The sequence below is a fragment of the Mycoplasmopsis bovirhinis genome (assembly GCF_900660515.1).
Classification (GTDB): Bacteria; Bacillota_I; Bacilli_A; order Mycoplasmatales; family Metamycoplasmataceae; genus Mycoplasmopsis; species Mycoplasmopsis bovirhinis.
This window is the reverse complement of record NZ_LR214972.1, coordinates 230,687-288,357: the sequence shown is the minus strand read 5'-3', so window position 1 is coordinate 288,357 and position 57,671 is coordinate 230,687. Positions and strand designations below refer to the sequence as shown.

General features: G+C 28.0%; 56 protein-coding genes and 1 other RNA gene (2 of these 57 running past the window's edge). 39 read left to right on the top strand and 18 right to left on the bottom strand.

The window, feature by feature from the left end; genetic code table 4:
- The 23 genes from EXC44_RS01175 to rplO form a co-directional block, all read left to right on the top strand.
- Nucleotides 1-361, top strand: the end of a protein-coding gene (locus tag EXC44_RS01175) for a ribonuclease J (protein ID WP_129621175.1). The gene continues 1,298 nt to the left of window position 1, outside the view; only the last 361 of its 1,659 coding nucleotides appear in the window; its start codon lies beyond the left edge, outside the window; its stop codon occupies nt 359-361.
- A 2-nt stretch (nt 362-363) separates the two neighbouring features.
- Entirely contained in the window at nt 364-1,554 is a 1,191-nt protein-coding gene (locus EXC44_RS01170; RefSeq protein WP_129621172.1) for a hypothetical protein, read from the top strand.
- A gap of 1 nt (nt 1,555) precedes the next feature.
- Entirely contained in the window at nt 1,556-1,894 is a 339-nt protein-coding gene (locus EXC44_RS01165; protein ID WP_129621169.1) for a thioredoxin family protein, read from the top strand.
- Nucleotides 1,895-2,089: 195 nt separating this feature from the next.
- Nucleotides 2,090-2,398, top strand: coding sequence for a 30S ribosomal protein S10 (gene rpsJ / locus EXC44_RS01160; protein WP_129621166.1), 309 nt, complete (start codon nt 2,090-2,092; stop codon nt 2,396-2,398).
- Nucleotides 2,399-2,437: 39 nt separating this feature from the next.
- Nucleotides 2,438-3,226: a 50S ribosomal protein L3 gene (gene rplC / locus EXC44_RS01155; protein WP_120160949.1), complete on the top strand. Its 789-nt coding sequence runs from the start codon at nt 2,438-2,440 to the stop codon at nt 3,224-3,226.
- Nucleotides 3,226-4,023, top strand: coding sequence for a 50S ribosomal protein L4 (gene rplD / locus EXC44_RS01150; protein WP_129621163.1), 798 nt, complete (start codon nt 3,226-3,228; stop codon nt 4,021-4,023). The genes rplC and rplD overlap by 1 nt, the downstream gene beginning before the upstream one ends.
- 2 nt (nt 4,024-4,025) lie before the next feature.
- Nucleotides 4,026-4,493, top strand: a complete 468-nt coding sequence (rplW, locus tag EXC44_RS01145) for a 50S ribosomal protein L23 (RefSeq protein WP_129621159.1) — start codon at nt 4,026-4,028, stop codon at nt 4,491-4,493.
- A gap of 109 nt (nt 4,494-4,602) precedes the next feature.
- Nucleotides 4,603-5,448, top strand: coding sequence for a 50S ribosomal protein L2 (gene rplB / locus EXC44_RS01140; protein WP_099309243.1), 846 nt, complete (start codon nt 4,603-4,605; stop codon nt 5,446-5,448).
- Complete coding sequence (rpsS, locus tag EXC44_RS01135; RefSeq protein WP_099309244.1) at nt 5,448-5,726, top strand: 30S ribosomal protein S19; 279 nt, start codon at nt 5,448-5,450, stop codon at nt 5,724-5,726. The genes rplB and rpsS overlap by 1 nt, the downstream gene beginning before the upstream one ends.
- Nucleotides 5,726-6,070: a 50S ribosomal protein L22 gene (rplV, locus tag EXC44_RS01130; protein WP_099309245.1), complete on the top strand. Its 345-nt coding sequence runs from the start codon at nt 5,726-5,728 to the stop codon at nt 6,068-6,070. Before rpsS ends, rplV begins: the two co-directional genes overlap by 1 nt.
- Nucleotides 6,070-6,720 carry a 30S ribosomal protein S3 gene (rpsC, locus tag EXC44_RS01125; protein WP_129621156.1) on the top strand — a complete coding sequence of 217 codons (651 nt, stop codon included), beginning with the start codon at nt 6,070-6,072 and terminating at the stop codon, nt 6,718-6,720. The genes rplV and rpsC overlap by 1 nt, the downstream gene beginning before the upstream one ends.
- Nucleotides 6,720-7,136, top strand: a complete 417-nt coding sequence (gene rplP / locus EXC44_RS01120) for a 50S ribosomal protein L16 (protein ID WP_099309247.1) — start codon at nt 6,720-6,722, stop codon at nt 7,134-7,136. The genes rpsC and rplP overlap by 1 nt, the downstream gene beginning before the upstream one ends.
- Nucleotides 7,137-7,138: 2 nt before the next feature.
- Entirely contained in the window at nt 7,139-7,333 is a 195-nt protein-coding gene (rpmC, locus tag EXC44_RS01115) for a 50S ribosomal protein L29 (protein WP_129621153.1), read from the top strand.
- The gene (gene rpsQ, locus EXC44_RS01110) at nt 7,333-7,593 is read left to right on the top strand and encodes a 30S ribosomal protein S17 (protein WP_120160962.1); all 261 of its coding nucleotides are present in this window, start codon (nt 7,333-7,335) and stop codon (nt 7,591-7,593) included. The genes rpmC and rpsQ overlap by 1 nt, the downstream gene beginning before the upstream one ends.
- A complete protein-coding gene (gene rplN, locus EXC44_RS01105; RefSeq protein WP_099309250.1) occupies nt 7,593-7,958 on the top strand; it encodes a 50S ribosomal protein L14 in 366 nt (121 codons plus the stop codon). Before rpsQ ends, rplN begins: the two co-directional genes overlap by 1 nt.
- A 9-nt stretch (nt 7,959-7,967) precedes the next feature.
- On the top strand, nt 7,968-8,300 hold the full coding sequence (gene rplX, locus EXC44_RS03950; protein WP_197723764.1) for a 50S ribosomal protein L24: 333 nt from the start codon (nt 7,968-7,970) through the stop codon (nt 8,298-8,300).
- Between the two features lie 6 nt (nt 8,301-8,306).
- Complete coding sequence (gene rplE / locus EXC44_RS03945) at nt 8,307-8,852, top strand: 50S ribosomal protein L5 (protein WP_197723763.1); 546 nt, start codon at nt 8,307-8,309, stop codon at nt 8,850-8,852.
- Nucleotides 8,852-9,037 carry a type Z 30S ribosomal protein S14 gene (locus tag EXC44_RS01095; protein WP_099309253.1) on the top strand — a complete coding sequence of 62 codons (186 nt, stop codon included), beginning with the start codon at nt 8,852-8,854 and terminating at the stop codon, nt 9,035-9,037. Before rplE ends, EXC44_RS01095 begins: the two co-directional genes overlap by 1 nt.
- 2 nt (nt 9,038-9,039) lie before the next feature.
- The gene (gene rpsH, locus EXC44_RS01090) at nt 9,040-9,435 is read left to right on the top strand and encodes a 30S ribosomal protein S8 (RefSeq protein ID WP_099309254.1); all 396 of its coding nucleotides are present in this window, start codon (nt 9,040-9,042) and stop codon (nt 9,433-9,435) included.
- Nucleotides 9,436-9,443: 8 nt separating this feature from the next.
- Complete coding sequence (gene rplF / locus EXC44_RS01085; RefSeq protein ID WP_129621150.1) at nt 9,444-9,986, top strand: 50S ribosomal protein L6; 543 nt, start codon at nt 9,444-9,446, stop codon at nt 9,984-9,986.
- Between the two features lie 21 nt (nt 9,987-10,007).
- Entirely contained in the window at nt 10,008-10,358 is a 351-nt protein-coding gene (gene rplR, locus EXC44_RS01080) for a 50S ribosomal protein L18 (RefSeq protein ID WP_120160968.1), read from the top strand.
- 2 nt (nt 10,359-10,360) lie between these two features.
- On the top strand, nt 10,361-11,041 hold the full coding sequence (gene rpsE, locus EXC44_RS01075; protein ID WP_129621146.1) for a 30S ribosomal protein S5: 681 nt from the start codon (nt 10,361-10,363) through the stop codon (nt 11,039-11,041).
- Nucleotides 11,042-11,043: 2 nt separating this feature from the next.
- On the top strand, nt 11,044-11,484 hold the full coding sequence (rplO, locus tag EXC44_RS01070; protein WP_099309258.1) for a 50S ribosomal protein L15: 441 nt from the start codon (nt 11,044-11,046) through the stop codon (nt 11,482-11,484).
- Nucleotides 11,485-12,096: 612 nt separating this feature from the next.
- Here rplO and EXC44_RS01065 read toward each other — a convergent pair.
- Together EXC44_RS01065 and obgE are read right to left on the bottom strand one after the other, a co-directional pair.
- The gene (locus EXC44_RS01065; protein ID WP_223213746.1) at nt 12,097-13,893 is read right to left on the bottom strand and encodes a GIY-YIG nuclease family protein; all 1,797 of its coding nucleotides are present in this window, start codon (nt 13,891-13,893) and stop codon (nt 12,097-12,099) included.
- Nucleotides 13,883-15,151: a GTPase ObgE gene (obgE, locus tag EXC44_RS01060; protein ID WP_120160974.1), complete on the bottom strand. Its 1,269-nt coding sequence runs from the start codon at nt 15,149-15,151 to the stop codon at nt 13,883-13,885. Before obgE ends, EXC44_RS01065 begins: the two co-directional genes overlap by 11 nt.
- Nucleotides 15,152-15,253: 102 nt before the next feature.
- Between obgE and leuS the strand changes: the two genes are divergently transcribed.
- The 5 genes from leuS (at nt 15,254) to EXC44_RS01035 (ending at nt 21,686) form a co-directional block, all read left to right on the top strand.
- Nucleotides 15,254-17,638: a leucine--tRNA ligase gene (leuS, locus tag EXC44_RS01055; RefSeq protein ID WP_129621143.1), complete on the top strand. Its 2,385-nt coding sequence runs from the start codon at nt 15,254-15,256 to the stop codon at nt 17,636-17,638.
- 6 nt (nt 17,639-17,644) lie between these two features.
- Nucleotides 17,645-18,394 (top strand): type III pantothenate kinase, encoded by a 750-nt coding sequence (locus EXC44_RS01050; RefSeq protein ID WP_120160978.1) that lies wholly within the window; start codon nt 17,645-17,647, stop codon nt 18,392-18,394.
- Nucleotides 18,395-18,455: 61 nt separating this feature from the next.
- A complete protein-coding gene (gene trpS, locus EXC44_RS01045) occupies nt 18,456-19,466 on the top strand; it encodes a tryptophan--tRNA ligase (protein WP_129621140.1) in 1,011 nt (336 codons plus the stop codon).
- Nucleotides 19,453-21,198: a threonine--tRNA ligase gene (gene thrS / locus EXC44_RS01040; RefSeq protein WP_129621137.1), complete on the top strand. Its 1,746-nt coding sequence runs from the start codon at nt 19,453-19,455 to the stop codon at nt 21,196-21,198. Before trpS ends, thrS begins: the two co-directional genes overlap by 14 nt.
- Complete coding sequence (locus EXC44_RS01035; RefSeq protein ID WP_129621135.1) at nt 21,198-21,686, top strand: hypothetical protein; 489 nt, start codon at nt 21,198-21,200, stop codon at nt 21,684-21,686. Before thrS ends, EXC44_RS01035 begins: the two co-directional genes overlap by 1 nt.
- Before the next feature lie 286 nt (nt 21,687-21,972).
- Here the strand turns inward: EXC44_RS01035 and era are convergent, their stop codons facing one another.
- The 3 genes from era to ybeY are packed head-to-tail and all read right to left on the bottom strand — an operon-like array spanning nt 21,973 to nt 23,721.
- Nucleotides 21,973-22,851 (bottom strand): GTPase Era, encoded by an 879-nt coding sequence (gene era / locus EXC44_RS01030; protein ID WP_129621132.1) that lies wholly within the window; start codon nt 22,849-22,851, stop codon nt 21,973-21,975.
- Complete coding sequence (gene cdd, locus EXC44_RS01025) at nt 22,851-23,243, bottom strand: cytidine deaminase (RefSeq protein ID WP_120160990.1); 393 nt, start codon at nt 23,241-23,243, stop codon at nt 22,851-22,853. Before cdd ends, era begins: the two co-directional genes overlap by 1 nt.
- A complete protein-coding gene (gene ybeY / locus EXC44_RS01020) occupies nt 23,224-23,721 on the bottom strand; it encodes an rRNA maturation RNase YbeY (protein WP_120160992.1) in 498 nt (165 codons plus the stop codon). The genes cdd and ybeY overlap by 20 nt, the downstream gene beginning before the upstream one ends.
- Nucleotides 23,722-23,806: 85 nt before the next feature.
- Between ybeY and EXC44_RS01015 the strand changes: the two genes are divergently transcribed.
- The 6 genes from EXC44_RS01015 to gyrA all read left to right on the top strand — a co-directional run bounded on the left by EXC44_RS01015 (nt 23,807) and on the right by gyrA (nt 35,246).
- Complete coding sequence (locus EXC44_RS01015; RefSeq protein ID WP_129621129.1) at nt 23,807-25,165, top strand: hypothetical protein; 1,359 nt, start codon at nt 23,807-23,809, stop codon at nt 25,163-25,165.
- A 141-nt stretch (nt 25,166-25,306) separates the two neighbouring features.
- Nucleotides 25,307-29,491, top strand: a complete 4,185-nt coding sequence (locus tag EXC44_RS01010; RefSeq protein ID WP_129621126.1) for an MGA_1079 family surface serine endopeptidase — start codon at nt 25,307-25,309, stop codon at nt 29,489-29,491.
- A gap of 201 nt (nt 29,492-29,692) precedes the next feature.
- Nucleotides 29,693-30,286 (top strand): 50S ribosomal protein L11, encoded by a 594-nt coding sequence (rplK, locus tag EXC44_RS01005; RefSeq protein WP_120160997.1) that lies wholly within the window; start codon nt 29,693-29,695, stop codon nt 30,284-30,286.
- On the top strand, nt 30,286-30,981 hold the full coding sequence (gene rplA / locus EXC44_RS01000; RefSeq protein ID WP_120161000.1) for a 50S ribosomal protein L1: 696 nt from the start codon (nt 30,286-30,288) through the stop codon (nt 30,979-30,981). The genes rplK and rplA overlap by 1 nt, the downstream gene beginning before the upstream one ends.
- 175 nt (nt 30,982-31,156) lie before the next feature.
- Entirely contained in the window at nt 31,157-32,341 is a 1,185-nt protein-coding gene (locus tag EXC44_RS00995) for an IS30 family transposase (RefSeq protein WP_129621123.1), read from the top strand.
- Between the two features lie 292 nt (nt 32,342-32,633).
- A complete protein-coding gene (gene gyrA, locus EXC44_RS00990) occupies nt 32,634-35,246 on the top strand; it encodes a DNA gyrase subunit A (protein ID WP_129621120.1) in 2,613 nt (870 codons plus the stop codon).
- Nucleotides 35,247-35,955: 709 nt separating this feature from the next.
- Here the strand turns inward: gyrA and EXC44_RS00985 are convergent.
- The 6 genes from EXC44_RS00985 to smpB form a co-directional block, all read right to left on the bottom strand.
- A complete protein-coding gene (locus tag EXC44_RS00985) occupies nt 35,956-37,803 on the bottom strand; it encodes a hypothetical protein (protein WP_129621117.1) in 1,848 nt (615 codons plus the stop codon).
- Between the two features lie 312 nt (nt 37,804-38,115).
- Nucleotides 38,116-39,300: an IS30 family transposase gene (locus tag EXC44_RS00980; protein WP_129621115.1), complete on the bottom strand. Its 1,185-nt coding sequence runs from the start codon at nt 39,298-39,300 to the stop codon at nt 38,116-38,118.
- A gap of 180 nt (nt 39,301-39,480) precedes the next feature.
- On the bottom strand, nt 39,481-42,717 hold the full coding sequence (locus tag EXC44_RS00975) for a type I restriction endonuclease subunit R (protein ID WP_129621112.1): 3,237 nt from the start codon (nt 42,715-42,717) through the stop codon (nt 39,481-39,483).
- Nucleotides 42,718-43,146: 429 nt separating this feature from the next.
- Nucleotides 43,147-43,452: an HNH endonuclease gene (locus tag EXC44_RS00970; RefSeq protein WP_129621108.1), complete on the bottom strand. Its 306-nt coding sequence runs from the start codon at nt 43,450-43,452 to the stop codon at nt 43,147-43,149.
- A 78-nt stretch (nt 43,453-43,530) separates the two neighbouring features.
- Nucleotides 43,531-43,901, bottom strand: a transfer-messenger RNA (tmRNA) gene (ssrA, locus tag EXC44_RS00965).
- 4 nt (nt 43,902-43,905) lie between these two features.
- Entirely contained in the window at nt 43,906-44,343 is a 438-nt protein-coding gene (gene smpB, locus EXC44_RS00960) for an SsrA-binding protein (RefSeq protein ID WP_129621105.1), read from the bottom strand.
- 224 nt (nt 44,344-44,567) lie between these two features.
- On the opposite strand from smpB, the gene EXC44_RS00955 reads away from it, so the two are divergent.
- Nucleotides 44,568-46,394, top strand: coding sequence for an MAG3090 family protein (locus EXC44_RS00955; RefSeq protein ID WP_129621102.1), 1,827 nt, complete (start codon nt 44,568-44,570; stop codon nt 46,392-46,394).
- 82 nt (nt 46,395-46,476) lie between these two features.
- On the opposite strand, the gene EXC44_RS00950 is transcribed toward EXC44_RS00955, so the two are convergent.
- From EXC44_RS00950 to argS, 5 genes are all read right to left on the bottom strand, one after another.
- On the bottom strand, nt 46,477-48,423 hold the full coding sequence (locus EXC44_RS00950; RefSeq protein WP_129621099.1) for a DNA topoisomerase subunit B: 1,947 nt from the start codon (nt 48,421-48,423) through the stop codon (nt 46,477-46,479).
- 69 nt (nt 48,424-48,492) lie between these two features.
- Entirely contained in the window at nt 48,493-49,083 is a 591-nt protein-coding gene (locus EXC44_RS00945) for a thermonuclease family protein (protein WP_129621092.1), read from the bottom strand.
- 625 nt (nt 49,084-49,708) lie between these two features.
- Nucleotides 49,709-50,575 carry a class II fructose-1,6-bisphosphate aldolase gene (gene fba / locus EXC44_RS00940; RefSeq protein WP_120161021.1) on the bottom strand — a complete coding sequence of 289 codons (867 nt, stop codon included), beginning with the start codon at nt 50,573-50,575 and terminating at the stop codon, nt 49,709-49,711.
- Nucleotides 50,576-50,584: 9 nt separating this feature from the next.
- Nucleotides 50,585-50,851, bottom strand: coding sequence for a DNA-directed RNA polymerase subunit delta (gene rpoE / locus EXC44_RS00935; protein WP_120161023.1), 267 nt, complete (start codon nt 50,849-50,851; stop codon nt 50,585-50,587).
- 90 nt (nt 50,852-50,941) lie between these two features.
- Complete coding sequence (argS, locus tag EXC44_RS00930) at nt 50,942-52,594, bottom strand: arginine--tRNA ligase (protein WP_129621089.1); 1,653 nt, start codon at nt 52,592-52,594, stop codon at nt 50,942-50,944.
- Between the two features lie 66 nt (nt 52,595-52,660).
- Here argS and EXC44_RS00925 point away from each other — a divergent pair, with 66 nt between their 5' ends.
- The 4 genes from EXC44_RS00925 to EXC44_RS00910 all read left to right on the top strand — a co-directional run bounded on the left by EXC44_RS00925 (nt 52,661) and on the right by EXC44_RS00910 (nt 56,525).
- On the top strand, nt 52,661-53,881 hold the full coding sequence (locus EXC44_RS00925) for a class I tRNA ligase family protein (RefSeq protein WP_129621086.1): 1,221 nt from the start codon (nt 52,661-52,663) through the stop codon (nt 53,879-53,881).
- 37 nt (nt 53,882-53,918) lie between these two features.
- Complete coding sequence (gene rlmB / locus EXC44_RS00920; RefSeq protein WP_129621891.1) at nt 53,919-54,632, top strand: 23S rRNA (guanosine(2251)-2'-O)-methyltransferase RlmB; 714 nt, start codon at nt 53,919-53,921, stop codon at nt 54,630-54,632.
- Nucleotides 54,610-55,191 carry a hypothetical protein gene (locus EXC44_RS00915; RefSeq protein ID WP_129621083.1) on the top strand — a complete coding sequence of 194 codons (582 nt, stop codon included), beginning with the start codon at nt 54,610-54,612 and terminating at the stop codon, nt 55,189-55,191. The genes rlmB and EXC44_RS00915 overlap by 23 nt, the downstream gene beginning before the upstream one ends.
- A gap of 146 nt (nt 55,192-55,337) precedes the next feature.
- Nucleotides 55,338-56,525, top strand: coding sequence for a phosphopentomutase (locus EXC44_RS00910; RefSeq protein WP_129621080.1), 1,188 nt, complete (start codon nt 55,338-55,340; stop codon nt 56,523-56,525).
- Between the two features lie 46 nt (nt 56,526-56,571).
- Here the strand turns inward: EXC44_RS00910 and EXC44_RS00905 are convergent, their stop codons facing one another.
- Together EXC44_RS00905 and EXC44_RS00900 are read right to left on the bottom strand one after the other, a co-directional pair.
- Complete coding sequence (locus EXC44_RS00905) at nt 56,572-57,279, bottom strand: restriction endonuclease subunit S (RefSeq protein ID WP_129621077.1); 708 nt, start codon at nt 57,277-57,279, stop codon at nt 56,572-56,574.
- A protein-coding gene (locus EXC44_RS00900) for a restriction endonuclease subunit S (protein ID WP_129621074.1) crosses the window boundary here: on the bottom strand, nt 57,242-57,671 show its 3' end. The gene runs 773 nt beyond the window's last position; 430 of the gene's 1,203 nt are visible here — the last part of the coding sequence; the start codon falls outside the window, past its right edge; it ends in the stop codon at nt 57,242-57,244. Before EXC44_RS00900 ends, EXC44_RS00905 begins: the two co-directional genes overlap by 38 nt.

The following is a 57,671-nucleotide window of genomic DNA, read 5'->3' as shown; positions in this document are numbered from 1 at the left end:
AATTAAAGATGTAAAAGATGTCATTATTGATGGCTTTGGAGTAGGAGATATTTCTTCTGAAGTTATTGCCGAGCGTGAAGTTTTAGGACGGGAAGGAGTAATTATTATTAATGCTTTATATAATCCTAAAACAAGGCAAATAGTAAGTCATTTGAATATTAAAAGTGTTGGAGTTGTTGACGAAGCTAAAATTAATTGATTATATGATTTAATTAAACAAATTGTGATTGATTTAATTTCTGAGCGCAACTATGCTTCAATGTACGAAGTAAATGAAAAAATTAGGAAAACAATTCGCAAAAAAATCTTTAAATTAATCGACAAAGATCCACTTGTTGCTTTAACCTTAACCCAGGTATAAAAATGAAATTAACTAGATTTTATAAATTATTAAATATAACTAAGATTGAAAAAGAACTTAGTTTTAACCGAAAAATGACTAAAAAAGAAATCTGATTACGTTTGATTTCTTTTTGTGCGTTAATTTTTAGTTTATTATGTGCTATAGCTTTTAGTTTTTTAAATCCGAGCTATGAATTTAAACTATTTTATATTTTTACATACGGTTTAATTTTTGGTGGTGCAATATGGTTTGTATTGGCTTTTTGGTTTTTAGTTTGATTATTAAAAGTTTTAAATAAAAAACTTGAAAACAAATGTTTTGCTTGGTGGAGTAGAAGATTTAAAGTTACATGGTGAAACTTTAAAAAACAACTACTAAAAGTTATTTTAGTTAGTTTTTTGATTAGTTTACTAACTTACCATTTAGTTTTACATTTTTTAGATCAAAATTTACTTAACTTTGATTTTAAGTTAACAAATTATTCTAATATTTATTTATATGGATGGTGGAATAATTTTTATAATTTAGGACTTAAAGACCAAACTCAAAGTATTAATGATAATTTAACTAATAATTATTCAATTAGTAACAACATTGGTTTTTTCTTTGATTCTATTTTTAATTTATTATATTTAATTTCACTTTCTTATATATTGCCAATTATAATTATTGTAATTTTAACTACTTACTTAATTAAACTATTGTTTTTCCCAATTTTACGCTTTAAAACAAAAAACAAAATAGTTTTTAGTTTTAAACTTTCACTGTTAAATGAAAAACTTTTACTAACTAATTCAAAAAAGTTTTTTGTTTATTCAAATCAAACTAAATATTTTTATGAATTTTTAACTTTCTTAGAGTCAAAGATTATTAACTTTAGAATGAAAGACAATAAACTAAAAACCTTGCTTAAGGAATTAAAATCCCACCCTGTGCAAGATTATTTAAATGAATTTCAGAACTTGCAAATAAAAATTAAAGATGATTTTTTGGAATTTGATGAATCTAATAACTTTGACCTTGATTTTAAGTTTGAAGAATTAATTTTTAAAACTGATCTTTTTAATAAAAGTGTAAATAATGAACATTTAGAGCCCAAAAAAACATTAAATAATGATTTGGCAAGTAATTTAGAAAGTAGTATAATAGACAACGACCAATTAGACAACCATTGGTTAGATAAAATCTCACCAATTAAAAAAGGAGAATAATATGTTTAAAAAAATGCTTTGAAAAGATGCAGAAAATTACATCAAAAACGCTTCTCAACATGATTTAACATTTCTTACTTTCACTGCTGAATGATGTGGTGATTGTAAAATGATGCAAAGAACTTTTGATAATTTAGCTAACAAATTTAGTGATCGTCCTGAAGTATCCTTTATTAATGTCGATGCTGAAGAAGCACAATTATTAAGAGATCCTAACACCAAATGAAGAGTTTTAAAAGTTCCAACTATGATCTTATTAGAAGGACAAGAAATCATTGAAAAAGGTTTTGAATACGTTCCTGAACAAGTGCTAACACATTGAATTGAAAAGAAATTATAGTACCCTGATACACCAAGAAGAGTTGTCAAAAAAACAATCGAAAAAAAATTTATTTTTTTCGGTTTTTTTATTATAATTGATAAGCAACTATAACAATGAACTATAAGGTTGTTAACATGCCATAGGTTGTTGAGGGTGTGTTAAGTTTTTATAGGGAGTTATGTTCATCATATTATAGAACGGAGGAAACAACACATGAGCAAATTAAGTATTAAGGTTAAAGGATTTGACCATGCTACTGTTGACCAAGCTGCTAAGAAAATTTATTTAGCTGCAAAAGAAGATGGTTTAAAAGTAAGCGGGCCAGTGCCTTTACCAACTAAATACCAAGAAATTACAATCTTGAGATCTGTACACGTTAACAAAAAATCACGTGAACAGTTTGAAGGTAAAACCCACCAAAGATTAATTGTCATCTTTGATGCAACTGCAAAAACAGTTGACAAACTTCAAAGATTAGAATTACCAGCAGGTGTGGGAATTCATGTTAAAGAAGCAAAATAAGCTTCATTATATTTATATTATATTAATAAGGAGTATACAATGAAAGGAATCTTAGGACGCAAGATTGGTATGACTCAAATCTTCAGTGAAGAAGGAGTTAGAATTCCTGTTACTGTAGTAGAAGTACAACCAAATGTTGTATCTAAAGTCTTAACAAATGAAAAAAATGGTTACGTTGCAACTCAATTAGCTTCATTTGATAAGAAAGAAAATAGATCAAACAAACCTGAAAAAGGTCATTTTTCAAAAGCAAATACAACACCTAAGCGCTACGTAAAAGAAGTTCGAGAAATGTCAGGCTACGAACTTGGACAATTAGTAAAAGCTGATATTTTTGCAGCTGGTGAATTAGTAGACGTTACAGGTGTTTCAAAAGGTAAAGGTTTTGCTGGAACAATTAAAAGACACAACCAACACATTGGACCTAAATCACACGGTGGAGGTGGTGGTTCTCAACCAGTAAGACAAACCGGATCACTTGGAGATATTTCTGGAAACAGAGTTTTCAAGGGAATGACAATGCCTGGACACCTTGGACATGTAAAAACAACTGTTCAAAACTTAGAAATTGTTAAAGTAGATTTAGAGAATAATTTACTTTTAATCAAAGGTTCAATTCCTGGACCTAAAAAATCATTTGTAGTAGTAAAGCAAGCAGTTAAAGGATTACCAAGTCGTGAACAAATTAAACTTGTTGATGTTGCTGAAGTAGTTAAAATGAATGAATTAGTTGAACAAGCTAAAAAATACGGAATTGAAGTTAAAGTTGGAATGCATTCGGATGAATTAGCAGCTTTAATTGAAGAAGCAGCAAAAGGAGATAAATAATGGCTGAAACAAAGAAAAAAGTAACTAAGAGTGTTGAGAAACCAGCAGTTAAAAAAGCTTCAGCATCAAAATCTGCTGCACCTAAAAAGACCGTCTCAAAAGCTGAAACAACTAAAAAACCTGCTACAAAACCAGTGGTTAAAAAAGAAACTGCAAAACCAAAATCAACTCCGGTTTCAGTACAAAAAGATCTTAATGTTAAAAAAGTTGAATTCTCTGCTAAATTACCATTAAACTTGTTTGGTAGTGAAAAAATTTACGAACAAGCAATTTTTGATTCGATCTTATCAGAAAGAGCTTCAAGAAGACAAGGTACTCACCAAGTTAAAAACCGTGCAGAAGTTTCAGGTAGTGGTAAAAAACCATGAAGACAAAAAGGAACAGGTAGAGCACGCCACAGCTCAAGACGTTCACCTATTTGAGTTGGAGGCGGTAGAGCCTTTGGTCCACAAGCTAATAAAAACTATTCATTAAAAGTTAATAAGAAAGTTAAATACGCAGCTTTTGTTTCTGCATTAACACTATTAGCTCAAGATAAAGCAGTATTAGTAAATGATCTTGCATTAGACAAGATTAAAACAAAAGCTTTAGTACAAAAATTAGAAGAGTTTAAAGTAACTCATTTAAAACACATTTTAGTAGTTAACGAAAGTCCAGTAGTATTTAGATCTTCACTTAACTTACAAAACGTCCAAGTTGTTAAAGCAAACTCAGTAACAGTTGAAAACTTAATTGGAGCAGATGTTATGATTATCTCAAATGAAAGTTTAGAGATTTTAAAACAAAGAGGTAGATAATTATGGAATTAACAAGAATTATTAAATCACCAATTCTAACTGAAAAAACAGATAGATTAAGAGCAAACGAGAAAAATCCTGTTTTCGTTTTCAAAGTTGATTATGCAGCTAATAAATTCCAAATTAAAGAAGCTGTTGAAACTATCTTTCAAGTCAAAGTAGCATCTGTTAACACAATTAAAGTTGACAAAAAACCTAAAAAAGTTGGACGTTTCCAAGGATTTACAACTCGTTACAAAAAAGCTTTAGTTACTTTATCTGAAGGAACATTAAATTACTTACCAGAAAGTAACGAAGCTGCTAAAGTTATAAGTGAAGAAGAAAAAACTAAAAAAGAAGAAAAAGCAAAAAGAGCTTCAGATGTTGAAGCAAAAGTTGCTAAAAAACTTGCTGCTAAAAAAGTTTCAGCACCTAAACAAGCTGGTGCTAAAGCAAAAACAGTACAAAGAAGAAAAGTGGGTGGAGAATAAGATTTCACCCCAATTGCATCTGCAATCTTATATATAATTAAAGTTAAGCGGAATTTTAATGCTTAAAAGAAAGATCCGCAACTATTTTTAAGCAAAGGAGAACATAATTATGGCAATGAAATATCATAAGCCAACTACTAATGGTCGTAGAAATATGTCTTCTCTAGATTTTAAACAAAATTTATCAGGTCATGCACCAGAAAAATCATTATTAGTTAATTTAAAAAATAATGCTGGTCGTAATAACCAAGGTAAAATTACTGTTAGACATCACGGAGGACGTGTTAAAAGATTCTACAGATTAGTAGATTTCAAACGTAATAAAGATAACATTCCCGCGATTGTTAAAACAATTGAATATGATCCAAATAGATCAGCTAACATTTGTTTATTAGCATATGCAGACGGAGAAAAAAGATATATTTTAGCTCCAAAAGGAATTAAAGTTGGACAAGTAGTTGTTTCAGGAGAACAAGCTGATATTGTTGTAGGTAATGCTTTACCTTTAACATTTATCCCTGAAGGAACATTTGTACACAACATAGAAATGCAACCTGGAGGTGGAGGAATTATTGCACGTAGTGCAGGAGTTTCTGCTCAAATCTTAGGTAAAGATGACGACGGTAAATATGTAGTCTTAAAATTAAAATCAGGTGAAACACGTCGTGTTTTAGCTCGTTGCCGTGCAACTATTGGAGTGGTTGGTAATGAAGAGCATTTACTTGTAAATGTTGGTAAAGCTGGAATTAACAGACATAAAGGAATTAGACCTACAGTACGTGGTTCAGTTATGAACCCTGTAGACCACCCACATGGTGGAGGGGAAGGGAAACAACCAGTTGGTCGTAAAGCTCCTCTTACTCCATGAGGTAAAAAAGCTCTTGGTGTTAAAACAAGAAAAACTAAGAAATCTTCAAATAAACTTATTGTAAGAAGAAGAAAGGATGCTAAATAATGGCTCGTAGTTTGAAAAAAGGTCCATTTGCTGATGACCATTTATTAAAAAAAGTTGATGCTATTGTTGAAGGTAAAGCACCTAAAAAGCCAATCAAAACTTGATCAAGACGTTCTACTATCTTCCCAAGCTTTGTTGGTTTAACCTTTGCCGTTCACAATGGAAAACAATTTAATGAAGTATATGTAACAGATGATATGGTTGGACATAAGTTAGGTGAATTTTCACCAACTAGAACTTTTTCTGGACATGGTGCAGATAAAGGTAAGAAGAAATAATGAATAAACAACAAGCAAAAGCTCATGTTAAGTTACAAAGAGTTAGTGTTTCTAAAGCTAAATTAGTGGCAAACTTATTTAGAGGTAAAAACGTAGATTTAGCTCTTGGTATCTTACACAATACTGCTAAAAAATCATCAAAAATTTTCATTAAATTATTAAACTCAGCTATCGCAAATGCAACTAATAATCACGGTATGGATGCATCAAAATTATTCGTTAAAGAAGTTTATGTCAATGAAGGTCCAACTTTAAAAAGATTTCAACCAAGAAGTCGTGGAAATGCTTACTCAATTTTTAAACGTACATCTAACTTATCAATAGTACTAGAGGAGAGAAACTAATGGGACAAAAAGTTAATCCTAATGGATTCCGTTATGGAGTTACTAAAAAACATAATTCTACATGATTTGCTGACAAAGCTAACTTTGGAAACTTATTAGTAGAAGATGCTAAAATCTACAAATTCTTTGATAAGTTCGTGCGTGAGTACCAACTTGGCAAAGTTGAAGTAAGAAGAAATAAAGATAATAAAGTTACTGTTTTATTACACACCACAAGACCAGCAGCTATTTTAGGTCAAGAAGCTAAAAATATTCAAGAATTAACCTTGAAATTACAAAAATTCCTTAAAAACAAACATTTAAATGTTAATTTACAAGTTGTTGAATTAAAACAACCTGATTTAAATGCAAGATTATTAGCTGAAATGATTGCTACTAAGTTAGAAAATCGTGAAAGCTTCCGTTCAGCTCAAAAAATTGCAATTAGATTAGCAATGAAATCAGGAGCTAAAGGTATCAAAACCATGGTAAGCGGTCGTTTAAATGGTGTTGATATGGCTCGTTCAGAAGGGTATTCTGAGGGAGAAATGAAATTACATACTTTAAGACAAGATGTTGATTATGCAACAGCAACAGCACGCACCACATATGGTGCAATTGGTGTTAAAGTTTGAGTTTCATTAGGAGAAATTTTAGGAGGTAATAAATAATGTTACAACCTAAAAGAACGAAATATAGAAAACCTTTCTTAGTTAAACATGACAAAAGAAAAGCTACTAAGGGTAATACAGTAGTATTTGGTGAGTTTGGACTTCAAGCTGTTACTTCAGCTTGAGTAACAGCTCGTCAAATTGAGTCAGCACGTATTGCTGCAACTCGTAGAATGGGTCGTGAAGGAGATGTTATTATTAGAATCTTCCCTCACTTCTCAAAAACTTCTAAACCAATTGGTGTACGTATGGGATCAGGAAAAGGTGCACCAGAATTATGATATACAGCAGTTAAAGTAAACACAATGATGTTTGAAGTAAGTGGAGTTTCAGAAGAAGTTGCTCGTGATGCTTTACGCTTAGCAGGGCACAAATTACCAGTAAAATGAAAAATTGTACAAAAAGGAGATAACTAATTATGTCTTACCAAGATTTAAAGAAAAAATCAACTCAAGAATTAGAAACTTTAGTTTTAGAACTTAAAGCAGAATTATTCTCTTTAAAATACAAAAATTCAATTGGTGATTTAAAAGAAACCCACAAAATTAAAGAATTAAGAATCAACATCGCAAAAGCTCTTACAGCTTTAAATGAAATCAAAGGAGCTAAATAATGTCTAGAAATACAAGAAAAACCTTAACTGGTACTGTTGTTTCAGCTGGTAAATCAGCTAAAACAATTATCGTAGCAGTAGACACATACAAAAAACACCCACTTTACTCAAAACGTTTTAAATCAACTAAAAGATTTGCTGTACATGATGAAAACCAAGAAGCAAAATTAAATGATATTGTTATCATCATGGAAACTAGACCACTTTCAAGAACTAAACGTTTTAGACTTGTATCAATTTCAAAAGCAGGTAATGAATAATGTTACACGAACTATCTAGAGCAAGTGTTGCTGATAATTCAGGTGCTAAAGAAATCGGTGTAATTCGTATTTTGGGTGGATCTAAAAAGAAAACAGCTAATATTGGTGATATTATTGTATGTTCAGTCAAAAAAGCTATTCCTACAGGAATGGTAAAAGAAGGTCAAGTTGTGAAGGCTGTTGTGGTACGTTCATCATACGGTATTCACCGTAACAATGGTACTTATATTCGTTTTGATGACAATGCAGTTGTAATACTTAAAGAAGATTTAACACCACGTGGAACACGTGTATTTGGTCCAGTAGCACGTGAGTTACGTGAAAAATTTCCAAAAATTGTTTCATTAGCACCAGAGGTTTTATAGAAGGTAATTATGGCAAAAATCAAATTTAAAAAGAATGATGAAGTTATTGTTATCGCAGGTAAAGAAAAAGGAAAAATTGGAACAATTGAAAAAGTATTACACGATTCACAAAGAGTTGTGATCAAAGATGTTAATATTGTTAAAAAACACAACAAACCTACACAACAAAACCAAGATGGTTCTATTACAGAAATAGCCGCTCCAATTCATGCTTCAAATGTTGCATACTTAGTTAAAAAAGCTTCAAAATCAAAAGGTAATCAATTCTCTAAACTTGGATACAAAGTAAATGCAGATGGTAAAAAAGTGAGAGTTATAAGAAAAACACAAAAGGAAATTTAATAAATTATGTTAAAAGAAAGATATTTAGAAAAAGCTGTTCCTGCTCTTAAAGAAAAATACAACTACTCATCATTAATGCAAGTTCCAAGAATTGAAAAAGTTGTTTTAAATATGACTGCTGGTAAAGAAGTATCAAATTCAAAAGCTATTGAAGAAGTATTAAATGAATTAACTTTAATTTCAAGTCAAAAACCATTTGAAACTAAAGCCAAAAAATCAAATGCCTCATGAAAATTACGTGAAGGTATGCCTATGGGAGGGAAAGTTACCCTTCGTAGAGAAAGAATGTGAGAGTTCTTAGAAAAATTAATTAACATTGCATTGCCACGTGTTCGTGATTTTCGTGGTGTTAATCCTAAAGCTTTTGATGGTAGAGGTAACTTTGCTTTAGGGATTAAAGAACAAATTATTTTCCCTGAAATAGAATTTGACAAAATTCGTCGTATTAAGGGATTAGATGTTTTAATTGTTACAAGTGCAAATACTGATGATGAAGCAAGAAGTTTATTAGAACTTCTTGGTGTACCATTTGAGAAAAAAGGAGCTAAATAATGGCAAGAAAAGCATTAATTGAAAAAGCTAAACGTCATCCAAAATTTTCTACCCGTGCTTACACACGTTGCGAATTATGTGGTAGACCACACGCAGTTTTAAGAAAATTTAAAGTTTGCCGTGTATGTTTTAGAAATTTAGCACACGAAGGTAAAATTCCTGGTGTGAAGAAAGCGAGTTGATAATTATGTTTATTACAGATCCAATTTCAGATTTAGTTGTTCGTGTTAAAAACGCTAACGCTAGAAAACATAGATCACTTTCAGTTCCTTATTCAGTTAAAAAAGAAGCTATCGTTAAATTAATTGAAAGAGAAGGGTACATTTCTTCATATTCTGTTGAAGGTGAAGGAGTTAAAAAATCATTAGTAATCACTTTAAAATACAAAAAGAATCAATCAGCAATTGTTGGTATTAAAAGAGTTTCAAAACCTGGTTTAAGAGTTTATGTTAAATCAGATGAAATTCCAGCTATTTTATCAGGTTATGGTACAGTAATTATCTCAACATCAAAAGGACTAATGACAGGTACAGAAGCTAGAAAGGAAAATGTAGGTGGTGAAATCATCGCTTACATTTGATAGGTAGCCAAATGTCTCGTGTCGGAAATCGTGTTTTAGCAATCCCAGCTGGAACAAGTGTTAGTGTTGAAGGTTCTAAAGTTACTGTTAAAGGTGCTTTAGGAACATTAACTAGAGAATTTAGTCCATTAATCTCTGTTGTTGTTGAAAATAATGAAGTTAGAACAGTTCGTGCTAACGACCAAAAAACTACCAAACAATTACATGGTACAACAAACTCACATATCTCAAATATGATCTTAGGAGTTTCAAAAGGATTCCGTAAAGATCTAGAAATTAAAGGGGTTGGATACAAAGCAGTCTTAACTGGTTCTCAATTAGTTATCTCTGCAGGTTACAGCCATAACGTTACTTTAAATGTTCCATCAGATGTTAAAGTTACTGTTGCAAAACCAACTGAAGTTTCAGTTGAAGGAATTAATAAACAAAGTGTTGGACACTTTGCTTCATTAGTTCGTGATGTTAGAAGACCAAGTGTTTACTCAGGTAAGGGTATTTCTTACAAAGGTGAACAAATCAGACGTAAAGAAGGGAAAACAGCTTCTAAAAAATAAGAAGCTTTATAGGTTAAAATTATGGCAAAATTATCAAGAAATCAAGCTAGAAAACAAAAACACAACCGTAGCCGTCACTACATTAAAGGGACAGCTGCAAAACCTCGTCTTAACGTTTTCAAATCACACCAAAACTTATATGCTCAATTAATTGATGATATTCAAGGAGTTACTTTAACAAGCGCATCAACTTTAACTTTCCCAGAATATGGGGGAAACGTGGCTGCAGCTGCTAAATTAGGTGCTCTAATGGGTGAAAAAATTAACCAATTAAAAATTTCTGAAGTTGTATTTGACCGTGGTGGATATATTTTCCATGGACGTGTTAAAGCATTTGCAGATGCAGTTAGAGAAAAGGGAGTTAACTTCTAGTTATGAACGCAACAAAAGAAACCAAAGTAAATAATCCACAACCTAAAACAGGAACTAAAGAAGTTTTTGTTAAAAAAGGACCTAAAACTCCATTTAATCGTGATCAAAAACCTGGTGTTAAAAAAGAAGGTGAAAACCAAAAAAGAGAATTTAATCCAAAAAGAAAACAATTCTCAAAAGACCGTCGTCCAAGAGTTGAATCAGAATATAGTGAAAAATTAATTGATGTTGCACGTGTAACAAAAGTTGTTAAAGGTGGAAGAAGATTTAGCTTCTCAGCTTTCGTAGTTATTGGAAATAAAAAAGGTAGTGTTGGATTTGGACACGGTAAAGCTAATGAAGTTCCAGATGCAATTAAAAAAGCTGTGAAAGATGCTAAAAACCATTTAGTAACAGTTCCGTTAAACGAAAAAACCGGAACTATTCCTCACGAAGTAAACGCTAAATTCTTATCTTCAAGAGTAATCTTAAAACCTGCATCTAAAGGGAAAGGACTTATTGCTTCTGGAACAGTACGTGCAGTTGTTGAACTTGCAGGTTATAGCGATATTGTTACTAAAACATATGGTTCACGTTCAAAAGCTAATGTTGTTAAAGCAACAGTTAAAGCTCTTTTATCATTAAGAACACCTGAACAAATTGCAGACATTAGAGATAAAGATGTAAAGGAACTTAAAAAATAATTATGGCAGTTAAATTACATAACTTAAAATTCACTGAAGGTTCAAGAGTTGAAAAACACCGTAAAGGTCGGGGACATGCCGCTGGTAAAGGTAAACAAGCTGGTAAAGGTCAATCAGGACAAAATAAACGTAAAGGTCATAGATTAGGGTTTGAAGGTGGACAAACTCCATGATTCCGCCGTATTGGAAAACGTGGATTTACTAATGTAAATCACGTTGAATATCAAGTGGTTAATTTGAAAGATATTGAAGAAAGATTTGAAAATAATGCCCAAATTACAGTTGAAGCATTATTTGAAGCCGGTCTTGTAAAAAGACGTTTACCTATTAAATTATTAGGAAATGGTCAACTAACTAAAAAAGTAACTATAACTGTTAACAAAGCTAGTGCTAGTGCTCTTGAAGCAGTAGAAAAAGCAGGTGGAAAAGTAATCGAATTATAATTTATACAAAAACTTCCTTTTGCAAGGAAGTTTTTTAATATTTATTTTCATAAATAATTTATACCACTTTTTAGTAAAATTGGTTGATTTTCAAAGTGATTTATATTTGGACTAAAACAATTGTTATTGGATAGTTATTATTAATATCTTGGGAAAAATAATGAATGTGCTGCAAATTTATAAAAAAGAAACTGAATTTTCAATATAGTACAATATAATAAAATTGAACAAATAATGCATTTTTAATGCTTATAAAAAATGTCAATAAAAATAAGAATATACATCAAGTATATTTTAATCAAGAAGATAAAAAAAGATCTTGGTTAGCATTTTTATATAGTTTATTAGGTGATACAAACGATATTGATTTTAATGTTAAAACAAAAACTATTTACAGAATTAGAGTTTTCAAATTTTGGTAATAAAAGTGTTGAGGCACTTGATTTTGTTACATTTTGACAAGAGAATCGCTAGTGATAAAACAACTGCTTCTTAAGATTAATTGAAAACATATTTTTTGATTATAAAAAAACTGATCTAAAGATCCTGAAGAGCTAAAGGTTCTTTATTAATATAAATAAGGTAATAAAAAACCTCCAAAAGGAGGTTTTACTAGTCATCAAAATTTTCATCTAAGTATGTTTTAATTTTACATGCTAAAGTTTGATTTACTACTTTAGATATTTGATCTAAGGAAGCATTATTGAGATTTTTTATATTGCCAAAAGTTCTAAATAATTTTTCTTCAACTTTCTTTCCAACCCCAGGGATATTAACTAAAATAGAATTAGTTAATAATTTATTACGTGTTTTATTTAAATATTCTTTAGCTCTTTTGTCAACTAAAATTTGAATATTAGTTAAAAAGTTAAATGTTTCAATGTTTAAGTCTAAAACTTTGTTTTGATCATTAATAACTTTGCTAGTTTTATGTTTATGATTCTTAACTAACCCAATAACTTTATTACTAAAATTATAGTTTTGTAAAGCTTCTTTAATTTCATTAATTTGGTTTATAGCGCCATCAGCTATAAATAAATCATGTTGGCTGATTTTATCTTGGTTTACTTTTAAAAATTGTAATGCATTTAAATACATATATTTTAAATCATCTTCAGTATTAAATTTTTTAATTTTTTCTGCTAAAGATCATTTGTATACTTTGGGTTTTGTACTAGTTTTTAGATTAAAAACTAGTACAACTCCAACTCCATCTTTTTGGTTTTGAAATGAATTATCAAATATATATAAATTATTTATTAAATCCTTAAAACCAAGTTTTAAACTTAGCTCTTGCAAAATTACCGAATTTAAACTTAAGCCAAAAGAGTTATATTTTTCTTTAATATTAATTTTTAAATTTTCTAAAATAGTGTTATTAATACCGCCTTTAGCAAACCTAACAACTTTTTGGATTTGATCATTTAAAATTAAATCAAACGCATCAATTTCTTTGTTCAGATAAATTATTTTTGGCAGTAATTTATCATTATAATAAGTATTTAAAAAACCCTCAATAAACTCATTAAATAAGCCACTATATTCATAATATTTAATAAAAATATTAGTAACAATTCCATAATTATAAGTTTTAAGAGCTACAAAGATAAAATGGTTAATTTGTTTAAAATAAATATAATCAATTAAAATAATTTTTTGAATTTCAGTAACTTGCGGTTGCCTAGTTTTAGTTAGAAATTCTTGTGCTTTTTTGTACATTAAAGCACTTTGAAAATCTAATTTTTCAGCAAAGGTTTTTTCTAAATCTACAAGCTTTTTATTAAAATTATTATTTTTAAATTCAAAAATTTCTTTTATTTCATGAAAGATTTCAATACCTTTTCGATGACTTTGTTTTGTAATTAAAAGACCATCTTTATAAGTATAAATGCTTTTTAAAACATTAATAAAGTTTTTGTGCTCGTCATTATAAAATAATGGGCCAAAGTAAAATGAAGTATCTTTTGGATCTTTTTTAATTACTTTCGAGCTAAAGCTAAAAGTAATTAAGTTTTTTTGGTTTAAAGAAACTTTAATATATGGGTTTTTTTGTGAATTAACTAATTTAATATTAAATTTTGGTTTATGTTCTTTAATCATTTTTTCTTCAAGGTGCAAAGCATCGCGCTCATTAAGGGTGTAAATAACTTCAAAATCATTTAATTCATCAATCATTTTAGTGGTTTTATAAGAATTTAATGAGCCTTGTAAATATTGTTTTAAACGTTTTTTAATATTTTTAGCTTTACCAATATATATGATTTGTTTCAAAGAATTTTTTCATAAATAAATTCCTGGTTTATTTGCTGAATTATTGACTTTTTTGATTATGTCTAAAGAAAAATTATTCATAATTAAATTATATAAAAAAACAAGGCGTTGCCTTGTTTTTAAAGTTTTAATTTTCATTTTCTCATTCAAATTCAAAATCAAAAATAGTTACTGTATCACCAGGATTTATTTCTCTTTTAATAAGTTCGTCTCAAACACCTATTTTTTTCAAAATATTATTAAAACGAACTAAGTTATCATATGAATTAAGAGGAATTTTATAATATAGCTCTTGAACCTTTTTGCCACTAACATTAAAATGACCTTTATATGGAGAAGTCACAATAAAATCAGGTTCATATTCAATAACTTTTATCTCATCTTCATTAGTTTTTTCAACGGTTGAATTTGCATATTTTTGCACTAGTTCTGCTAATTTAGCTCTAACTATTTCTAAATTCTCCCTAAAAATTGCTGAAATTTGAATTACTTCAAGATTTGGATATTTTGCTTTGAATTTTTTCAGATTTGTAGCAAAAACTTCCATATCTGATTTATTTGCAATTATTAATTGCGGTTTTTGTTCTAATTTAAGGTTGTAACTTTTAAGTTCATAATTAATTACCTCATAATCATTAATTGGATCTTTATTAGTTGAACCAAAATCAATGATATGAGCAATAATTCGGCACCTTTCAATATGTTTTAAAAATTGTATACCTAAACCTTTACCAAGCGAAGCTCCTTGTATTAAACCAGGTAAATCAGCAATAGTAAACGATTTATCATCATACTTTACCATACCTAGTTGTGGAACTAGGGTGGTAAATTCATAATCTGCTACTTTAGCTTTTGCATTAGAAATTGCATTTAAAAAAGTTGATTTACCCGCTGAAGGTTTTCCAACTACCCCAACATCTGATAATATTTTTAGAACTATTTTTGCTTCATACTTTTCTCCAGGCATACCATTTTCAGCAATCTTAGGTGCAGTGTTTTTTGAGGTTTTGAATTTATTATTACCTCTTCCACCTTTACCACCTTTTGCAACTAAATATGGTATTTTTGGTTCAATAACATCAGCAATTAACTTTTTACCATTATATACTAAAGTACCAATTGGAACTTTAATATAAGTATCTTTAGCATTAGCTCCATATAAGTTTTTAGGGCCACCATTAACACCATCTTCGGCTTTAATGTGTTTATTTTTGTAAAAACTAAGTAAAGTATTTTTTCCTTCATCACCAACAAAATAAATATGACCACCACGGCCTCCATCGCCTCCATCAGGCCCACCTTTATCAACGTGGGCTTCACGGCGAAATGAAATCATCCCATTTCCACCTTTTCCACCTTGTAAAGAAATCGTTATTTCATCTATAAATCTTGCCATATTTCTCCTTGAATTAACATTATTACTATAAATAATAACATATTTTAATTTATTTACTATATAACTTTATTTATAGATAATTTTGGTTATAATTTATTAACTATGTATAAGCACAAAGAGATTGAAAAAAAATGGCAAGAGATTTGAGAGCAAACTAAAGCTTTCGCAACAACTGACAACCATGAGAAAAAATTTTATGCCTTAGATATGTTTCCTTATCCTTCGGCTGCAGGGTTGCATGTGGGACATCCTGAAGGATATACAGCTACTGACATTGTCGCTCGTTATAAACGTTTAAATGGTTTTGATGTCTTACATCCAATTGGTTGAGATGCTTTTGGACTTCCTGCCGAACAATATGCTTTAAAAACAGGAAATCATCCAGCAAGCTTTACCCAAGAAAATATTAAAACTTTTAAAAAACAACTTAAAAGTTTAGGAATTTCATTTGATTGAGATAAAGAAATTGATACTACTGATCCAAAATATTATCAATGAACACAATGAATTTTTAAAAAATTATATGAACATGACCTTGCAGAAATTAAAGAAATTGATGTAAATTGATGCCAAGAACTTGGAACAGTTTTAGCTAACGAAGAAGTAATTACTGATGAAAATGGAATAAGGGTTAGTGAACGAGGTAATTTCCCAGTAGTGCGCAAGCCAATGCGCCAATGAGTTTTAAAAATAACTGCCTATGCTGAAAAACTTTTAGAAGGATTAAATGAGGTTGATTTTTCTGAATCATTAAAATCATTACAAGAAAATTGAATTGGAAAATCACTTGGTCATGTTGTTAAATTTCAAATTGAAAATTCAGACCAATTTATTGAAGTTTTTACTACTAGACTTGATACAATTTTTGGAGCAAGTTTTTTAGTTCTAGCTCCTGAACACTCATTAATAAATCAAGTTAAAAATAACAAGGAAGTTTCAGAGTTCTTAGAATACGCTAAAACAATTAGTGATCGTGATAGAATTGCTAACCAAAAAGAAAAAGTTGGAGTTTACACTAATTTAAATGTAATTCACCCAATTACCAAAGAAGTTTTACCAGTATGAACTTCAAATTATGTTTTAAATACTTATGGAACAGGTGCTATTATGGCTGTCCCTCAAGAAGATGAAAGAGACCATGAGTTTGCACTTAAATATAATTTAGCAATTTTTTCAATTATTCCTAATAAAGATTATGGATTAGAAAATTCTAATTTTAGTAATTTAGATAAAGCACAAATTACTAAAATTATTTACGAATTTTTGGCAAAACAAAATAAAGTACAAACCCATATTTCCTATAAATTAAGAGATTGAATTTTTTCACGTCAAAGATATTGAGGAGAACCATTTCCAGTTTATTTTGATCAAAATAATAATATTTATTTAGATCAAAAGATTGTTGAATTACCATATATGGAAAATATTAAACCATCTTTAACTGGTGAATCACCTTTAGCTAATAATAAAAATTGACTATACTTTGAAAAAGATGGTAAAAAATATCGCCGTGAAACTAATACAATGCCTCAATGAGCTGGCAGCTCATGGTACTTTTTAGCTTACATCTTAAAAAATGCTGATGGAACTTATTTAGATATTCAAAGTCAAGAAGCATACCAAAGATTTCAAAAATGACTCCCAGTAGATTTATATATTGGAGGTCAAGAACATGCGGTAGGTCATTTAATTTACTCAAGATTTTGACATAAATTTTTATATGATTTAAAAATTGTTCCGGTATCTGAACCATTTCTTAAAGTTGTTAACCAAGGAATGATTCTTGGACCTGACGGTCAAAAAATGTCTAAAAGCCGTGGTAATGTGATTAACCCTGATGAAATTGTTAATAATTATGGAGCTGATACATTAAGAGTTTATGAAATGTTTATGGGACCATTGACTGATACTAAAGAATGAAGCGAAAGTTCAATTAAAGGAATCCGTAAATGACTTGATCGTGTTGAAGTTATTATTTCAAAATTTGCTTTAGATAAAACTTTAATTGATCCTAGCTATCAAGATAAAGACTTTAATTCAATATGACAAATAACAATTAAAGAAGTAACTGAAGCAATTGAACAACTTAAATTTAATATTGCTATTAGCAAGCTTATGGTCTTTATCAATGTGCTTTATAAAGTTAGAAAACTTAATAATCTTAAACCATTAGTTGATTTTCTTACCATGCTTTCTACTTTGGCTCCGCATTTATCAGAAGAATTATTAGAAAAATTAAACCAAAAACAAATTAAGGATCAAGTATGACCTAGTTTTGATCAAAGTTTATTAAAAATAGAAGCTGTTAAAGTAGTTGTGCAAGTTAATGGGAAAGTACGTGCTATAATTGAAAAAGATATAAATATGGATCAAGACAGACTATGAGAATTAGCACAAAATCATCCAAATGTACAAAAATTTATTGCCGGTAAAGAAATCAAACATAAAGAATTTATTAAGGGTAAAATTATTATCTTTAATATTTAATTAAAGATGCTTTATTTAGATTTAGGTAATTCATGTTTAAAAATTGGTTATAAAGATACTTTTAATAATTTAAAAGTTAAAATAATATCTTTAAAAGAATTAAATATTAGTTCTCTTAAAACTTGTCTTAAGCAAATAACTAACGAATTTAAAAATTTTTCAAAAGCACTTTTAGCAAGTGTTAATTTTGAAATACAAGAACAATTATTAAACTTCTTAAAAATTTTTAAAATTAAAACATATCTTATTAACCATAAATTTTTAAAAAATAATCTTAAGATATTGATTAACCAAGAAATAAACTTTAATGAAGTAGGGATTGATATTTTGTTAAATAGTTATTTTATATCTCAAAAATATAATTCAGCAATTTTAGTTTCTTTAGGAACAGCTAGTGTTATAACTAAAATTTCAGATCAAAATCTTTTAGGAGTAATTATTATGCCTGGTGTTGAAACTAGCTTAAATTCGTTATTTCACAATGCTTCTTTAATCAATCCTTTGAAGCTAGATTATGAAATTAATAAATCTCTAGGCACAAATACCCAAGAAGCTATTTCTATAGGGATTATTAAAGGTTTTTATTACTCAATTCAAGGTTTAATTAATGATCTTAACGAAAATAATTTACCAGTATTTTATACTGGCGGAAATTTAAAATATTTTCAAAATCTTAATTTAGAAAATATTATTGAGTATTGTGTTATAAATGCTTTAGATTTAATTTATCAAAAATGCAAGCTTAAATTTAAATAGCAAGACTTAAAGCTTGCATAAGAATAATTTTAAATTATTATATAATAATATATGGAGGGCTATGAAAAGATTAGTGAGTGGTATTAAACCAACTGGTGATTTAACTTTAGGTAATTATATTGGTGCTATAAAAAACTTTGTGAAATTACAAAATGAATATGAGTCATATATTTTTGTGGCTGATTTACACGCTTTAACAACTGGTAAAGTTAACTCAAAGGAATTTAAAGAGCAAAGAGAATCAATTGTTGCACTCTATGCAGCTTGTGGACTTGATTTTCACAAAAACGCAATCTTTTACCAATCACAAATTTTAGAACATTCACAAATGCAATGGTTAGCTTTATGTCAAACGACCTTAGGTGAATTAAAACGTATGACTCAATTTAAAGATCAAGCTTCAAAATTAAAACAAGGTAATGGCACTGAGAAGATTCCAACTGGTATTTTAACTTATCCTACTTTAATGGCTGGAGATATTTTGCTGTATAACCCTGATGTTGTACCAGTTGGTGAAGATCAAATTCAACATTTAGAATTAACGAGAAATATTGCTCAAAGATTTAATAAAAACTATCAAACTAATTTGAAAATTCCTCAAGCAATCGTTCCAAAAGTTGGTTCCAAAATTAAATCATTAAATGATCCAAATGTAAAAATGTCAAAAAGTCAAAAAAACCCTAAGTCAACAATTTATTTGTTAGAAGATCCAAAAAGCGCTTATAAAAAAGTTTTAAAAGCTGTAACTGATTCTGAAAATAAAATTTATCTTTCAGAATCAAAACCTGGCATTTTAAATTTATTAAATATTTATGCTGGGATTAATGATCTTAGTTTAGAACAAGCTGCCGAAATTTTCAGAGATTCAAATTATAAAGATTTTAAAGAAGAAGTGGCTAAAGCTGTTAAAGATTTATTAATACAAATTCAAACTAAGTATCAATATTATTTAAAAAATGTTGATGCTATTATTAGTGTTGGAGCTCAAAAAGCCCAACTACTCGCGAAACAAACAATTAATAATTTACAATTAAAAATTGGACTATACGGAGAAAATGATGAAAGCAAATAAACAATTAAACCATACTACTTCTCACTTGCTAGCTGCAGCAACTGAAAGATTATATCCAGGTGTGAAACTTGGTTTTGGTCCAGCTACTGAAGAAGGGTTTTACTATGATTTTGAATTTTTAGAACCTCTTAGTGATACTGAGCTTAGCAAGATCGAAAGATTAATGAAAAAACTTGCTTCACGCAACTTGGTTATGAAGCAAGTTAGTATTGAAGAATATTCTTTTGAAAATAAACCATACAAAAAAGAATTATACGACGAATTATTAGCCCAAAGAAAAGAAATTACTTTTTATTCATTAATTGATCCACAAAACAATGAAGTAATTTTTACTGACCTATGTGCCGGAGATCATGTTAATGATACTAAAAACATCAAACATCTTAAATTACTTCACTTAGCAGGTGCTTATTGAAGGGGAAATTCAGATAACATTCAATTAACTAGAATTTATGGTACAGCATGAGATACTAAACAAGAGTTAGAAGAATTTTTAGCTATTTTAAAAGAGCGCAAGGAAAGAGACCACCGTAAAATAGGTAAAGAAATGAAACTTTTTACATTTAATAAATTAGGTGGTCAAGGTTTACCTTTTTGACTTGAAGATGGAATGTATATTCATAACGAAATTAAAAATTTAGTGCTACAAAAAGATCGTGAATATGGTTTTACAGAATTATTAACACCACACTTTGGTGAAGAGGAACTTTATCAAATTTCAGGACACTTAGCTCATTATAAAAGTGATATGTTTAAGCCTATCGTGGTAGAAAATGAACGTTTAATCCCTCGTCCAATGACTTGCCCACACCATATTTTATGTTATAAAAGTGAAAAGCATTCATACCGTGATTTACCAATTCGTTATTCAGAACAATCGCAATTATACAGGTATGAAAAATCTGGTGCTTTGACAGGCCTTGAACGAGTAAGGGGAATGTTGTTAACTGAAGGACATTTATTTGTTCGCAAAGATCAAATTTCAGATGAATTTAAAGCAATGTATCAGTTAATTAAAGAAACTTTAGAAGCTTTTAACATCCAAATTAGCTATGTATCATTATCATTAAGAGATCCAGAAAATAAAGATAAATATTTTAATGATGACAAAATGTGAAATGAAGCTGAAAATCAGCTTCGAATAGTCTTAAATAATTTAGGTGTAAAATATGAAGAAAAACTTGGTGAAGCAGCTTTTTATGGACCTAAAATGGATATTCAAATTTTTACTGCTTTAGGTCATGAAATTACTGTTTCAACCTTACAACTTGACTTTTTACTACCACAAAAATTTAATGTAAGTTTTATTAATAAAAACAATGAAGAAGAAACACCTGTTTTAATTCATCGTGGGTTAATTGGAACATATGAAAGATTTGTCGCAATATTATTAGAACAAACAAAAGGTGTGCTTCCTTTTTGGTTAGCACCTAAACAACTTACAGTTATTCCAGCTACTAACCATGATGATGATTTAGAATATGCTTCAAAAATAAATCAAAAACTTTTTGCTTTAGGTTTTAGATCTAAAATTGATTTGCGTGAAGAAAGATTAAATAAAAAAATTAGGGAAGCACAAATCTCTAAATCAAAAATTCAATTAATTTTAGGTGAAAAAGAACATTCTTCTAATACTATTACTTACCGTGAGTATGGAAAAGATGAATCAATTACTATGCCGTTAGATGAATTCATTACTTATATTACCAATTTAAAACAAACTAAAAAATAATGGCAAAAAAAAATAAGCAACCTTTTTGGTGTGATAAAGTTTTCTTTATAGTTTTCTTTTTTATCACTATTGCAACTTTGCTCATTAGTGACAAAATAATTAAATGAAATACAGTTTTAAATACTACTTACCAATTAGATGTTCCATACCGTATCTTAATTAGTTTTCTTTATACAACAGTTTTTTTAGTTGTTAGTTTTCTCTTAGCATATTTTGGTAAATTAAAAGTAATTTATTTACAAATTATTGCCTTTATTATTGGTATTACAATGACTTTGTTTTGAATTCCTTTGTATCAAAAAATAACCAGCAGCAATTCAGAAGACAAAGATACGTATCTTTTTCTTTGAACATGATATAAATATGATATTATTGCTGTTTTTATGTTATATCTTTTTATCTTTGGATTAGTGAAATATTTGGCAACTTATCAAAATATTATTAAACTTAAGCAAAGATTTAACAAAAATAAACATACTTTAAAATAAATTATAAAACCTTCCTTTAGCTTAATTTCAAGGAAGGTTTAAATTTATAAGAATCTAAAGTAACTCACAAATTAACTTAAATATAATGATAAACTTAGAAAATTCACCTTTTTTGATGATGCTAAAACAATATATTGTATTGAACTTGGAGCAGAAAATTGATATAAACCTTACTTTTTTTAATAATTCCTAAATCAAACGCTCAAAACGCTAATGATTTAGAGATAAAATTTCAATACAAATAATATTAAAACAAGCACATATTTTAACTCATGTGCTTGTTTCTTTAATACCCAAATTTTGATAATTGTTTTAAATCATCATTTCATTTTTTAGCTACTTTTACTTTTATTGTTAAAGTAACTTTAGTTTGAAATTGTTGTGAGATTTTAAATCTTGCTGTTTGACTAATTTGTTTAATTTTAGAAGCGTTTTTACCAATAACCATACCTTTTTGCGAATCTTTTTTGACATAGATATTTGCATCAATGTAAAGGTGCTCTGGATCTGATTCATTAAATTCAATTACTTCAACAGCTATTGAATGAGGCAATTCTTCATAAAGTAAGTTAATTGCACTTTCTCTGATTATTTCTTTTGCAATAAAACGAACTGATTTATCGGTAACATAATCTGGATCATATTGAAAAGAATCTTGATAAGCAAAATTATCTTTAATTAAATCAATTAAAGAATAAATAGAAGCTTGATTATTTATATCTGTAGAAATAATATAATCAAAATTATATTTATTTAATTGATTAATTTTATCAGTTAGCAACTGAGGATTCCCCTTAATCTTACTTACTTTTGAAATAACTGCAATTTTGTGAGGATGATTAGCAATTTTATCTAAAATTAATTGATCACCTTTTGCAATTTTTTCATCTGCAGGACTTAAAAATAAAATAACATCAACATTTTTAACAGATTCAAAAGCTGCTTTGTTTAAACTTTCACCAAGCTTATTTTCAGCTTTATGAATCCCAGGGGTATCTGTAAAAATAAGTTGAAAATCATCTTCTGTATAAATACCGGTAATTTGGTCCCTGGTGGTTTGGGCGGTATTTGTAACAATTGCAACGTTATAGCCTACAATTGCGTTAACTAAACTGCTTTTACCCACATTAGGACGCCCTACAATACTAGCAAAACAAATTTTCATTATTTAATATCTTCTGGTTTAATTGGATAAGGAACTAATTCAGATAATTTATTTACTCTAACTTTGCTACCATCATTTGAATATTGGTAAATTAATGCATCAGGGCTCATGAATTCAGTCATAACTTGACGACATCCAGCACAAGGGCTAATTTCATCTTGCTTTTTAGAAATAATATGAATTTCTTTAAAAGTTCCAACTTTAGCCCCATAAGCAACAGAACCAAACAAAGCACTGCGCTCAGCACATAGCCCTGATGGGTAAGCAGCATTTTCTACATTTACTCCTGGGTATTCATTGCCCTCTTGATCAATTGCAATTGCCGCAACTTGAAAATTTGAATATGGTGCATATGATTTAGTTAATAAATCTCTAAGTGTTTCTAGTTTCATAATCTTGATCCTTTCTAGTAATTTTCAATGGGTTAAAAATAGCATCAACAATTGAGTTCATGATAAGTCTTTCTTGTTCTTCTTCATGATCATAGCCTTGAAGATGAACAAGACCATGAGTAAATAAGTAACAAAATTCCCTTTTTATAGAATGATTGTATCTTTTAGCTTGACGTTTTACCCGGTCTCAGCAGATTACTAATTCACCTAAATGAAGCAAGGGTAATTTGTCATAAAGCTCTGCATCACCAAAATCAAAAGATAAAATATCAGTAATATAATTTTTATTACGATATGTTTTATTTAAACTTTTAATTTCATTACGTGATACAATTGAAACATCTAAAATGATTGATTGTTTCTTTGTTAACTTAAAATAGTTAATAAAATTTTTTAAAATTTGATAAGATTCAGCTTCAAAGATTGTTGGTGCTTTAATTTTATTATTGAAATTAATTGTAATTTGTTGCGATTTCACAAAATAAATTATATAATATTTATGTAGTAAATATTCATTTTGAGTATTTATTATTTTTAAACTAAAATATATTATAGGAGTTAAAATGTCAAAGAAGAAAAACTCATTTCTTATTCTAAGTAATGTCTTAGCTTTATCGCTAGGATCATTTAATTTAATTAGCTGTACAAAAGAACAGCCTAAACCACCTACTGAACCAAGCGATCCAGTTGCAAGTGCAGTATCTAATTATCAACAAACTCATGCTGAAATTTTAGCAAAAAATTCAAACAATATTCTTTTAGATGATGAAGCTAAAGTAGTTGCTGCTTTAAATCAGTATAATTCATTAGAACAAAATATTAAAAATAATTTAACCAGCCAAAAAACTTTATTAGATCAATTGAATGCAAAAATCAAAGAACTTAAAGAAACTCAAAATAAAGCTAATCCTAGCCCTAGCACTGGATCAAAAGATCCAGTTGATCCTAATAAACCACAAGAGCCAAAAAATAATAATCCTATTGATCAAGATTCAGATAAAAAAAGCCAGTTAAGTTTAAAACAAGATCAAATCAAAGCTATTAAACAAAGTGCTGCAAGTTTACCAACTAACGTTAGTTCAATTTTTGATACAATTCTAAACAATGAAAGATATACTCAAGAAATAAATCTTGAGAATTTTACTGAATTTGTTAATTCTTTATTAACTATTAATAATAGTGTTTCAGTTTATCAAGCTAAAAATTATAATAATGAGTACAAAACCTTTTTAGAAAAAGTTTTGAACAAAGACTATAATTTATTACTTAGTTCATACCAAAATAGCATTAGTTTAATTAGTTCAAATGAGCAAGAACTTTTAACTAATTTAACTAACGAAACAACAAGACTAAAAGAATTGGAAACAAGTTTTGTTAGCTTTAGTCAAAATGGAGAAAAAATCTTATATGATTTTAATTCATTAGTTAATATATTCACTCAAGAAAATACTATTTTCAACGAAGATGTTAAAACATCTGTTTTATATAATGAAGCAATTAATGATTATAAAATTAATAATAATTTACTAAATACCATTAATAAATATTCATCAATTAATACTAAAGCTTTAAGTTTAAAAACAATTTACAAAACTTTAGTAGATAAATCAAATAAAGATCAACAAACATGAGACTTTATTAATAATGTAAGTCAATATTATAATGGCGAATTTTTAAATAGTGCTAAATTATCTGAAATAAATTTACTAACTACTTTAGATAATTTTATTGTTCAAGCTAATGAAATAAGCAAAAATTCGCAAAACCAAGAGAATTTAAACAATTTAAGAACTCAAGCTAAAACATATATTAATAATTTAAATAATTTAAGTGACGAGCTTAAAAATGCTTTTATAGCTCATATTGATACTTTAAATATTGGACAATTAATTAATGAAACTAAAAATACTGCTAATTTATAGCACCAAAAAGTTAGCGATATTTTAGCTGCAATTAATCAAGCTAACCAAGTTAAAACAACAAGTAAATATAATAATGCATCTAACAAAACTGATTTTGAGAGATATTTATCAGAAACAACTAATTTATTACAAAATAATTTATTGGTTAATAAAGCTGAATATGTTAATTCAGCTTCAAATATTAGTTCTATTAATAATTTATTAAATAATTTAGCTGAAGCTCAAGATAATTTAAACGGAAATGTATCACGTGAAGAAACCCGAAGATTTAAAGAAAGTGTTGAAAGTAAACTCTCTGCAACATTATCAGAAAATTTAACAAGATATAATTTAGCAAGTGGAGTATACAGTGTTAATATTACTGAGAATAATAAAAAATTATTTTTAGCTAATCCAAAAGTTGAAGGAGCAACTTTAACTTTAAAAGGTATTAAAACTGTTGAAAATAATATCAACCAACTTATTTTTGTTTATACTGCTAAAAGTAATACTGAATCAACATTAGTAACTGATGTTGAAAAAACTTACACTTTTACTAATGACTTTAATACTAAATTAAATTTACTAACATATAGTAATTTAGATGAAATTTTCACAGTAAATTATGAAAATTTAAAAAATTATTACCAAAGTGATTTAAAAGCTAATGAAGCAAAAATTAAAGAAAGTTTTAGTAGCAAAAATAATATTTTACATAATTACTTTAAGTTTAGATTTAAAACAGGAAGCTTTAGTTATGAAAATTCTAAACTAGCAGCAGAGTTAGAATTCTTAGTCAATGAAAGAGTAGTAAAAACTATTAAACTAACAACACAAAATAATGTAACTTTTAAAGAAGAATGGTTAAAAGGTGTAAGTATTACACCTAGCGAATGATTTAAGCAACAAGCATTTTATAAAGAACCAGGGTGATGAAAACTAGTAACAGAATCACAAGATCTTGCTCAAAAGTATCAGTTCTTTATATCACAAAAATCATCAAATATTCTAACTTGATTTGGCTTAAATGTCTTCAATGTAGAAAAAGATAAAATTGAAGCTTTAAAAAATAAAGAATTAAAAGAAAAAGTAAATTTAGTAAACCCTACTGCAGCATCAGGTAATAATAATCAAAATGTATTAACTCCTGAAGAAATTAAGCAAGTTCATCAAAAAATTAAAGAAACATTTATTTCACAAATCTTTACTATAACACTTCCTACTAATGTTACTTATGAACTAATTAATTATAGTGATAGTGATATTTTCTATGTTAGTGATTCAAATAAAGATGTTGCTATTTTTAAATTCAAAGTAAAACAAGGTGATAAAGAACAAATTATTGAAGTTGAATTAGCAGATGAGAAAAATGATAAATCTACAAACCAAGACTACAAAGACTTTAATTACTTATTAAATTTAATTAAAACTGATACTAAAGATGATGTTTCAAAAATCTTTGAATTAACTACTGTTAAAGATCCAAAGAAAACTCATAACCAAGTTAATTCTAAAGATGCAGTTAATGGTTTAAATGAATATTATGAATTACCTAAAGCTGGTAAATTCCAACTTTATGCTTATGAATTAACTGATTCAAAAAATTATGTTGATTCTAATGTGGGAGGAACAGCTAAAGTTAAATTCTGAATTAAAGAAAATGGTCAACCTGTTGATGTTACTCGTAATAGATTTTTAGTTAACTACCAAAGTTTAGGACAATATTCAAAAACTATTAAATATTTTAAACCTTTAACATATTTAGATATTAAACCAAACAATACTAATAGTTGATTTAGTGCTTCAGATTTTATGTCTGATAATATTGATCAAAATCATAAAAATATCATTGATCAAATTAATTCGACTAACTTTGAATTACGTAAAGCTAATGCTACTAAGGAAACACAATATGCAATTATTGATCCAAAAGATATAATAGCTCAAAATGCCGCAAATAAACTAAATTACATGCTTAAATTAAAAACTAACTTAGTTAGTGAAGATAATTCAAAAAATAATGAATTTAAAAATCCAGAAAAAAAACAAGCTGCAGATGACAAAAAAATAGAAAATGCTAATAAGCAAGCGAGTTATTGAGCATCTAGTGCAACAATTGCAAATACAACTGATCAAACTAATTCAATTGATTTATCACAAATTCAAAAGAACTATTTTGTTTATTACTATGATGTTGTAAGTAATGATCCAAATGAACTAAGTTTTAAACTTGGATTTATTAGTAAAAGTGACACTACAAAAAGATATACTAATTCTTCTAAGGTTATTACCCTTAAAAACCTTAGAAATGATTATAAAGAAAACTTATATCCTGAAATTATGGTCAATGCTTTAACATATGATGATTTATTAATTCAAAATCTTAGTTCATTAACTGCCCAAGAATTTATTAATAAAGATAAAGATACTTTAAAATCTTATGTAAGTGTTAAAAATGACCAAACTTACAAAAACTTTACAATTAGCAAAGACAAATTTGAAATTACTGAAACTAAACAGGGAGATAATAATTCAGTTTACGTTAAATTTAAAGTGACTAATCCAACTACAAATTTATCATATATAGCTAATACTTGATATAAAATAACTGGCTTTAGAGCTGGAAATACTGCTCAAGAACAATTAACTTTTAAAGACACACAATTACAAACTGTATTTGATTCAAATACAAGTGTTACACGTACAAGGGAAATTGAAGCATACTATGAAGACTTGCTCTGAACTCTTGATTCACAAACAAATTCAGCTTCATGAACTTTAGCTGAAAAATATATTTCTAAAACTCTTTTAGCAAATAATGCAACTCAAAGAAAACTAAAAGTATCATTATTTGCTAACCAACTAATTCAAGATGATAAACGTCTACTTAGAATTAGTGATGAAAAAGAAAGACAAGCTCCATTTGAATTTGATTTTGAACAATTAGCTAGTGGTCAAACCATTAGCCATAGAGTGCAAACAAGACTATATTCAAATTTAAATGGTGGTAATTATCCACAATTTTATTATAACTTTAGTGCTAAATATGAAGCAGGTAAAGGAATTATCTTCAAAGTAACTTTAGAAGATAATCAATATAAAATAATCGTTGGTAATCCATATAAAGAAGCTATTACGTTTAGTGAAACTACTGATGAAAGAAAATTTGGTAAATTTGATAAAGATAAAGCATTTTTAATTAATACAGCAGGTGCTGCAGTAACAATTCAATATACTAATTCAGTTCAAAAAGAGAGTTTTACAACTACTGAAACAAATCAATTTAACTACCAAAAATTAGATTACACTCAAGAAAATCAACCAATTTTATTTTTTACACCTGAAGAAATTATTAAATCAAATGAATATAATCCTAACCAAAATGTTAGTTGAAAACTTCATGATGGTTATAAATTGGATCAAGAATATATGCATAGTTCTTGAGAAGGAATTGAGCTTGTTGATAATGTAAGAGCAAGAAGCTTTGCTTATAATCGTGGTTCAGCAACAATGATTGGAAAAGTATCTAAAGATCCTAGTGATGGTAAATTTTATGTTATTACTAATAATCACGTTGAACATGTTAGCAACTTTAGCGAAGTTGAAGGCAATAATTTACCTAAAACAAAAGAAAGTTCATATTTAACAAAATACTCAAATAATTTTGTTAATGATGTTGATGATGGATTTTCATATTGAGGTGGTTTAAATGTTGCTAATAAAGTTCCAGTTGAAGTAATTTGATCAGGTGTTGATCAAATTAACGAAAAAGGTGCAAAAGCTACAGGGATGCAAGTAGATCTAACAGTCTTTGCAGTTGATATTAAACCTTTAGTTGCAACTGCTAAAAAAGAAGGAAAATTTGATTTGGTAGTATGATTAGAAAATTGGTATAAATTACCTAATATGAATATGAATTACTTGGGTTCTGAAGATGGAGTACAATTTGGACCAAATCTCAAACAATTTGCTATAAATGGATTTCCATACGGAAAACAAGCTGGTTACTTTGTAAACCGGGCGCAATCTAGCTCAAGCGTAATTAGTTTATTTAGACAAAATGGTTATGTACAATCATACTTTAATTCAGGTAATTCAGGTACTGGTATTTTAGGTCCAAATAATTCGTATATTTCAACAATTAACTCAGGAGTTCCATTAACTGAGTTAGTAGCTTGAAACTATGAAACATCAGCGTATAACTACTTAGGAGTTAATAAGTCTGGTGAAGATGCTTTAAGCATCAAAAATACCAATTCAGTAGCTGCCCAAATTTTAAGATGACATCTTAAAAAACCTGCTCAAGTAGATTTACCTTGATTCTTACAGGAAATTAAAACTAAATAATAATTACAAACAACAATCAAAATTTTCCTTTTGATTGTTGTTTTTTTGTTTATTTTTAGATTTGAAAAAACCTCAAAAAATGATTATCAAAATTTATATTTTTTAATATAATAAATAGGCAATATTAAACATTATTGCCTCTACTAGTGGGAGATATTAAATTTATATCGCTAGACCACAATATCGAAAGGATACATATATATGGCAAAAAAAGAAATACAACGTGTTGCTAAATTGCAATTCCTAGCCGGAAAAGCAAAACCAGGACCAGCTTTAGCTGGTGTTGGAGTTAACATGCCTGAATTTACCAAAGCATTTAATGATGCAACTAGAGACAGAGGGGACGAACCAGTTCCAGTCTTAATTACAGTTTATAAAGATAAAACTTTTGAATTTAAGTTATTCACAGCTCCTGCTTCATACAAAATTAAGCAAGCTGCTAAAATTCAACAAGGTTCAAAAAATGCAAAAACTACTATTGTAGCTACAATTTCTAAAGACCAATTAAGAGAAATTGCAGAATACAAATTACCAGATTTAAACACTAATGACATTGACGCCGCTATGGCTACAATTGCTGGAACAGCAAAACAAATGGGAGTTTTAGTTGAAGGATATGATGACATTTTTAAAGCTAAAGCCCAAGCTAAAGCTGCTGCTAAATCAGCCGCTTTGGCACAAATGAAAGCTGCCGCTTTAGAAGCTGATTTAGCTAACTTAGCTGAAACAAAAGGTCAAGGAATTGAAGTTACAACTATTAGTGACGAAGAAAAAGCTAATGAAGGAGATAATTAATGGCTAAACGTTTATCAAAAAACCTTAAAAATGCTCGTGAACAATTTGATAGAACAATTGCTTACGAATTAGAGGAAGCAATTGAGTTAGCTAAAAAAACTTCATATGCAAAATTTGATGCTTCTATTGACTTAACTTTTAATTTAAACTTAGATGTTAGAAAAGCTGACCAACAACTTCGTGGTTCAGTTTTACTACCAAATGGTACTGGTAAATCAATTAGAGTTTTAGTAGTTACAAATAGCCCAGAAAAATCAAAGGCTGCTAAAGATGCAGGAGCTGACATCGTAGTTGATGGACCAGCACTTGAACAAAGAATTAAAGAAGATCAATTTGACTTTGATGTTATGGTTGCTGACCCAGCAATGATGCCTTTATTAGGAAAATACGGTAAAAAACTAGGTCCTAAAGGACTAATGCCTAACCCAAAAACTGGTACAGTTACTCCAACTCCTGAAAAAGCAGTCGAAGAACTTAAAAAAGGTAAAGCAAATTATCGTACCGATAAAGCTGGTATTGTACATTCATTAATTGGAAAACAATCAATGTCAACACAAGCATTAGTTGAAAATGCTAAAGTGCTTATTGCTTTAATTAAAAAATTAAAACCTGCAGCAGTTAAAGGTACATATATGTTAAACTTAACAGTTTCAGCATCAATGGGACCAAGTGTTAAAATTAAAATCGAAAAATAATCTTACAAATCAAGCTTTCTAGCTTGATTTTTTAATACTTTAGCTATCTTAAACATGCCTATTAATTAGAAATGTCACATGCAAGTTTTTTGCATGTGACATTGTTTTTGTCTGCCTTGTAATAAAATAGTTGTATTAATAAATTTTAAAAAATGAAAGGAAACTTTAAAATTATATGAAAAATTTAGAAAAATATATTTGTGTTTTTGACAAATATCGAAAAGAAAATGAATATCAACATTTTAAAATTGAAGAGAATCACAACACTATTTTGAAAATGCAAGGAGCACTTGAGACGCAACGAAAATTACGAATAAGCCAAATCGATCTAGAACAGCTTTATAATATTTTACAAGAACCTTCTGAAGGCTTCTCAATCCAAGAAGTAGCTAAGATTTTTGATAGAGACATTCGAAGCATAAAAAGTAAAATCAAAATTATTACAAATCGCAGACCATTGAGTTTAGATAAACACAATCGCTATGTTTGTCCTAAGTGCTTAAAAAGAGTAATGAGCGTTAAAACTCTTAATTTTGCGAAGCTATACGAACATTTATTAGGCTATTCATTTTCGCGACTCTTTTTTGTAAGTGATGCAATTAAAGAGAAATGAAAGGCCTACAGAAAGTATTGGTATAGTGAACTTAATACATACAATAAAAATAGAAATAAAAAGAATTTAGTTCAAAAAGAAGTTAAGAAATCAGTTACATACCTTGTCAATTCTTTTAAAAAAATATCACCTGATGAATTTGCTCCCTCACCTAGTACAATTTATAAAATAATTAAAAAATACCCTTATTTCCTTGAATTTGACCACATCGTCAAAAAATCTGAAGGAAAATATGGAACACGGAAGCAAAAACAAACCAAACCTAAAACATTAAAATATGCAACAGAAATTTCAAAACGTCCAGATTATATTAATGATGGCTTAGAACATGGTCATTTTGAATTAGACACCGTTATTGGAAAAATCAATGATACATATTGTATTGTAACCATAATTGAACGGCAAACCAGAATGTCTTATGCTATGCTCTCAAAACGTAACTCCAAAGCTATAAAACAAACTCTTCTCAAACTAATCAAGAAACATAGCTTAGACATTAAAACTTTAACAGTTGATAATGGTAGTGAAAATGTCTTATTACACCATGTCATTCCAACTGAAAGATTATTTAAATGCCAACCATATAGTTCATGACAAAAAGGTTCAATAGAAAATATGCACCGCTTAATTAGGTATTACATTCCCAAAGGAAAAAGCTTTGATAAATACTCTCAGCATGGAATTGATTATATGATGGATAAAATAAATAACTACCGACAAGTTGTACGGCAATATAAGATAACCTAAAAATTTTTTAAATCCCCCGCCCTTGATTGCAATCAAGGGGGCCTTACTTTTGAAAAAGTAAGCAAAACCGACGAGAAAACACTAGTGTGTTTTCTGTTTTAGCATACATTTTTTATGTAAAATTTATGTTAAAATTAGAAGGCAATTATTTTGTTAATATCTCGCATGTGACTTTTCCAAAAAACATCTTAAACATGCCTTTAACTTCTATATAGTAAAATATGATTTTTGTGGTATAATAAAATTATTATATATAATAATTTTGTAATTTTCAATAGTTAAGGAGTAAAAAATGCAGTCAAAATTTGATAATGAAGAAACTAAGAAAAAACAACTTGAATTTGAATATGATCACGACGAGGACAAAAGAGTAGTTTTTAAAGATGAAATAATTGATCAAGATAATAACGAGGATGATGAAGAAGCTCCACAAAATAAAGATGATTATTTTGCTAAACCTCAGCTAATATCTGAGCCTGTAGATGGACTCAAACCTGTTGTTGTTGATGAAGAGATGAAGACATCTTTTTTAGAGTATGCAATGAGTGTTATTGTATCTCGGGCTCTTCCAGATGCAAGAGATGGACTAAAACCAGTACACCGTAGAATTCTTTATGACATGTTTGAACTTGGAATTACTCCTAACTCACAACACCGTAAAAGCGCAAGAATAGTTGGAGATGTTTTAGGTAAATACCACCCACATGGTGATTCATCAGTTTATGAAGCAATGGTGCGTATGGCGCAAGATTTTTCAATGCGTTATCCTTTAGTTGATGGACATGGTAACTTTGGTTCAATTGATGGTGATCAAGCTGCGGCTATGCGTTATACTGAAGCAAGGATGACTAAGCTTTCTAATGAACTCTTAGAAGGAATCAAAAAAGATACTGTTGACTTTGTTGATAACTATGATGCTACTGAGCAAGAGCCAGTAGTTTTACCTGCCAAATTCCCTAACTTATTAGTTTCAGGAGCCTCAGGAATTGCAGTGGGAATGGCTACTTCTATTCCACCTCATAATTTAAAAGAAATAATTAATGCAACAATTGCATTAGCTAAAAACCCTGAGATTTCAACACAAGAACTAATGAAAAGTGTTATTGGTCCAGATTTTCCTACCGGTGGAATTATCTTAGGTACTAAAGGAATTTTAGATACATATGAAACGGGTCGTGGAAGCATTATTGTTAGATCTAAAACACAAATTGTTGAAAATGCTAATGGTAAAGCTAAGATCATCGTAACTGAAATTCCTTATGCAATTAAAACTAGCACAATCATTAAAAAAATTGTTGAGTTAGTTAAAGAAAAAATTATTGATGGAATTGCAGATATTCGGGATGAAACTAATCTTAATGGAATTAGAATTGTTTTAGATATTAAAAAAGGATTTAGCGCAAATATTATTTTAAATCAGCTTTTCCAAAAATCTGACTTGCAAACATCTTTTAACTCCAACTTAGTAGCTTTGGTAAATGGTGAACCAAAAACTTTAAGTTTAAAACAAGCTTTAAATGTTTATTTGGATCACCAAAAGGAAGTTTTCACCCGTAGACTTAATTATGATTTGGCAAAAGCACAAGAAAAAGTTCATATCTTAGAGGGATTAAAAGTTGCAATTTTGAATATTGATGAAGTTATTGCAATTATTAAAGCTTCAAAAACAGATCAAATAGCTCAAGAAAAATTAATGGCTCGCTTTGAATTTACGGAGCGACAAACTAAAGCTATTTTAGATATGAATCTTCGTCGTTTAACAGCCTTAAACTATGAAAAAATGGTTAATGAAATTAATGAGTTATATCTTGAAATTAATGGTTATCAAGAGATTTTATCATCCGAAACAAAACTAATTAATTTAATTATTGAGGAATTAAGTATTATTCGTGATAAATATGGCGATGAGCGCCGAACTGCAATTGATTATTATGGCGTTGGAAAAATTAATGATGAAGATTTAATCCCTAAAAAAGAAATTGTCATTACTGCTTCAATTAATGGGTATGTAAAACGTATTAACCTTGAAGAATATTCAACACAAAGACGTGGCGGAGTAGGTTCTTCAAGTATGAAAACTTATGATGATGATGATATCTCGTTAATCTTAAAAGCATCAACACATTCAGATTTATTATTATTTTCTAACTTTGGTAAAGCTTACGCATTAAGAGGATATCAAATTCCTCAAGCTTCAAAACAAAGCAAGGGACAGCCATTTATTAATGTTTTAGAAAATTTAAATGTTTTACAAGGTGAGAAAATTATTTCAATTATAAATGTTGATAGTTTTAGTGATGATTTATTTTTAACTACCATTACTAAAAAAGGTATTTTCAAGAAAACACCTCTATCATTATTTGCTAATGTGCGCCGTTCTGGAATTTTAGCTTTTAAATTGCAAGATAATGATCAATTAGTAAGAGCATTTATTGCAACAGCTGGAGACAATATTTTAGTTGCGAATAACCATAAAAACATTGCTTTATTTAATATAGATTCAGTAAGAGCTTTAGGCCGTAATTCTTTAGGTGTTAAAGCAATTAAATTATTAGAAGATCAATATGTTATTAATGCTTCATCTAATAAAGATGGAAACTTAATTTTTTCTTTAGGTTCAAAGGGTTTTGGAAAAATAACTCATGAATCACAATACCGTATTACTAAAAGGGGTGCTAAAGGCGTTTTAGGAATTAATACTGAAAAATCTGGTCATTTAGTTTTTGCTTCCTTTGTTAATATTGAAGATGAATTATTAATTATTACTGCAAGTGGTAATACTATAAGAATTCAAATTAACCAAATTCCACAAAGTTCAAGAAACACAAAAGGTGTAAAAGTAATTAATTTAAAAAATAATGACCAAATAGTAGCTGTTGAAGTACTTAAAAATATTAATAACTAATAATCTTTAAAACAAGCTGAATAATATAGTATTAAGATAAGAAAATTTGATAATTGTATAACTAATGTAATTTAAGAATAAACTGCTTTTAATTCTCAAGACTCTGAAATAAATATCAAATAAAAACTATGATAAAGGAATTTTAAACACTATTTCCCTAAATATAAGCAATTTAAAAAATTAAAAATTTTTGCTCCTAATGGTTGGAATGATCAAGACAGTAATTACAGTAGCATAAAAGAAGGTGGAATGTTAGGTTATTAATAATGATCTTGATTATTTTAATTTTGGGCATTTTAATGGATGACTCGATAATAAAAAATTAAACAGAGCACTAAAATATCAAATAAAACTAATTTTACAAATATATTATCGTAAATTTAAAGGTATTAAACATAGCACCAGATATTGTGGCTCATGATTTTTTATCAAGAATTATTTACCATTTCTAAAAATAGAAAATAGAAATTAATAAATTAGAATGAAATTATGATACTACTAATTTTAATTACTTAATGAGTTTAACTAAATAATATAACTAAAATTAAAAAATATTAGTCATAAATATTAAATTTAAACTAAATTAAACCAGGTAACAAGAATATGTTACCTGGTTTAAATTTTAATTATGATAATTTACATTTTTTGTTGAAATATAAAAAATATTTGAAGAATTAAACATAGCAAAATTTTTAATTGTTTATTTAAGTTAACTATTAGTATTTACCATTTCAACTTTATCACTTGAAATGGTAAATTTATATTCTTTACCATCTAATAAATTATGTTTTTCTTCTTGAATATCTCATAGTTTTGTTAATGTATATGTTCCATTAGGTCATGGATAGTATGGAAACAGTTTAAATGTAACAATTCCATTATTATCATTTACAAATCTTGATTTTTCATTAGGAACACCATTTGTTGTGTCATCTGAGTATTGATTATTTTCGTTTCTTAATTCAAATTTAAAATCTTTATTTTTTAATTTTTCATATACTTCTTTTGTTGAAGTTATAGTTAAAATAATATAACTTCTATATCTATCATCTTTTGAAACTATAACAGATTCAACTTTAGTATTTGATTCAGCTAATTTTGGTTGAGGTTTAGTAGGTTCCTGAGTTTTTTGATTAGATTTATTTTCTCCTTGATTATTATCACTAGTATCTTCTTTTGTTTCTTGGGCTACTTGTTCAGTGCTATTACTTTTTGAATTATCTGAGTTGCTAGCTGTTCCAGATTGATCTGGAGCATCTGCTTGGGTTGATGAACTTGTTCCTTTGTTAGCATCACTTTGAGTATTTTCTTTGTTTTGTGTTGAGTGTGAATTTCCATCAGTATTTCCTCCTGATGTATCTTTATTATTTTGTGTATTGTTTTCATTAGGGTTGCTTGAATCAGGATTTTGAGTTTCAGTACTTTTGTTCTCTTCTTGTTTTGGTTGCTCTGTTAAAGGAGTAGTTTCTTTAGGAACTTGATTATTTTGCGTATCTTGAGAAGGCGCTGCAGGCTTAGCAGCAGGAATAGTTAATGAATCATAGTATTCTTTATTATCATATTTATAGGTGATTTTTAACACTCTAGTTTCAGTATTAAATTCTGCTATAAATCTTTTCTTTTGATTATTAACTGTTCCTTCAAGTTTAGCTACTTCAAAAGTTTCTTTTAGTTTTAAAAGAGCTGTCTCAGGTTTACCACCTGATCCTTGGATTGAAAGGTATACTTGTTGGTTTGTTTCATTAGTAGGACCATAAATTTGCATTTGTTTTAATCTTTGGTCATTCTTTTGTGCATCTTTTGCTAAATATTCTTTTAATAATTTATCAAATCTAGCTCCTAAGTCATCAGCTTCACTAAATTCAAATAAATTTAATGTCACAGGATTTGCTGGATCACCACCAAATTGATCAGTACCACCAAAGTTAGGTCCTGTGTTTCTTTGTGGTTGCTCAGCTTTACCAGTTCCTTGATTATTTTGAGCTTGCTCTTTTAGATCAGCAATTTTTGCAACTAGTTGATCTAATAATGTTTTTTCACTAGTTAATTTATCTTTAACATTTTGTTCAAGATTATTAAATGCATTTAAAGCATTATTAACATTAGTTTCATCCTCTAATGCAAGAGTATCTACTGTTTTAGCTAAAACAGTAGCATGAGTATTTTTAAAATTATTAGCTGCTGCTTCAGTTTGATCAGGAGCAGGTGCTGGAGCTGGTTTGTTTTGTGCTTGTTTAAGCTCCAAAATCTTAGCATTTAAATTATCTAATAAGGTTTTTTGGCTTGTTAAATTATTTTTAACAGCTTGCTGTAATGAGTTATAGGCACTTAAAGCAGCTGTAACCTTAGCTTCATCAGGTAAAGTTATATTACTTATAGTTTTATTTAAAACTTCGGAGTGAGTTGTTTTAAAACTATTTGCAGCTGTAACATTAGGATCAGGTTGAGGCGTAGGCTCAGGATCTTTTGGTTTTTGCTGTGAAGTACAACTTACAGCCCCTAAGGTTGTAATTGTTAAAATATTTGTTGTTATAAGTGTAAATTTACGTAATTTCATTATTTTTACCTCCATAATGAATTGTTGTATATATTTATGTAATTAAATTTAAAATAAATAAATTTATGTTTTCATACTAATTATATATATATATATTGGAAGTAAAAAGTTATGAAACTTGTAGTATGTTTTTTGGAAAAGTCACATGCGAGATATTAACAAAATAATTTCCTTCTAATTTTAACATAAATTTTACATAAAAAATGTATGCTAAAACAGAAAACACACTAGTGTTTTCTCGTCGGTTTTGCTTACTTTTTCAAAAGTAAGGCCCCCTTGATTGCAATCAAGGGCGGGGGATTTAAAAAATTTTTAGGTTATCTTATATTGCCGTACAACTTGTCGGTAGTTATTTATTTTATCCATCATATAATCAATTCCATGCTGAGAGTATTTATCAAAGCTTTTTCCTTTGGGAATGTAATACCTAATTAAGCGGTGCATATTTTCTATTGAACCTTTTTGTCATGAACTATATGGTTGGCATTTAAATAATCTTTCAGTTGGAATGACATGGTGTAATAAGACATTTTCACTACCATTATCAACTGTTAAAGTTTTAATGTCTAAGCTATGTTTCCTGATTAGTTTGAGAAGAGTTTGTTTTATAGCTTTGGAGTTACGTTTTGAGAGCATAGCATAAGACATTCTGGTTTGCCGTTCAATTATGGTTACAATACAATATGTATCATTGATTTTTCCAATAACGGTGTCTAATTCAAAATGACCATGTTCTAAGCCATCATTAATATAATCTGGACGTTTTGAAATTTCTGTTGCATATTTTAATGTTTTAGGTTTGGTTTGTTTTTGCTTCCGTGTTCCATATTTTCTTTCAGATTTTTTGACAATGTGGTCAAATTCAAGGAAATAAGGGTATTTTTTAATTATTTTATAAATTGTACTAGGTGAGGGAGCAAATTCATCAGGTGATATTTTTTTAAAAGAATTGACAAGGTATGTAACTGATTTCTTAACTTCTTTTTGAACTAAATTCTTTTTATTTCTATTTTTATTGTATGTATTAAGTTCACTATACCAATACTTTCTGTAGGCCTTTCATTTCTCTTTAATTGCATCACTTACAAAAAAGAGTCGCGAAAATGAATAGCCTAATAAATGTTCGTATAGCTTCGCAAAATTAAGAGTTTTAACGCTCATTACTCTTTTTAAGCACTTAGGACAAACATAGCGATTGTGTTTATCTAAACTCAATGGTCTGCAATTTGTAATAATTTCGATTTTACTTTTTATGCTTCGAATGTCTCTATCAAAAATCTTAGCTACTTCTTGGATTGAGAAGCCTTCAGAAGGTTCTTGTAAAATATTATAAAGTTGTTCTAGATCGATTTGGCTTATTCGTAATTTTCGTTGCGTCTCAAGTGCTCCTTGCATTTTCAAAATAGTGTTGTGATTCTCTTCAATTTTAAAATGTTGATATTCATTTTCTTTTCGATATTTGTCAAAAACACAAATATATTTTTCTAAATTTTTCATATAATTTTAAAGTTTCCTTTCATTTTTTAAAATTTATTAATACAACTATTTTATTACAAGGCAGACAAAAACAATGTCACATGCAAAAAACTTGCATGTGACATTTCTAATTAATAGAAACTTGTAGTATTAAGATTTATATTTATAAAAAAATATTTGGACTAAAAATCCAAATATTTTTTACCATTTGTAAAAATCATCCATATATTTTTCAATTTTTTCGTAAACTCTATACTTTCTTTCATTAAGATTTTTTACTGAACTACTAATAAATAGTGAGCCTTTTTCTTTAAACATTTTATCGAAGTTATCACCTTCCATTGATAATTTTCCTTCTCTTATAGCATCCTCAATAACAATTCTAACTTTATCAATATCTAATTTTTCTTCATACACAAGTAGATCTAATTTTTCTTTTTTTTCAACTTCAGAAAATTGGTTCCATTGTGTAGAAATATCTTTTGTTCCGTTAATACTTTCTAGGAATTTATAAATTAATTCACGTTTACTTCTAAGTGATTCTGAACCTTTAACAATGTCAATAATGTTGATTACTTCTTCTTTTGTTAAATTGCTTTGATCCGTTTTTTGTGCTAATAATGAAAGAATATAATCAATATTAACATCCTGCTGCCTGATTAAATCCATTTCAAAGATAATATCATCATCAATCTCTTCAATGATTTTATTAATATTTTCATTATCATTTCTTTGTTTTTGTCTTGCTTCAATATATTCTAAATATTGATCTTTATATTTATAATCATTAGTATGAAGGTTTAAGATATTTTCTCTATCTTTATCAGGTTCAAATCTTATATAGTTTGGATCAACAGTGGTTATACTTTCTTCATCTTGCTCTATGTTTAAATTATTATTTTGGCTGATTTCGTTATTTTGACTCTCAGGATTTAAAGTTATTTTATAAGAATTTGAGATTTGTTGTTCAGAGGAAGTAGGATCAACAATTATTTTATAATGTTCAAATGTAGAAACAATGTTAAGTAAACGTAAGTAAATATTATAATCGTTAATAAAGTCTCTTTTTAGTTCATTAGGAATATTGAGAATCCCATCATTTAAAGGGTATCTTTTATTTAATTTAGCACATATTTCACTAAATCCTATATTATAATTACCATTTTCATCGTTATAACCAAATCAATAATCACTTATTGGCCTTAATAAAATAATACCTTGAGCATCTTTATTAGAAAATAAAGATACAGCTTCTTCAACTTCTTTAGATAAATCTCGAAAACTTACAATATGTCCAAATTGTTTTACACTGTTGTAGATTCTGTTGGTACGTGAAAATGCTTGGATTAAACCATGCATTTTTAAATTTTTATCTAATCATAAAGTATTTAGAGTTTTAGCATCAAAACCAGTTAAAAACATATTAACCACAATTAAAATATCTAGTTTGTTATCTTTTGTGACTTTTGAAATATTTTTATAGTAATCATAGAAATTGTTAGAAACATCATATGAAGAGCCAAACATTTCATTGTAATCTTGAATTGCTGACTGTAAAAATTCTTTATCATTATCATTTAAGTTATTTGCATCTTCATTATTTTCTTCATTTTCAGACCCAGCATTGTATGAATAAATTATCCCAATTTTTATTCTATTATTTTTAGGCAATATTTCTTGTTGTTTTTTGAATTCTAAATAATATTTTTGGGCTGCTTCAATTGATTCAGCAGCAAAAATAGAGTTAAAGCCTTTTGTTTTAGTTTTAGAAGAACTCTTTTGATCTCTCTTAGTTTTGACATTAAAATTATCTAAAATATATTTTACTATATTGCTAATTCTTTGTGGATTTAATAATACTTTATGGTCAATTTTATCAACTTCTTTATCTTCAATAAAATCTTTAGCTTTCATAGTTGAAAAATAATCAACTTTAAATGGTAAAACGTTTTTATCATTGATAGCATCAACAATAGTATATGTATGTAATTTTTCGCCAAATAATTCTTCAGTTGTTTGTTTAAATGAAGTTTTTTCATCTTTAGACTTAGCATTTTCAACTAAAATAGGAGTACCAGTAAGTCCAAACATAAAGTAGTTTTTAAAATGTTTAACAATATTTTTATGCATTTTACCAAATTGAGAGCGGTGGCATTCATCAAAGATAAATACCACATTTTCTTTAAAAACAGGATGATTATATTCTCTTTCAATAAAATTTGACAATTTTTGAATTGTTGTTATTGTCAAGCGTTTATCTTTATCAGTTATTTCTAAATTTTGTTTCAAAGCATTAGTGCTCTTAGTAGCATTAGCTGAACCTTTTTGAAAATTATTAAATTCTTTTTCGGTTTGATGATCTAAATCTTTACGATCAACTACAAATAAAATTCGATCAATATTATCAAGTTTTGTAGCTAATTTTGCAGTTTTAAAAGAAGTTAGAGTTTTACCACTACCAGTTGTATGCCAAACAAAACCTCCAGATTTAGAAGATTCTAAGTTATTTAATTGACTTATTTTAATTTTATTAATAATTTTCTCAGTTGCTGCAATTTGGTATGGGCGCATAACTAATAAATCATTTTCAACGTTAAAAACACAATATTTAGTTAGTATATTTAAAATAGTATGCTTGGCAAAGAATGTTCTTGCAAAGCCTATTAAGTCTGCGATTTTATTATTTTTTAAATCTGATCAATATGAAGTAAATTGAAAAGATCCATACTTACTTCCTTTACTTCCGTGATTTTTCTCATTTTCAAGTTTTTGATATCTAATAGTATTTGAATAATATTTTGTATCCTCACCATTAGAAATAACAAAAATTTGAATATATCTAAATAAAGTATCTTTGTCTTCCCAAAAACGAACATTATGATAATTTTTAATTTCATTAAAAGATTTTTGAAGAGGAATACCTCTTTTTTTAAGTTCAATGTGTACAAGTGGCAAACCATTAACTAAAATAGTTACATTATGACAATATTTGTCTTTAGAAACTTCTTGGTCTCCATATTGGTTTATTATTTGTAATTTATTATTATAAATATCTTTTTTATCAATTAATTTAATATTAATATCTTTCTTTGTTTCTTGTTCTTGAAAGTTTTTAATATAGTCTTCTTGAATAGTTCTAGTTTCATTAATAATATTAATATTATCTTTCATTAAGATTTGTTGCTTATAAAATTTATCTCAATCAAAATCACTGAATTTATAGTTATTTAGTTGTTCAATTTTATTTCTTAAATTATTTACTAAAGTATTATTATCTTTGATTTCTAGATATTGGTAGGCTTGTTGTTGAAGTAAGTTAATAAATTCTTGGATTAATTCATTGTTTGACAATTGTTTAACTTTTTTGATATCATCTCGTTTGTATTCAGTAACTAATGTTCAATCATTTGTTTCTATAACAATATTATTTTTAGGCATTGTTTAATTCCTTTCTTTTTTATTATTATCAAAAAATTCATAGGTTTATTTCTTTTATTATGCTTTTATTTAAAAAGATATTAAATTCTTGTAAAATTGCTTACTATATTTTTAATATAACTTATATTATTATAACATATATATATTAAGAAGTTATTTATTAAAAAATAAATGAAAACCCCATCTTTTGAAAAGATAGGGTTATATATTTTGTTCTGTTAGAATGAATTATTCTTACAGATTTTTTTGTCATTTTAAGATTAATAATTTAATTTTTAATGGCTAGCTGAATTTTTCTGTAAACAAAAGGTAATTTGATAGTTTTATTTACAAAATAAGTGATTACACATATATATAGACATACAGTACATTAAGCACTTATATATATATATATATATAATGTTTGGGAATTAAGTGTTATTTTTTAATTTAGTTTTCTAAATTGTCATCTTCCGTTATTGTTTTAATTTGATAGGTTTTATTGTTTGAATTAAAAACAGGGAATTTATTAGACTTTTCGTCATTTGTTAAAATATGACAGATACAAAGATTGTCTCAATTATCAGTTCCGCCAAGACTTTTTGGATAAATATGGTCAATATTTCAACCATAATTTGAATTACGGTCATTGTAAGCTGCTTTTACGATTTTACAGCCTGTAAAATCTCAAGCTTCTTGTTTTTTGCCATATGTTTCAATTCAAAACTTTATTGCAGATTCATGATTTATTGTCATAATACCTCCTTTCTATAAAATATTAGTTTAAAACGAAGAAATAAAGAAGATTTTTCTTTGCTTGAATTAAGTTTAATTTGGTGGAGATAACGGGAGTCGAACCCGTGTCCACATGTAAATGCTTAGCTACTTCTACAGTTTAGGTTATTTTAATAATAATACAAGCAAAAAATAACCAAAACAACTTATATTATTTTGCTACTTTCATTATTAAGGCGCAAACTTAATAACTATCCTTATTAGACCTGTTTAATTAACGTAAGGAGCATTAATTAAACAACTTGCTAGCTAATAATTACGCAAAAGCAAGGTTTGCTTGTTGTTGGTACATACTTAATGTAGCAACTTTTTCTTCAGATTTTCCGTTTAAGAAAGCCTAGTAGGAATTATAGTCTCCCGCACTACTGCCATAACTAAGAACCCACACATGTCGAAACCATTATATCCCCATATTTAATAGTTTTTAAGGGTTTTTAAAATTCTTTTATCAGCTTCTTCTTTAGCAAGTTTCGCTCGCTTGTCATATTTTTTTAAGCCTCTAACTAAGGCTAGTTCTATTTTAATAGTAGATTCTTTATTAAAATAGAGTTTTAAAGGAATTAAAGTTAGAGGTTGAGATTCTAACTTAAATTTAAGCTTACGAATTTCATGTTTATGCATTAATAATTTACGATCCTTTGTTTCGTTACATTTTACTTGCATATATTGTTTAAAAAAAGCATCTTTTAATCATAATTCATTTTTATAAATTGAACAAAATGAATTAGTTAAAGAAACTTCTGCAGCCCTAGCACTTTTAACTTCTCAACCCTCAAGTGCTAAGCCTGCTTCAAATTTCTCTAAGATTTCATAATCTCGATATGAATTTTTATTAGTTGTGATTATTTTCATAAGTTATAAATAATTTTACTATATTTTTTAAAATATTTTTGGAAATAAAAATAAATACTTTAGGATTAAATACATAAAACTTATTTAGATTATTTTCAAACAAATATTATTATATTAAATAGAAAAAATGTTTTAAAATAATCTAAAAATGTTTATAATATTTTTGATTAAAATTAATCTTATTTATAATTTATTTTACTTAAAATACAAGGAGTAGTAAATATATGAAACGTATACTATGTGAGTATAAACCAAACTTAAACAAGCAATTTCCATGAGTATTAAGACATCCAAAGCTTAAAAATGCACTTGCTATTTTTAAAACTCGTAAAGATGCTTTAAATTGATTCTTATCTTTAAGATATGAATCATGAGCACAATTCCATACACCTAAAAAAATTTGGGGAGGACATGTTTATGGAGTTTTCAATAAAGACCAAGTATTAGAATATGAGCTTGAAGTTGAAAAATACGATGGTAAATTAGCTTATGATGATATTGCTAAAGAAATTCATTTAACTAAGTCAAATACAATTAACTTCTTTGAAGTTGAAAATCATTTAGCAACTTTAACACCAGATATTGATTTTAAAGTTTTAGAAGACCAAACTACATACTTCCCTGAAACTGATGATTTTGTACCACCAGTGAGAAAAAATTCTAAAGATGTTAAGATAGAAGAATTAACTAAAGAACTTAACTCTCTAGATGAATTACTTAAAAACTTAGATGGAAAATCTTCAAAAGAAATTGAAGAGCTTAAAAATAAACTTCAAGACAGCAATCATGACAAAGAAGCATTACTAAGAGAGATTCAAGAACTTAAAAATAGATCTTTAGAAACTAAGACTGTCGTTGAACAAAAAGTTCACGAAGTAGTTCGTGAAGTTCCTGTTTATATTGAAAAAGAAGTTTTAAGAGAAATTCCAGTAGAAATTATTAAAGAGGTTTTAATTGATCGCCCTGTTGAAGTTATTAAGGAAGTTCAAGTTGAAAAACCAGTTGAAATTATTAAAGAAGTAGAAGTAATCAAAGAAGTTATTGTTGAAAAACCAGTTGCAAGTGGTGAAGTATTTCGAGAAGTTCCTGTTTATATAGAAAAAGAAGTTTTAAGAGAAATTCCAGTTGAAGTATTTAGAGAAATTGAAGTAGAACGTCCTGTTGAAGTTATTAAGGAAGTTATTGTCGAAAAACCAGTAGAAATCATTAAAGAAGTTATTGTTGAAAAACCTGGTGCAACACAAATTACTTGTTCTAAAAATGACTGTGACAAAGTTAAATTTGTTTATTTCTATGAAGGATGTAAAACAACAAAACTACGTTCTTTAGCTTTATATGCTAAAAAACTTGAAAGAGTTGCAGTTTCATTTGATCATGAAGTAGTAACTTCTGAAAGAGACTTTAGAGAAATTGAAACTGAATTAAGAAATGTTTTAAATGCACAAAAATCATTAACAAATGAACTTTATGAACCTGAAGACAAAAAACTATTAAAATTAGTTGCTAAATCATTAGCATGATCTACCCAAAAATTAGCTAAAAAAGTTAAAGGTTCTAAAGATGTAGAGTATGGTGCTGAAAGCTTTGTATATTACAAAGAAAAAGCAGAAAATGCAAGATTAGCTCGTGTTGTGTCATTTGTTTTATATGGAAACAAACACGTTGCATTTGTTCCTGAAGCAGATTATAAATATGCTCTTGCGCAATCTTCATGCAAAAAATCACACTTCGTAGTTTTTGAATCATTTGAAACTATTGAAAAACTTGTTCCAAGTGTTCAAGTGCAAGAAGTAATTAAAGAAGTAGTGATTGAAAAACCAGTTGAAGTTGTTAAAGAAGTAGAGATCGTTAAAGAAGTTATTGTGGAAAAACCTATCGAAGTATTCAAAGAGGTAACTAAAGAAGTTATTGTTGAAAAACCAGTTGAAGCAGCTCCTACTAAAGATAATTGACCTGCAGGATTTTGAGCTCTTATCTTATATGCTTTAGGTTATGTAATCTTACTAGCTGTTGTAATTGTTTTAGCAATTTGATATTACAATGGATTTTAATTTTTACTAACAATACAAGTTATAACTTGTATTGTTTTTTTATTTAAATTTAATAAAAAAAGATATCCAAATTAATGAATATCTATAGATCGATGTTTTGGACATATTTTGCATTTTGTGAGATAAAATCACGGCGTGGTTCGACATTCTCACTCATTAAAGTTTCAAAGATTCTATCAGCACGATAAGCATCTTCAATTTGAACTTGTAACATTTTACGTTTCTCTGGCAACATGGTTGTTTCGCGTAGTTGCTGCGCATCCATTTCACCAAGACCTTTGTAACGTTGTATTGTGATTTTAATATTCGGATTTAAAGTTGCGATGATTTCATTTTTTTCTTTATCATTGAAAGCATAAAAACTGGTTTTATTTTGTTGTATTTTGAATAAAGGAGGTTGAGCAATATAAATAAATCCATATTCAATTAAAGGTTTAAAATATCTATAAAAGAAGGTTAATAATAAGGTTCTAATATGAGCTCCATCCACATCAGCATCGGTCATGATGATGATTTTATGGTATCTTAATTTGTTAATATTGAAATTACTTTCAAGACCAGCTCCCATTGCAGTAATTAAAGACATAATTTCTTCATTTTTAATGATGCTTTCAAGTTTTGCTCTTTCAGTGTTAAGAATTTTACCTTTAAGAGGTAAAATGGCTTGAAAGACTTTATCTCTTCCCATTTTAGCTGATCCACCAGCTGACTGACCTTCGACAATGAATAATTCGCATATTTCTGCATTTTTTGAAGAGCAAGGAGCAAGTTTACCAGGCATAGATCCTGTTTCAAAAGGAAGTTTTTTACGTTCTTTATCTCTAGCAGCTGTTGAGGCAATTCGTGCTTTACGAGCCATAGAAGCTTTTTCAAGAATTTTTTTAGCAACATTTGGATTTTCATTTAAGAAACGCTCAAAGACTTCTGAAAAGACTTCGTTAACTGCTTTTCTTGCATCTTTAGAACCAAGTTTCCCTTTAGTTTGTCCTTCAAACTGTGGTTCAGGGTGTTTAATAGAAATAACTGCTACAACACCTTCCACTAAATCATCTCTTGAAAATTTATCAGCTTCTGCTTTAATATAATTTTTTTCCAGGGCATAGTTATTAACTAAGCGCATAATTGCATCATAAAAGCCACTTAGGTGTGTTCCGCCTTCATGAGTTGAAATATTATTAGTATAAGAAATTAAATTTGAACGATAAAAATCATCTAAATATTGCATGGCAACTTCAATGCCAATATTTACTTCCTTTTTAGTTATTTCATGACGATAAATATAATTATTAGTTGCATAAATTATATCTGTAATTTTTGAAGATCTTTTAGTTAGCTCATTAACATAATCCACAATTCCATTATCATATTGATACTCAACATAACTTTCATCTCTTTGGTCTTGGACACTAATAAATAATCCTTTATTTAAATAAGCAATTTGACGTGCGTGATCTACAATTAAACTTTTATCAAATGGAATTTCTTCCATAATGGTGTAATCAGGAGCAAATTGTATGGTTGTTCCTGATTCATTTCCTTGGTAACTATCAATAATATGGATGCTTTGAATAGTTGCCCCTCCATTAGCAAATTGTGCATAATATACATTTCCATCACGTTTAACTCATGCCTCAAGCTTGGAGCTTAAAGCATTAACAACACTAGCGCCAACACCATGAAGCCCACCACTAACTTTATAAGCTCCTGATTCAAATTTACCACCAGCATTTAACTTAGTTAAAACCACTTCTAAAGCACTAATGCCAAATTGTGGGTGAATGCCAACTGGAATACCACGTCCGTTATCTTGAACTCTAATTTGATTATCTTTAGTTATTGTAATTTGAATTTTGTTAGCAAAGCCAGCCATGGCTTCATCAACTGAGTTATCAACTATTTCTCATACTAAATGGTGCAATCCGGCTTTTGATGTTGAGCCAATATACATTCCAGGACGTTTTCTAACGTGTTCCAAACCTTCTAAATGAGCAATAGCAGATGCGTCATAATTTTGTCTTTTATCATTCATTTAAGCCTCCTAAATATTAATTATTATCATTTTATAATATATAATATATATTATAACAAATAATAATAATTATGTTAATTTTTTGTAAAATACTTGGCTTATAGGGTGTTTTCAAAACCCTTTTTGCTTACTACTTGCCACTTTTTCTATTTCTAAGATAGTTTTATAATATTCAAATTGATCTTTAGTTTGAGTATAGAAAGCTTTTTTAGGACTTTCTGCTTGGATAAATGCAACTCTTGCCAAACCTTCATAAATTAATCAAGAATTAATTAATGAATTAGATGAATAATTAAAAGGCTCATTATAATAAACTAAAGCAACTGTTCTTTTATATGTATCTTTAGTAATTCTTTGAATATAAATCTTTGAATTATTTTGAATTTTAGTAATAAGCTTGCGCTTAGCAAGTTTAGCATATTGATCTTCATATTTAGCTAATTGTTCATCATTGTAACGAGGTTTTAAAGTTTCAGGAGTATCAACACCATATAACCTAATAATTTCTTTTTGATTATCTTTATTTAAAATTTCTATCGTATCTCCATCAGTTATTTTTAAAACTTTTATTTGTTCATAGTTTTGGCTTGCAAGATTAAAAGAACACGAGAATAAGCTAAAATTAAAAAAAATAAAAACAAAACTTAATAGTTTTTTCATATTTATTTGTTAAGATTTAGTTTACAAATAACTAAAATAATACAAAAAAGATAAAAAAGCTCGCGGACAATCTTAGAGAGATTTGTAGTTTAAATTTATTTATGTTTTAAATATAAATTATTGCATTAGTTTTCTAAGGTATTCTTGTAATTTAAACAATTAGTATCACTTTTATACTTAAGTTATTTTACATTAATTTCATATTGTTTAGCGTTGTGAATATTTTTCACCTGTAATTTTTATATCAATTGAGCTTGAAGATCATACAAGCTTGTTAAATGCACTAAAGTAATTTTATTATTACAATATAATGGGGTAGTAAGTGTTTATTTGTTTAAGTTTAGAGGATATAATCAAATAATTTTATAAACATCTTGGTTATTTAAATATAGCTTAGTAAACAATTCTTTGTTTTTTTTAATTCGTCATTAAAATCATTAAGTATACAATGGGCAGAAATATTAGGATTTTGTCCAAATATTTCTGCTATGTCTATGTTAAAATAATTTCTTATTATGTTTATAGTTCTTATAGGTAAGTATGAAATTTTTTTTATAGAGCTTTTTGCTTAATTAAACAAAAAAAATATTTGGTAACACCAAATATTTTTTAATTTAAATACTTATTAAGCTTTATTATTTGAACCAAACTCGTGGATTTTTTGTTTTACAGTTTCGCACATTGCCTCAAATCCTGGTTTATATAACTTACGAGGATCAAAGTTTTTACCTTCAAGGTCTTTATTGCTTAAAATAAATTCTCTAAGCGCTTTGTGATTTGCTTGTTGTAATTCTGTATTAACATTAATTTTAGTTACTCCAAGACTAATAGCTTTTTTAATTTGATCAATTGGAATCCCGCTTCCCCCGTGAAGCACAATTCCAATTCCTGCTGCTGCAGAAATTTCTCTTAGTTTATCAAAATTTAATGATTTTCATGATTCAGGGTATGGACCATGAATATTACCAATTCCTGCTGCTAGAACATCAATTCCAAGTTGAGCTATTTTACTTGCTTCATTTGGATCTGCGAACTCACCATCACCAACAATTCCATCTTCTTCACCACCAATAGTACCAACTTCAGCTTCAAAAGACATATTTCTTTCATTTGCTAAAGCTAATAATTCTTTGGTTTTTGCATAGTTATCTTCAAATGGGAAATGAGAACCATCAAACATTAGTGATGTATATCCATCGGTTTTAATAGCTTGTTTTGCACCTTCATATGACCCATGGTCTAAGTGAAGCGCTACTGGTATAGTAATGTTTAAATCATTAATTAAACCTAAAACCATACCACTAACTGCATTAAATCCTCCCATGTATTTAATTGCACCTTCGCTTGTTGCAAGAATAAGAGGTGATTTCTCTTTTTCAGCAGTAATTAATGCAGCTTTTGCTCATTCTAAGTTGTTAATATTAATGTGCGGAATTGCATAATGTCCATTTTTTGCTTTTTTAAGCATTTCTCTTGCGTTTACTAATGCCATAAATATCTCCTAAAAATTTTTATGTCTAGCACTTCATGTGCCATCTTCATTTCTTAAAAATGTTTTGTCTACACTTAATAGACGGTATAATTCACCCATTTTACGTTCTCTGATTTGCTCATATGAGTTATCGTCACTTTTAAATAAAAGTCTTTTAATTCAAAGATCATTGAGTTCTTCTTCAACTTTGTCAAAGATTTGATAGAACTCAAAAGCTTGGTTAGGGTTATCTAAAACAAATTTACTTGCTACTTCGAGCATAGTTGTATTTTTCATCTTGAGCCTTTCGAATTGAATTATATTGTATATTAATTAAATCTCTTTAGTAGTACTATTATATATGAAAAATTTACAAATTTAAGTATTTTACATTAAATTTGGAGCAGATACTCCAAGCAGGTTTAATCCAAGTCTTAAAACAATTTGAACTGATAAAACTAAAGCGCTGTAATATGTTTCTTGTGGGTGGTTAATTAAACGAGTTTGAGCATAAAAACTATTAAATAAATTTGTTAAATTTATTAAGTATTGAGTTAATAAATTCACCTTTGAAGTTTTTACAATTGTTGCTAATAAATCTGGAAATTCATCTAAGGCTAAAATAACTTTGCGTGCTTTTGGAGTTACAGAATTATTTAGATCAAGTAAGAAAGGTTTTAAATTATTTCTTAATGAAACAGTCCGAGCATGTGCATATTGCACATTATAAACTGGATTACTTGTATCCATTAAATTAGCTTGGTCAATATTAAAATCATATTGACTGCTAATTTCTCTTGTTAACATTCCAAATCTAATTGCATCACTTTTAGCTACTTCTAATAAATCAGTTAAAGTAACACTTGTTCCAGCGCGCTTAGACATTTTAAATTCTTGACCATTTTTTAATAATCTAACTAGTTGCATAATTAAAATATCAATTTTAGCTTGGTTATAACCTAGAGCTTGTAAGGAAATTTTCATTCTTGCAACATAGCCAGAATGATCAGCTCCCCAAACATTGATTAAGCGATCAGATTTTTTCAACTTTGTTTCATGGTAAGCAATATCAGGAGTTAAATAAGTATATTTACCATCATTTTTAATTAACACCCGATCTTTATCATCACCAAACTTAGTTGTATTTAAAAATAAAGCTTGATCTTTAATATATGTATGTAGTTTTAATTTTTCTAAAACGGGGTTTATTAAATTATTTTCAGTTAATGCTTTTTCACTTGAAAAAGTATCAAAGGTAACATTAATTCTTGCTAAATCAGATTTAATTCTTTCTAATAAAATATTAGTAGCAAGCGATTTTAATTCTTCTTGCTTTGAATTAAAATCATTTAAAAAATAATCATGATATTTAGCTTTAATTTCTTTAGCAACTCATATGATATCTTCACCATGATATGAATCTTGCGGCATTATTTCATTAAAGCCAAAAAGTTCTTTGTAACGAATTAAAACCGAATTAGCTAAAATATTGATTTGATTTCCTGCATCATTAACATAATATTCTGCTTCAACTTCATGCCCTGCATGTCTTAAGATTCTAATTAATGAATCTCCAAATATTGCCCCTCTTACATGTCCAACATGTAAAAATCCTGTTGGATTTGCTGAAACATATTCCACATTAATTTTTTCTTTTTTTACAAAGTTAGCCCCATATTTCTTGTTTGTTATAATAATGTTTTTTAAAATATGGTTTAAAACAGAATTTTTTAAAACAAAGTTTACAAATCCTGGAGTTGTTACAAAAACTACTTCAAATAAATCTAATTTCTCTAGTTTAAGTTTTAAATCATTAGCAATATTTAAAGGTGAAGTTTGCTTATATTTTTTTAAAATAAAAGCTAAATTAGTTGAAAAATCAAATTTAATTTCTGAGCCTAATTTTTCTTTTGGAATATTAGGCTCAGAAAGTAAGAAAACTAAATCATCTACTTTAAAAGCTGTATCAAAATAATTATTATTTTGTAATTCTAAAACAACTTGTTTTAAAGAATCTTTAATTTGATTAGTGAGGTTCATTTTGCTCCTTAAATTTCTTTTTATTATATAAATTGTATTAAATTTAAAAATATTTATAATATAAATATGTTAAAAGTTTATTTATGTGGCCCAACTGTATACAATTATGTCCATATTGGAAACTTACGGCCAATTATTTCTTATGATCTAATGCTTAAAGCAGCTAGGGCTTTAGATATTAAATTTAAATTCATTCATAATATTACTGATATTGATGATAAAATTATTGCTAAAGCCCAAAGTGAAAATTTATCTGAAGCAGAAGTTGCTCAAAAATTTAGCAAAGATTATATAAATTTATTAGTTAAATTTAATGTTGATACCATAACTAATTTAGAGTTTGTTACTCAAAATTTAGATTATATTAATAATTTTATCGCTAAGTTAGTTGATAATAATTGTGCATATGAGTTAGATAATAATATTTGGTTTAATACTTGAAAATATCAAAATATTTATGGAAATATTTCAGGTCAAAAGCTTGAGCATATGGCTTTTGAAGCTAGTAATTTTATTAAAAACAATCAAGCAGATTTTGCTTTATGAAAAAAAACTGATTCAGGAATTAAGTATACTTCAAGTTTTGGACAAGGAAGGCCAGGATGACATACTGAATGTGTTGCTTTAATTGAAAAACATTTTCGCAAGCAAGGTGTTGATTTGCATGGTGGTGGCATGGATTTAACTTTCCCACACCACGAAAATGAAAATATTCAATTTTATGCACTTTATCATAAAAACTTAGCTGCTAAATGACTTAGAAGTGGGCAAATTAATTTAAATAATGTGAAAATGTCTAAATCATTAAACAATATTATTTTTGCAAATGATTTTATCAACAAATATTCGCCAGATCATTTTAAATTAATTTTACTCCTTAATTCATTTACTTCAATTATTAATTTAGATGATAATTTAATTAATAATGTCGAAATTCTTTTAAAAAGAATTACTAAAATATATTTTAATGAAAAGCTTGCAAATTTAAAGTCAAATAATTATAACCAAGAAATTTACTTAAATTTAATGCAAAATATTTATCAACTTAAATTTGCTACTTTTATCAAGACAATTAATGATTTAATTAAAGAAATTAATTTAAATCAAGATATAATTTTAATTAATACTTTAATTAAAGCTTTTGATACTCTTGGATTTGATTTTAAGAAATTAGATTTTGATAAATATGCTAAAATCTATTGAAAGTGGCAAACTTTACTTAAAGCTAAAGAATATCAAAAAGCTGATGAGCTAAGAGCAGTTTTACGAGCAAAAAAATTAGTATAAAGGTGAACTAAAAATGGGAAAAATTCAATCAAGAAATATGAGAGAATTAATAGTGTGTGGAAAAAATTCTGTTTTAGACGCAATTCAAAACAAGATGAAAATTTCAAAAATTTTTATTTCAAATAAAGAAAATTTGAAATTATTTAGTGACATAAATTTAAATATTGAAGTTAAAGATCAAAGTTTTTTAAATAAGTTAACTCAAGATAACCACCAAGGTTTTATTGCCATTCTTGATTCTTTAAACTACCGTGATCTTGAATTTTTAATTAAACATAAACCAAAGATTGTTTTAGTTTTAGATAAAATTCAAGATCCACACAATTTAGGAGCAATTATTAGGAGCGCCAACGCAGCGGGTGTAAAAGATGTTATTCTTCCTAAAGAGAATGCTGCTTCAATTAATTCAACAGCTCTGAAGGTTGCTTCTGGTGGCTTTGTTGGAATTAATTTTTACAGAGTTAATTCATTATCTGCAACTATTACAAAATTAAAAAAAGCTGGTTATTGAAGCTATGCAAGTGCATTAGATAAATCAGCTACTCCGCACACAAAAACAATCTACAATAGCCCAACTATCATTGTAGTTGGCAACGAAGGGGAAGGAGTTTCAAAAAGTGTTTTATCAGTTTGTGACTCTAAAATTTATATTGATCAAAAAGGTACTGTTCAATCATTAAATGTATCAGTAGCAACTGGTATTTTACTTTTTGATTATCTAGCTAAAAATGAACAAGATATTTATAAATAAGTTAAATCCAAAGCTAACTTTATTTTTACAATTACAAGGCAAAAAAATAATTAGTGCAAATAATTTAATTAATTGGTTTGATAACTTATATTATGAAAGAATTCGTAATTTAGTTTGAAAAATTTATTGATTATATGGAAAATATAACATAGAAATTGATGAAATTAGAAACCAACTTTTTATGGTTTTTTTAGAAATGTTATACCAGGATTTAATTGAAGATATTGATAATTACGAAGCTTGGTTTTGAAATACTTTAAAACTTAAAACACAAAATTACTTCAACAAGCTTTATAATTCTCAATATAAATTTGAATCAAACTTAAGCTATAACCAAATGAATTTACATGAATTAAATTTAAAACTTAAACGTGAATATAATATTTGAAATGGCACATATCAAACAATTGATGATATGAAAAAATATATTAGCCCAGAAGAATACGAATTTTTACAAAATAAGATTAATTTTAAACACACAAGGCTTTCAACGTGAAAGCAAAAAGAAATGATTCAAGCTATTAAAAATAAACTTAATAGCATTTCATTTTTTAACTAACACAAGAACACAAAAGGCTTAATAAAGATTAAGCCTTTTTCCTTTTCTTATTTTAGCCTTTATCTTTTGTTTTTTTGCAAAAGGAGTAAAATATTATTAAATATCGCTACTGGTATTTTTTAATAATCAAAATTTAGGAGATTTATATGTCAAAATTTAAAAGAATTTTTATGATCGTTACAGATGGTTTAGGAATTGGTCCAGACCGTGATCAAAAAACATTTGGTGATCATGGTGCTAATACTATTAGATCAGCATCAATGGTTGAAGAATTTAAAATTGATACTTGGAAAAAATTAGGAATTGGTAATATTACTGATTTAAATGGAAATTATCATGTAGCTAAACCTTTAGCATACATGGCAAAAGTCCAAGAAGTATCTAATGCAAAAGATACATTAGCTGGCCATTGAGAAATGATGGGAATAAAAACCTTAGTTCCATTTCCGACTTTTACTGAAACAGGGTTCCCAGAAGATTTAATAGCTGAATTATCAAAAGCTTGAGATGGGCGTCCAATTGTTGGAAATAAATCTGCTTCAGGAACAGATATTATTAATGAATTAGCTCATGAAGAAAAAGAACGGGGAGCAATTATTGTTTATACTTCAAATGACTCAGTCTTACAAGTTTGTGCTCATGAAGAATGAACAGGTTTAGATAATTTATATAAATATGCTAAAGCAGCTAGAGAAATTTGTTCATCACGTCCTGAGTGAAATGTTGGACGGATTATTGCCCGTCCTTATGTGGGTGATTTTGGTAATTTCACTCGTACTTTTAACCGCCATGATTATGCTAATAAACCAAGAGAAATGATTTTAAATCGTCTGCAAGAAAAAGGTGTTGAAGTTATTTCGATTGGTAAAATTAATGACATTTTTGTAGGACAAGGAATTACTACTCACTATCCAAGTGAAGGTGATGCTAACGGAATGGATATTACAATTGATTTAGCTACTAAAGGTGGTGAAAATAAATTTATTTTCACTAATTTAGTTCAATTTGACTCACACTATGGACACCGTAGAAATGTTCGTGGATTTGCTTCAAATATAGCAACTTTAGATGATAAATTAGGTAAATTAATTAATGCTATGAACGAAGATGATTTATTAATTATGACTTCAGACCACGGAAACGACCCATTATATCCTGGATTTAATCATACTAGGGAATTTTTACCAGCGACTATTTTTTCAAAATCATTTACTAAACCAAAAGTTTTACCTAACTTTGAAGGTTTAGGAACACTTGGAAATATTGTTGCTCGAAACTTTGGTGTTGAGATTGTTTCGGAAACCGGAGACGACATTTTTGATAAATTGATTTAATAATTAAAACCACGCAATGCGTGGTTTTAATATCTGGATGTTTATTTTAACTTACCTTATTAAAACTTAAAAGTTTATTTCGATAATATTCATATTGTTTTTGCTGAAGGTTTATTTCAGCCGGTAATCCCTTAGTTAAATCATTTGTTAAGTCAGAGAAATTGTCTAAGATTGCAACAATTTTGTTTTGGATGTCAAGGGAAGGGATAGGGATAAGTATTTCTAAGATATCAGGCATATAGGGATGTTGAATGCCTGCACCTCTGTAATATGATGCTATTAGATCTAATTTATTATTTAAAACATAAAATAAATATTTTATGTTTAGTTCATTATTATCTTTAGCAATAGCAATAACATTTCCTCCAGTAATAAATTTACCTTTATAATATTGCACTAATGCATTACCACCAGTAGGAAGGTAAATAACTTCTCCTTTATCAACATATTTGTCAACTTTTGCTTCGTTAGCAAATATGTTAGTTTTATTTGTAGTTAAAATTTTGATTGTTCCATCTTGAGAAGTTAAATCTTTAAGTTCTTTAGCACTAAAGTATTTTTTATATTTAATGATTTTTTCTTGTTTACTTAGATCAACTTCTTGAAACTTTTTGTTTCATGTTGTTATTTCTCATAAATGTTTGGTTTGGATTTTATACCCATAACTAACTAAATCCAAACCAAAGACATATTCAAGTAATTTATTTAATCCAGAATTATCGTCTCTCTCTCTCTCTCTCTCTCATAATATCATCTATATTAAATGATAATAAGAGATTGCGATAATATTCATATTGTTTTTGTCTTAATTGTATTTCAGAAGGCAGGCCAATTTTGAGATCTTTACATATCTTTTCAAAATTGTCTAAAACTTCCGCAATTCTGTCTTGTACTGGAAGGGGCGGGATGGGTACACTGAATTCTTGTAAAATTGGAAGTGTAATATATGATATTACTCCATTTAGTGATTTTTGGCTAATATAATCCTTAAAGGAATTATTTATGTAATGCAATAAAAATTTAGGATTTACTTCAATAAAATTATGTAAAACATAAGTCCTTTGATATGCATTAAATTTACCATTATAATAATTTGTATGTCCTATATTACCATTACCAGAAAGCAAGATGGCCTCAGTATCAAAA